A 56,484-nucleotide genomic window follows, 5' to 3' on the forward strand; every position below is an offset into this window, starting at 1 on the left:
GGCAGTACGGATACCGGCAGCATCAGCGATTTACCGACCTTCTGCAGGTTAGCAAATGCATTCTTAAACATAATTGAGAGTGCTCCTGAGTATTTGGTACTTTTTTACGCTTTCACGCATTGGCCCGGGGGGAGAACCGTGCCGTGGACAGGACATCTAAGCGCCCTTTATTTATTACACAGAGTAAAATAATTAACGGGATGATTGTTTGACGGCTATCACGTTTCAATCAGCCTTCCGGTAAAAATTTACATCAACTTACATAAATTGTATCCAGATGTTGCTAAAAAACCTTCACCGCCACTTTTGTGGCGGTGAACTTTACTCGCTTTGGCTATTAATTACGAGCCTTAAAATAATAAGCAGATCAAGCAGGTTGCAAACGGGCGGGGTCGATGTGGAACAGGGTGGCAAAATTGTCGGTGGTCTGCTGAGCCAGCTGCTCAAGCGACACCCCCTTCAGTACCGCCATATACTCGGCAACGTCACGGACCAGCGCCGGCTGGTTCTCTTTGCCGCGGTGGGGGACCGGCGCCAGGTACGGCGAATCGGTTTCAACCAGCAGGCGATCCAGCGGCACGTAGCGCGCCGCATCACGCAGCTGCTCGGCGTTACGAAAAGTGACGATACCGGAAAACGAGATATAGAACCCCATATCGAGCAGCTTGCCCGCTGTCTCCCTGTCCTCAGTGAAACAGTGTAGTACGCCACCGCAATCCGTCACCTTTTCTTCGCGCAAAATAGCCAGAGTATCGGCACGCGCGTCACGGGTATGGACGATCACCGGCTTATTGAGCTCACGGCCGATACGAATGTGGTCGCGGAACGAGCTTTGCTGTTGGGCTTTAGTTTCCGGGGTATAAAAATAATCCAGACCGGTCTCCCCCATCGCCACGACGCCCTCTTCCGCTGCCAGCGCGCGCAGAGTCTCTACCTCCCAGGGCTCGTCCTGGTTTAATGGGTGTACGCCACAGGAGAAGACGACGTTGTCACGCGTCCCCACCAGTTCGCGCATACTGCGGTAGCCAGGCAGCGTCGTGGCGACGGCGAGGCAAAATTTCACATCGCGTGCGGCCGCTTTTGCCAGCACGTCGTCGACGTTTTTGTGTAGAGTTTGATAATCCAGACCATCAAGATGGCAGTGGGAGTCGACTAAAAACATAATGTCTCACTCAGAGGTGGGAGACGGGTAAACCCGTCCCGGGTTGCAGGTAATGTTCCCAGCGCAGCAGGCGCTCGGTAAGCAGCAGTTCGCGGTTGACACCGACAACGTTGAGCAATTGCTCGCGGCAGGTACAGACGTCATGGGCAATCGCCTGCAGCCGGGCGGCGGGCAGGCTGTGCGCCAGCTGCTCCAGCAGCGGCCAGACGTCAGGGTTACTCACCAGGGTAATCCCCTGCTGTCGTTTTTGCGCATCGACCAGCAGCGACGCCAGCCAGTGCAGGCGAACCGCCGCCTGTTCATGATTGAGTATCGGCAGCAGCGCCAGCCAGTCACCGCTCGCCAGGGTAGCCGCCAGCGCCTGACACAACTGCTGCCGCGCCGTCCACAGCGGTTCCTGTAACAGTTCGAGCGCCGCAGCCGGCGCGCTGGCGCACAGGCGTAACGCGGTCAACAATGACTCCTGCGGCAGGCTCACCTCACGCTCCAGCCAGGCCAGAGCATAAGGCTCAGACGGCGGCGCCAGATGATGCAGGCGACAGCGGCTGCGCAGAGTGGTCAGCAGACGCGCCGGCTCCTCGCAGGCGAGGAAGAACCAGGTATTCTCCGGGGGCTCCTCCAGCGTTTTCAGCAACGCGTTGGCGGCGGCATCGGTCAGCAAGGCAGCATCGCTAATCCAGACCACTTTTGCCCCACCAAGGCGCGCATGTTCATAGAGCTTTTCATTGACATCGCGCACCGCGTCAATACCCAGCGCGCTCTTGCCCTTCTCGGGGCTGAGCGCATAGTAATCGGGGTGCGTGCCGGCCTGCATCAGCTGACAGCTATGGCAGTGGCCGCAGCTTTTATGTCCTTCGGGCTGGCGGCACATCAGGAAGCGGCACAGCGCGTAAATCAACGCCTCGCCGCCCATCCCGTTCAGGGACTGTAACAGTAAGGCGTGGTGGCCTCGTCCGGCCTGATAGCTACCGACCAGTTGCTCGAACGAGGGGCGCAGCCACGGATACCATTTCATGCCGCTTGCTCCGCCATCCACTGGGCGATCGTGGCGCGAATGTCGCGCGCCACGGCATCCAGCGGCTGAGTTGCGTCAACCGTGCGGATAGAAGGATCGGCGGCGGCCAGCTCAAGATAGCGCGCGCGGGTACGGTTGAAAAAGTTCATGGACTCCTGCTCAATGCGATCCAGCTCGCCGCGGGCCCGGGCGCGCTGCAGCCCCACTTCCGGCGTGACGTCGAGATACAGCGTCAGATTGGGGCGAAAATCACCGAGTACCGCGTCGCGCAGCGTCGCCAGCATCGTGCGGTCAATTCCCCGGCCGCCGCCCTGATAGGCCTGCGTCGACAGATCGTGACGATCGCCGATCACCCACTGGCCGCGGGCCAGCGCGGGCTTAATCACGGTCTCCACCAACTGGACGCGCGCCGCGTAAAACATCAGCACTTCCGCTTTATCGTTAATCACTTCATCGCCCGTGGACTGGATATCCAGCACCAGGCTACGCAGTTTTTCGGCAAGGATTGTGCCCCCCGGCTCGCGGGTAAACACCATATCGTGAATACCCGCCGACTGCAGCGTCTCCACCACCAGTTGACGTGCGGTGGTCTTCCCGGCGCCCTCCAGCCCCTCGATGACGATATAGTTACTGCGCATTTTTTTCCTTAAGTACTTTCAGATAATCCTGCACCGCACGGTTATGACTGACCAGGTTTGTGGTAAACGTATGGCCCCCTTTCCCGTCGGCGACGAAATAAAGATATGGCGTTTTCGCCGGATGGGCGGCCGCCTTCAGCGAGGCCTCGCCCGGCACCGCGATAGGGCCCGGCGGCAAACCGCTGATGGTATAAGTATTGTATGCGGTCGGCGTCTCGAGATCCTTACGCGTTAACTTACCAGTATATCCTGCGCCCATCCCGTAGATTACGGTCGGATCGGTCTGCAAGCGCATACCGATGCGCAGGCGGTTGATAAATACCGACGCGACGCGGTCGCGCTCTTCCGCTACCGCGGTCTCTTTTTCAATAATCGAGGCCATGGTCAACAGCTGGTTCTGATCGGCATAGGGCAGATTCTCCATCCGTCCTTCCCAGACCTTCGCCACTTCGGCGACCATTTTCTGATGCGCGCGCTTGAGGATGGCGATATCGCTGGTGTTGGCGGTGTACATCCAGGTATCCGGCCAGAACCAGCCCTCTACCCAGTCGGCATGCTCAAGACCTAATGCCTTAGCCACCGTCGCGTAGCTATCGTCTTCAAGCGTGTGCTTCACGTACGGGGCATCGCGCAGCTGGCGCAGGTAGTCGCTGACGCGCATGCCTTCGACAAAGCGCAGCGGAAACTGCGCCTCTTTGCCGCTGGCCAGCAGCTGCAACATCTCGCGCACCGTCATTTGCGGCGTGAAGCGATAGGTCCCGGCCTTGAAGTGAGACAGCTCAGGTTCCACCCGTAGCAGCCACTGGAAAACGCGCGGGCGATTGATCACCTTCTCGCGATAGAGATCCTGGCCCAGCGCCAGCCGGCCGGTGCCGGCTTCGAGGGTAAAGATGGTCTCTTCCTTAATCAGCAGCTTGCTGTCCGCCAGCTGGCGTACCTTCCACATGCCTGCCGCCGCGGCGATGCCCAACAGCACGACCAGCAACAGGATAAAACGTAACATTTTCTTCATACTAACCAGACAGCTCACACAAAGGGGCTAAAAAATGGTAAAGCTCACGCGAGGACCAGGTGGTCTCCTCCCAGCGGCGAACCGGCACCAGCGGCATCAGCGCATTGCAGATCAGCACTTCATCGGCCTCCCGCAACGTCTCGGGACGCGCTGTCACTTCGACAACGCGAAACGTCGATGGTGCCAGCTGCGCGATACAGCGCTGCCGCATAATGCCGTTGACCCCGGCATAATCGAGTCGCGGAGTAAATACATCACGTCCCTGACGCCAGAATAAATTCGCGGCACAGCATTCCGTAAGCCACCCGTCACTGTCAAGGACCAGCGCCTCATCGGCGTCCGTCTGCTCAAGATGAGAGCGGATCAGTACCTGCTCAAGGCGATTAAGGTGCTTCAGGCCGGCAAGCCAGGAGTTGCGCCCCAGGGGCACCGGACTCTGGGTCAGAGTAATGCCCTCCTCCCGCCAGCGCGCATAATGCGCCGGGTATGGAGAGAAGCTGAGAATGCGAGTGGGCGACACGCAGCCTGCCGTACTGTATCCCCTTCCCCCAACGCCGCGGGTGAGAGTCACCTTGAGCACGCCCTGCGCGTGCGGCCGAGCCAGACGCTGCATCTCTTCGCTCAGCGTCAGCCAGTCGTTAAATGGGATATGTAATTTTTCACAGGTTGTCTGTAAACGCTGCAGATGGGCGTCCAGTAGCGCAACCTGCCCTTGCTGGATGCGGGCGGTGGTAAAACAGCCGTCGCCAAACTGGATGGCGCGATCGTTCGCTGCCAACGTGTCCTGTACAACGCCGTTTATCAAGAACATAAAGGACTCCTTTTCACTGGTCGGTCAGTGTGTCAGGACCCAGAGCAGAGAACAAGGGGAGAAAGCTGAATAAAAAAGGCCCGACGAACGGGCCTTTTGTTAAAGCAGTGCCGGGGCAAGCCCTGTCACACTTTTTTGAAGATCAGCGAACCGTTAGTGCCGCCAAAGCCGAAGGAGTTGCACAGGGTGTACTCCATACCGGAAACCTGACGCGCTTCGTGTGGAACGAAGTCGAGGTCGCAGCCTTCATCCGGGTTGTCGAGGTTGATCGTCGGCGGAACCGCCTGATCGCGCAACGCCAGGATAGAGTAAATCGACTCTACCGCCCCTGCCGCACCCAGCAGATGGCCGGTCATGGATTTGGTAGAGCTCACCAGTACGCGGCTCGCCGCATCACCGAAGACAGACTTAACCGCCTGCGCTTCCGCTTTATCGCCGGCCGGCGTCGAGGTGCCGTGGGCGTTGACGTAGCCGATCTGGCCTGGTTCGATGCCCGCATCGCGAATAGCATTCACCATTGCCAGCGCGGCGCCCGCGCCATCTTCCGGCGGTGACGTCATGTGGTAAGCATCGCTGCTCATGCCGAAGCCAACGATCTCGGCGTAGATTTTGGCGCCGCGTTTTTTGGCATGCTCGTACTCTTCCAGCACCACCATACCCGCGCCGTCTCCCAGCACGAAGCCGTCACGATCTTTATCCCACGGACGGCTCGCCGCCTGCGGGTTGTCATTGCGCGTGGAGAGCGCACGCGCCGCGCCGAAGCCGCCCACGCCAAGCGGGGTGCTGGCTTTTTCCGCGCCGCCTGCCACCATCGCATCGGCATCGCCATAGGCGATGATGCGCGCGGCCTGGCCGATGTTGTGCACGCCTGAAGTACACGCGGTCGCGATAGAGATACTTGGCCCACGCAGACCAAACATGATGGTCAGATGTCCGGCCACCATGTTAACAATTGTGGAAGGAACGAAGAATGGGCTGATCTTGCGCGGTCCGCCGTTAACCAGCGAACTGTGGTTTTCTTCGATCAAGCCGAGACCGCCGATACCGGAGCCGATAGCGGCGCCAATACGGGTTGCATTCTCTTCCGTCACTTCAAGGCCAGAATCCTGCATGGCCTGAACGCCAGCGACAATTCCATATTGAATGAAGGCATCCATCTTGCGCTGTTCTTTGCGCGAGATAATGTCATCACAGTTAAAATCCTTTACTAAGCCAGCAAATTTCGTTGCATAGGCGCTAGTATCGAAATGGTCGATCAGGCTGATGCCACTCTGACCGGCAAGGAGAGCTTTCCAGGTAGACTCTACGGTATTGCCGACAGGAGACAACATGCCCAGTCCGGTCACAACTACACGACGCTTAGACACGTTTGTCCTCCAGGGAGGGAAAATAGATTCTTGTGGGACAATAAAAAGATAAAACTCAGGCGGTCGAATGACCGCCTGGAGATGTTCACTTACGCCTGGTGGCCGTTGATGTAATCAATGGCAGCCTGAACGGTGGTGATTTTCTCAGCTTCTTCGTCCGGAATCTCAGTATCAAACTCTTCTTCCAGAGCCATTACCAGCTCAACGGTGTCAAGAGAATCAGCGCCCAGGTCTTCAACGAAGGAAGCATTGTTGGTAACTTCTTCCTGCTTAACGCCCAGCTGCTCGCCGATAATTTTCTTAACGCGTTCTTCGATAGTGCTCATACTCTTAAATTTCCTATCAAAACTCGCTTTCGCGATGGTTTTCGTAGTGTATAAAATGTTGAAAAATTTGCAACTAAATCCCGGCAGGTCTTACCACGATTTTGCGCTATTTTGAGGCCGTTTGCCCTAAGAACGCAAATCTTTTCGCACAAAACCGCACAGAGAACCGTGCGAAGTGCGCGGTTCCTGAACATTTTGCACAAATCTCGGTCAGACCATGTACATTCCGCCGTTGACGTGCAGCGTTTCACCAGTGATGTAACTTGCTTCGTCAGAGGCTAAAAATGCAACCGCGCTGGCGATTTCATTTGGGGTGCCAAGGCGCCCCGCAGGAACTGCCGCCAGCGTACCCGCACGCTGCTCATCGGTCAGCGCACGCGTCATGTCCGTTTCAATAAAGCCCGGAGCAACAACGTTTACAGTAATACCGCGGGACGCAACTTCACGCGCCAGTGATTTACTGAAGCCGATCAGACCCGCTTTCGCCGCGGCGTAGTTGGCCTGACCGGCATTTCCCATGGTACCAACCACAGAACCGATAGTGATAATACGTCCATGACGCTTTTTCATCATAGCGCGCATTACCGCTTTTGACAGACGGAAAACCGATGACAGGTTGGTTTCGATAATATCGTTCCACTCGTCATCTTTCATGCGCATTAACAGATTGTCGCGAGTGATCCCGGCATTATTCACCAGGATATCCACTTCGCCAAACTCTGCGCGCACATTTTCCAGAACAGATTCAATAGATGCCGGGTCGGTCACATTCAACATCAGACCTTTACCATTGGCGCCTAAATAGTCGCTGATCGCCTGCGCGCCGCTTTCGCTGGTCGCAGTACCGATAACTTTCGCGCCACGGGCGACGAGCGTTTCAGCGATAGCACGGCCAATACCGCGGCTTGCACCGGTAACCAGCGCGATTTTTCCTTCAAAACTCATGGTTTTCCTCTTTTATTGCTCAAGCGCCGCAGACATCGCCGCCGGCTCGTTAAGCGCGGAAGCGGTCAGGGTGTCAACAATACGTTTGGTCAGGCCGGTGAGGACTTTACCCGGGCCAACCTCATACAGGTGCGATACGCCCTCGGTAGCCATAAACTCAACGGTTTTGGTCCACTGCACCGGGCTGTACAGCTGGCGCACCAGCGCGTCGCGAATGGCGTCCGGCGCGGTTTCGCACTTCACGTCGACGTTATTCACCACCGGAATCGTCGGCGCGTTGAAGGTGATTTTCTGCAGCTCTACCGCCAGTTTTTCTGCGGCTGGCTTCATCAGCGCGCAGTGGGACGGCACGCTCACCGGCAGCGGCAACGCGCGTTTGGCGCCGGCGGCTTTACAGGCGGCGCCAGCGCGTTCAACGGCCTCTTTATGCCCGGCGATAACCACCTGGCCCGGAGAATTGTAGTTCACCGGAGAGACCACCTGCCCTTCGGCAGATTCTTCACAGGCTTTGGCGATAGCGGCGTCGTCCAGACCGATAATCGCGGACATGGCGCCGGTACCTTCCGGTACGGCTTCCTGCATGAATTTACCACGCAGCTCAACCAGGCGCACGGCATCAGCGAAACCGATAACGCCCGCGCATACCAGCGCGGAGTATTCGCCGAGGCTGTGACCCGCCAGCAGCGCTGGCGCTTTGCCGCCCTGCTGTTGCCAGACGCGGTACAGCGCCACGGAGGCGGCGAGCAGCGCCGGTTGAGTCTGCCAGGTCTTATTCAGTTCTTCTGCCGGGCCCTGTTGCGTCAGCGCCCACAGATCGTAACCCAACGCTGCGGAAGCTTCACCGAAGGTCTCTTCAATGACCGGCCAGGCGGCAGCCATTTCGGCCAGCATGCCTACGGCCTGAGAGCCCTGCCCCGGGAACACAAATGCGAATTGCGTCATGTTTAAATCCTTATACTAAAAACGAACCAGCGCGGAACCCCAGGTGAAACCGCCACCAAAGGCTTCCAGCAAAATCAGCTGACCGCGCTGAATACGGCCATCGCGGACGGCCTCATCCAGCGCGCAAGGGACTGACGCCGCGGAGGTGTTGCCATGGCGGTCGAGGGTCACAACGACGTTATCCATCGACATACCCAGTTTCTTCGCCGTCGCGCTGATAATACGCAGGTTAGCCTGATGCGGCACCAGCCAGTCCAGCGCTGAACGTTCAAGATTATTCGCTGCCAGCGTTTCATCAACGATGTGCGCCAGCTCGGTGACCGCCACTTTGAAGACTTCGTTGCCGGCCATCGTCAGATAGATCGGGTTTTCCGGATCGACGCGATCGGCGTTCGGCAGGGTCAGCAGTTCGCCATAGCTGCCGTCGGCATGCAGATGCGTCGAGATAATGCCCGGCTCTTCGGAGGCGCCCAGCACAACCGCGCCGGCGCCGTCGCCGAAAATAATAATCGTTCCGCGATCCGCCGGATCGCAGGTGCGCGCCAGCACATCGGCGCCAACAACCAGCGCATAATCTACCGCGCCGTTCTTCACATACTGATCGGCGACGCTTAGCGCATAGGTGAAACCGGCGCAGGCGGCGGCGACATCAAACGCCGGGCAACCCTTAACGCCCAGCATTGACTGGATCTGGCATGCAGAACTCGGAAACGCGTGCGTGCCGGAGGTGGTCGCAACGATAATCAGACCAATTTGCTCCGCGGACACGCCCGCCATCGCCAGCGCCTGCTTTGCGGCTTCAAAGCCCATCGTAGCAACTGTTTCATGCGCTGCGGCAATACGACGCTCACGGATACCTGTGCGGGTGACAATCCACTCGTCAGAGGTTTCTACCATTTTTTCCAGGTCGGCGTTTGTACGCACTTGCTCGGGCAGATAGCTGCCGGTACCAATAATCTTCGTATACATGTACGCTCAGTCACTCTTGGGTGATATACCCGCCTCGTTCAACCGCCGCGGCGTCAATCGTGGCCATTCGTCCCGCTTTGCTGTCGGGCGTTCACGTCACTGTCGCTTTCCGGCAGCTCGAAACCAGCTGGGTATAAAGATTCCAGGCGCGCGGCGATCCGCTGAGGGATCTGCCGCTGCACCGCCTGCACTGCCTGCTCTATCGCGACGCTAAAGGCGCGTTGATTGGCAGCACCATGACTCTTGATCACGGAACCGCGCAATCCTAACAGACAGGCGCCATTATACTGGTCGGGGTTGAGGTGACTGAATCGCCTCGCCAGGCTTTTTTGTAACCAACGTTTTAGTAACAGCAGCCACCACGACCGTTTTTTGCCCTCTCCCTGAGATTTCAGCAGTGAAAGGAACATTCTGACAACACCTTCCATGGTTTTTAATGTGACGTTGCCCGTGAATCCATCACAAACCAGCACATCGGTTTTTCCGGTCAACAGTTCATTGGCTTCAAGATAGCCGATGTAGTTGAGGGAAGGCAGCGTTTTGAGCACTGCGGCAGCATCGCGGATGCTGCCAAGGCCTTTCATCTCTTCTTCGCCGATGTTCAACAAAGCGACGCGGGGGTTGGCAATGCCGACCACTTCTTCCGCCAGCACCGCGCCCATTACCGCGAACTGCACCAGCATCGTGCTGTCGCAATCGACGTTGGCGCCGAGATCCAGCACCACGGTTTTGCCCTTCTGCTGGTGCGGTAAAACCGTCACCAGCGCCGGCCGCTCAATACCTTCGATCGGTTTGAGCAGCAGTTTCGCCAGACCCATCAGCGCGCCGGTGTTGCCAGCGCTGACGCAGGCTTGCGCCCGCCCTTCTTTCACAAGCTCCAGCGCCACGCGCATTGAGCTTCCGCGACTGCTGCGGATAGCCTGCGCGGGTCGCGCATCACTGGCAATAACTGACTGCGCAGGAATAATCTGCAGACGCGAACGTTGTTCGAAGTCAGCTTTGGCGAGTAATGGCGTGATGGCGTCGGGATCGCCGACTAAAAGAAGTGTGAGTTGCGAATTAGAGTTCAGTGCCTGCAGTGCTGCAGGCACCGTCACGGATGGGCCGAAATCGCCCCCCATGACATCTAACGCCAGGGTTAGACGTGTCAAGGTATCGTCGCTGCCCGGTTCGGTGATTCCCCAGTTGCCCGGGGAGTCCTCACTAAGCTTCATCACGCTGGCACCCGCGAATATTCACGCTGCAGACGCAACAATCCGGGCATAAATGCCCCCAGCGACCGGGTTAACCGAGTTTCCAGGGACGCACACGCCCGCCATGGCCTGCAACGGGAAATCCTGCGAGTATCGCGTGATTACTTAGCGATAACCTTGCGACCGCGGTAGAAACCGTCGGCAGTGATGTGGTGACGCAGGTGTTTCTCACCAGAAGTTTTGTCTACAGACAGGCTGGTGACTGCGGTCAGCGCGTCATGGGAACGACGCATGCCACGTTTGGAACGGGTTGGTTTATTCTGTTGTACGGCCATGGACCTTACTCCTCAATTACTTACGCTTTAAGCTGGCTAATACGGCAAATGGGTTTGGTTTTTGTGCCTCTTCAGGCAGTTCGCCAAAGACCATGTCCGCGTCGGACACTTCACAGTGTTCAGAATCATGCACCGGAACTACGGGCAGGGAGAGGATAATTTCATCCTCGACCATTGCCTGCAGGTCGATTTCACCGAATTCGTTAACCTCAATCGGCTCATACGCTTCCGGTAGTGCTTCGGCCTGTTCGTCATTTCTGACGGGGCTAAAACAATACGTGGTGTGGACGTGATGGGAGAACGGTTTCCCGCAACGCTGGCATTCGAGAGTTACCGTTACCTTTGCATCGCCAGTAATAACGGCGAGACGCTGGTTATCGATAGCGAACGACATGCTGCATTCCACATCGCTGTCCACGCTGACTACAGAATCGGTTACACGTTCAACCTGATCGCGGGCATAGATGCCTTCGTAATCAAGGCGTTTTTGAGCCGTGCGTACCGGATCAAGAGTCAGGGGTAATTTTACCTTTTGCATAGGGCGCGCATATTAACTTTGTAATGTCATAGAGTCAAAGAAAAAGGCAGCCTCAGGTTGCCTTTTGCCATTTATTCGCACACATTGCGGCGCATAGTTTAAGATGATGCTCTGCGAAGCGCTATATGTGGATGAAAAAATATGTCTGATCTTATCCTCGCGTCAACCTCTCCCTGGCGGCGCATGCTGCTGGAAAAACTGGGTTTACCGTTTGAATGTGCCGCGCCTGACGTCGACGAAACGCCCCGGCCTGATGAATCCGCACGTCAGCTTGTCACCCGACTGGCGCAGGCCAAAGCGCAAAGTCTGGCCACACGCTTCCCTAATCACCTTATTATAGGCTCCGATCAGGTTTGCGTACTGGACGGTGAAATCACCGGCAAACCGCACACCGAGGAAAATGCCCGCAGGCAGTTAAGAAAGGCCAGCGGGTCAATCATTACCTTTTATACCGGACTGGCGCTGTACAACTCTGCCAGCGGCCATCTGCAAACCGAATGCGAACCCTTTGACGTTCACTTTCGCCATCTCAGTGATAAAGAGATAGAAGGCTATGTGCGCAAAGAGAACCCGCTGCAGTGCGCCGGGAGTTTCAAGAGCGAAGGATTGGGCATTACGCTGTTCGAACGGCTGGAAGGCCGCGACCCGAACACCCTGGTCGGTTTACCCTTAATCGCGCTCTGTCAGATGTTGCGCCGTGAAAACTACAACCCGCTGTTAGGCTGAGGCAAAAAAAACGGCGGAACTGATTCCGCCGTTGCGCTTATTTGCTCTTCCGTAGCACCTGTAAACAGTGCTTCAGCTGGTTGTCCAGCGGCGCCTCAACGCGCATCACCTCCCCGCTCCCCGGGTGGGTAAACTTCAGCGCCGCCGCGTGCAGGAACAGGCGGTTTAAGCCGGTAGCGGACAGCTGCTTGTCGAACTCGCGGTCGCCATAGCGGTCGTCAAAAGCGATAGGATGGCCGGCATACTGGGTATGAACGCGGATCTGATGCGTGCGGCCGGTGACCGGGCTGCAGCGCACCAGCGTGGCGAATTCGTAACGCTCTTCCACTTTAAAGCGCGTCTCCGACGGCTTGCCTTCCTGACTCACGCGAACGATGCGCTCCCCGCTCTGCAGAATATTCTTCAACAGCGGGGCCTGGACCACTTTGGTATGCGACTGCCACTGGCCGCGCACCAGCGCCAGATAATCTTTCTGCATGCCTTTATCGCGCAGTTGCTCGTGCAGCGAACGCAGCGCTGAGCGCTTTTTCGCCACCAGCAGCACGCCGGAGGTATCCCGGTCGAGACGATGCACCAGCTCAAGGAAACGCGCCTCCGGGTGCAGGGCGCGCAGCCCTTCAATCACGCCGAAGCTCAGGCCGCTGCCGCCATGTACCGCGGTACCAGAAGGCTTATTGAGCACCAGAATATGATCGTCTTCATAGAGGATCACCTCAGAGAGCGCGGCCACTTTCTGCAGGTGCGGCGATACCGCCTCTTCTTCACGCTCCGCCACGCGCACCGGCGGGATACGGACTTCATCGCCCGCTTCCAGCTTATACTCCGGCTTCACGCGCTTTTTGTTTACCCGCACCTCGCCTTTACGCAGGATGCGATAAATCATGCTCTTCGGTACGCCTTTCAATTGCGTACGCAAAAAGTTGTCGATACGTTGCCCCGCTTCATCAGCAGCAATGGCAACCATTTTTACGGTTGGGGTCTCAGTTTTCATGGTGCGCGATTCTAAATAGCCGGACGCATTAGCGCCACTCATTTTTATATGCTTATATTTATCATTATCCTGTTTTCACGGTTTACCTGACCGCCATTTTGTTTGTTATTAGAACAATCTGTATGGGCAGGTGATAAAACTGTGAGTAACCGGGTGATAAAAGGTGAAAGTCAACTTGCTATAACAAGGTTAGCAATGGAATAATGAGACCGTTTTCCGTATTGCATCTTGTTAGAACAAGACATTAGCGGAATGACCAATTTTGTCTGACCGATCGCCCACGCAGCAATGGCGTAAGACGTTGTGATCTTTCAGACAGTTAGCGGGCTGCGGGTTGCAGTCCTTACCGGTACAGGCTCTATGGATTTCAAGTCGCAGGAAGGCGTCAACTCCGGGACTCCCGGGAGCTCATCTGGATCGCCAGATCGAGGTGAGCAGGTTAAGCCACCATGCCTGCAACGCGAAAGACGACGAGTATAAATGGAATATTCTCTGGTGATACATCCCAGGCTGTTCCCCTGAATAATTGCGCTGTGTTTCCGTTTGAAACACAGGCGACCGACACTCTGCGCCTCTTAAGCGCGCGACAACCGTGAGGTTGGCGACGTGAACCAGACACGAGGCCATCGGTTTTCCCCCGGAAAGGCATTACTCTGCCCGCAGCTTAGTCGTCAATGTAAGAATAATGAGTAAGTTACGATGAAAAGAATGTTAATCAACGCAACTCAGCAGGAAGAGTTGCGCGTCGCCCTTGTTGATGGGCAGCGCCTGTACGACCTGGATATCGAAAGCCCCGGGCACGAACAGAAAAAAGCGAACATCTACAAAGGCAAAATCACCCGCATTGAACCCAGCCTTGAAGCCGCGTTTGTTGATTACGGCGCCGAGCGTCATGGTTTCCTCCCCCTCAAAGAAATCGCCCGCGAATACTTCCCCGCCAACTACAATGCGCATGGTCGTCCTAATATCAAAGACGTACTGCGGGAAGGTCAGGAAGTTATCGTGCAGATTGATAAAGAAGAACGCGGCAACAAAGGCGCTGCGCTCACCACCTTTATCAGCCTGGCGGGCAGCTATCTGGTACTGATGCCGAACAACCCGCGCGCCGGGGGAATTTCCCGCCGTATCGAGGGCGACGACCGTACCGAACTGAAAGAAGCGCTGGCGAGCCTGGAGCTTCCGGACGGCATGGGCCTGATCGTTCGCACCGCTGGCGTCGGCAAATCCGCCGAAGCCCTGCAGTGGGACCTGAGCTTCCGCCTGAAGCACTGGGAAGCGATTCAGAAAGCCGCGGAAAGCCGTCCGGCGCCGTTCCTGATCCACCAGGAAAGCAACGTCATTGTCCGCGCCTTCCGTGACTACCTGCGCCAGGACATCGGCGAAATCCTGATCGATAACCCGAAAGTGCTTGAGCTGGCGCGCCAGCATATCGCCGCGCTGGGTCGTCCGGATTTCAGCAGCAAAATAAAACTGTACACCGGTGAAATCCCGCTGTTCAGCCATTATCAGATCGAATCGCAAATTGAGTCCGCCTTCCAGCGCGAAGTGCGCCTGCCTTCCGGCGGGTCTATCGTTATCGATAGCACCGAAGCGCTGACCGCGATCGATATCAACTCCGCCCGCGCCACCCGCGGCGGCGATATCGAAGAGACAGCCTTCAATACCAACCTCGAAGCGGCTGACGAAATTGCCCGCCAGCTGCGTCTGCGCGACCTCGGCGGCCTGATCGTTATCGACTTCATCGATATGACCCCGGTTCGCCACCAGCGCGCCGTGGAGAATCGTCTGCGCGAAGCCGTCCGTCAGGACCGGGCGCGCATTCAGATCAGCCATATTTCGCGCTTCGGCCTGCTGGAGATGTCCCGTCAGCGCCTGAGCCCGTCGCTGGGCGAGTCCAGCCACCACGTCTGCCCGCGCTGCTCCGGCACCGGCACCGTGCGTGATAACGAATCGCTGTCGCTCTCTATTCTGCGTCTGATCGAAGAAGAAGCGCTGAAAGAGAATACCAAAGAAGTCCACGCCATTGTTCCGGTACCGATCGCCTCCTATCTGCTGAACGAAAAACGTGCCGCAGTGAGCGCTATCGAATCCCGTCAGGGCGATGTGCGCGTTATTATCGTGCCAAACGACGAAATGCAAACGCCGCACTACTCCGTCCTGCGCGTGCGCAAAGGTGAAGAAACCCCAACGCTGAGCTATCTGCTGCCGAAGCTGCATGAAGAAGAGATGGCGCTGCCAGGCGACGATGAGCCGGCGGAGCGGAAACGTCCGGAACAGCCGGCCCTGGCCGCTTTTGTCATGCCAGATGCGCCGCCAGCCCCGATGCTCGAAGAACCTACCGCCGCGCCTGTCGCCGCAGCGGCACCGGTCGCGGCCGCCGCACCGGCGCAGCCTGGCCTGCTCTCACGCTTCTTCAGCGCGCTGAAGAATATCTTCTCTGGCGCCGAAGAGGCCAAACCGGCTGAAGTTCAGATCGAGAAGAAAGCGGAAGAAAAACCGGAGCGTCAGCAGGAGCGTCGTAAACCGCGCGCCAACAACCGCCGCGACCGCAACGACCGCCGTGATAACCGCGACAATCGTGACAACCGCGATAACCGTGACAATCGCGACACCCGTGCGGACAATGCCGAGGGCCGTGAACCGCGCGAATCGCGTGAAGAGAATCGTCGCAACCGTCGCGAGAAGCCGTCGCAGAACGTGGAAGCCCGTGATGTTCGCCAAACCTCAGGCGACGACGCGGAGAAAGCGAAATCCCGTGACGAGCAGCAGCCGCGCCGCGAACGCACCCGCCGCCGCAATGACGACAAACGTCAGGCGCAGCAGGAAGCCAAAGCGCAGACTCGCGAAGAGCCGGTTGTGCAGGAGACGGAGCAGGAAGAGCGTGTACAAACTCTGCCGCGTCGTAAACCGCGCCAGCTGGCACAGAAAGTGCGCGTTGAGTCCGCTGTCGTCGAGCCAGTTGCCGAGATCGTGCCAGAAGCCGTAGTGGCTGAAGTTATCGCTCCGCACAGCGAGCCGGTGAAAGCCGAGCTGCCGGCAGGGGTGGAGAGCGTGGCGGACCAGGACGAAAATGGCGAATCCCGTGAAGCGAACGGTATGCCGCGTCGCTCACGTCGCTCCCCGCGTCACCTGCGCGTCAGCGGTCAGCGTCGTCGTCGCTATCGTGACGAACGCTATCCGACCCAGTCGCCTATGCCGCTGACCGTAGCCTGCGCATCGCCGGAGATGGCTTCCGGTAAAGTCTGGATCCGCTACCCGGTGGTTCGTCCGCAGGATCAGCAGCCGGAAGAGGTTCAGGTTCAGGACGCCAGCGTCGCGAAAACTGTCGAGGCAGTAGCGGCCCCGGTTGCCGTCGTTGAAACCGTTACCGCTGCGCCGGTCACCGTCGAGCCGGCTACCATGGAACCAGTAACCGCTGAGCCGGTAGTCGTCGAGCCGGTAGCGGCCGCCGAGCCGCTGGTCGTTGATGCTGCGGAAGTTGTCGCGCCAGCAGCCGTCGAGCCAGCGCCTCAGGAGCCGGTCACCGAAGCACCGGCTGTCGAAGCGCCTCAGGCTATCGCGCCAGTGACGCTCGACGCCGAGCCGGTGGTGGTAGAACCTGAAGCGGTGGAAACGACGCCTGTCGTTGCAGCGCCAGTGGAAACTATCGCCCCGGTCGCAGAAACCGTGGAGCAAGCGCCAGTGACCGAAGCGGCCCCTGCCGAACCGGTCAAAGCCGAGCCCCCGGTGAGCAAGCCGGTCGTAGTGGCGGGTCATCGCCATGCCACCGCGCCAATGACCCGTGCGCCAGCTCCGGACTATGTCCCGGAAGCACCGCGTCACAGCACCTGGGTGCGCCCGCCGTTCGCCTTTGAAGGTAAAGGCGCCGCCGGTGGTCATAGCGCGACCCATAAAGCCACCGCTGAACCGACTCGCCCACAGCCCGTCGAGTAAGCGTGCTTAATAAAAAAACCGGCCTTTGGCCGGTTTTTTTATGCGCTTTGCGGACGCTGCATCCCGGCGAGATCCGGCATGATCTCCCGCATCAGGTCGAGGAACTTACGCAGGCGTGTCGGGTAATAGCGCGCCCAGGGATAAACCAGATGAACCGGCAGCGAGGCGGGTCGCCACTGCGGGAACAGCTCAATCAGCCGTCCGGCGGCAATATCCTCCACGACCGTCCAGCTGGACACCATCGCCACCCCCAGCCCCGCCAGCGCGGTGTTGCGCGCGACGTAAAGACTGTCAGTGCTCAGACAGGGAGTAATCGCTGTAGAGACAATCTGCCCGCTTGCCTGATGCCTGAGCCGTACCTCATGCTGATAAAAGGTATTAATGGCGATCCATGGCAGGCCCGATAACGCCTCCAGCGAGGTTAACGGCGGATACTTCGCCAGAAGCTCAGGAGAAGCCACTACGCAGCGCGGCACTTCCGCCAGCAGTACGGATACCGTTGCTGGATCCACCTCCGCCCCCACGCGAATAGCGCAGTCGATATTATCGCTGAGGAAGTCGACGGTATTATCGTTTAGCATCCACTCCACCGACAGCTGCGGATGGCGCTGTAGAAATGCCACCAGCGGCGCCAGCAGCTGCTGCTGGCCAAACGCGTGGGGCGCCCGCACTCGCAGAACGCCCACCGGCCGATCGTCGGCAATACGCAGGTCATCCTCCAGCGCCAGCCAGGCGTCCACCACCTGACGGGCGTGACGATAACAGCGTTCGCCATCGTCAGTGAGCTTCATCGCATGGGTGGTGCGCAGGATCAGCTTAACCCCCAGCAGCCCTTCAAGGGACTGCAGGCGGCGGCTGACGGTCGCCTGGGTAGTGTCCATCTGCCCTGCGGCGGCGGAGAGCGATCCGGCCTCTACGATGCGGATATAGGTGCGCATCAGCTCAATGCGGTCTATACGCTCTTGTCTTTTCATTTTCCTTTTGCCTATACGTGCTACGTATAACCGTTTTACCACCAGCCCGGCTACCGCGCCAGTCGCGTTCAGGGAAAAATAGCCCCATCGCATCTATGAGGCATTGAACATGACACCGACTTCACTTTCCACCCGCGACGCAGGCTGGATTATCTTCATTCTCGCACTCGGCGCCGGCTTTAGCGTCGCCTCTATTTACTACGCGCAGCCGCTGCTGCCGTTGATGGGCGCCAATCTCCACCTGACTGTAGAAGGTATGGGTCTGGTCCCTACCCTGACGCAGGCGGGTTATGCGCTCGGCATTCTGTTCCTGCTCCCGCTCGGCGACCGCCACGATCGCCGCCGGCTGATCCTGGTGAAAAGCGCGCTGCTGGCGCTCCTGCTGCTCCTGTGCAGCCTCACCGGCCAGCTCAGCTCACTGCTGGTGGTCAGTCTGCTGATCGGTATGGCGGCGACCATGGCGCAGGATATCGTCCCGGCGGCGGCGATCCTCGCCCCGGCGGGCAAGCAGGGAAAAATGGTGGGCACGGTGATGACCGGGCTGCTGCTGGGGATCCTGCTCTCCCGGACGGTCAGCGGCGTGGTGGGCGCCGTATTCGGCTGGCGGGTGATGTATCAGGCGGCGGCGGTCAGCGTCGCGCTGATTGGCCTGGTAATGTGGCGCGTCCTGCCGCGCTTCGCTGTGCACTCGACGCTGAGCTATCCGCAGCTGATGGCCTCGATGGCGCATCTGTGGCAGCGTTACCCGGCATTACGCCGCGCCGCGCTAGCTCAGGGCGCGCTCTCCATCGCTTTTAGCGCCTTCTGGTCGACGCTGGCGGTGATGCTCTCCGAACACTATCACATGGGCAGCGCAGTAGCGGGCGGTTTCGGTATCGCCGGGGCCGCCGGGGCGCTGGCCGCGCCGCTTGCCGGCGGTCTGGCCGATAAATTTGGCGCCGGTAAGGTGACACAGATGGGTGCGGCGCTGGTCACCCTCTCCTTTGCCCTGATGTTTATGCTGCCGCTGCTGCCAGTGCACGCTCAGTTGGCGCTGATTGCCCTGTCGGCGATTGGCTTTGACCTTGGCCTGCAGTCAAGCCTGGTGGCGCATCAGAACCTGGTATATGGCCTTGAGCCACAGGCCCGCGGCCGCCTCAACGCCCTGCTGTTCACCGTGGTGTTTATCGGGATGTCGCTGGGGTCGGTGCTGGGCAGTAAGCTGTACGTGCTGGCCGGCTGGAACGGAGTGGTCACGCTGGCAGTGATCACTGGCGCGCTAGCCCTGGCGATCCGTCTGCTGGAGAATGCCCGCATCCTCGCTGCCGAACGCAGCGCATCATAAAAAAACCCCGCTTCGCCTGCGGCGAAGCGGGGTTTTTCTACCCACACAACTGCTTACGCCTACGCCGTGCGACGGACAAACTCTTTCACGCGGAAGCCCAGCACCAGCAGCGTGGCGAAATAGGCTACCATCCCGGCGATAACCACCGCCAGCAAACGCATCAGACGGAACGGCATCGTCCCCAGCGACCACTCAGGCATGAGATGCATGACGCCCAGCAGCGCCGCGGCCATAACCAGCACTGCAATAATCAGACGCAGCAGGAAGGCCAACCAGCCTGGCTGCGGGGTGAAAATTTTCTGTTTACGCAGCTGCCAGTAGAGCAGCGCGGCGTTCAGGCAGGCCGCCAGGCCGATGGACAGCGACAGACCCGCATGCTTCAGCGGGCCGATAAACGCCAGGTTCATTACCTGGGTCATAATCAGGGTGATAATAGCAATCTTGACCGGGGTCTTGATGTCCTGACGGGAATAGAAGCCCGGCGCCAGCACTTTCACCACGATAAGGCCCATCAGCCCTACGGAATAAGCCACCAGCGCGCGCTGGGTCATCGCCGCGTCAAAGGCGCTGAATTTGCCGTACTGGAACAGAGCCACGGTTAGCGGTTTGGCGAGGATCCCCAGCGCCACCGCGCTCGGCAGCGCCAGCAGAAAACAGAGACGCAGTCCCCAGTCCATCAGCCGACAATACTCGTCATGGTTACCGCTGGCGAAGCTTTTTGACAGCGATGGCAGCAGGATAGTGCCGAGCGCCACGCCCAGCACGCCGGAGGGAAACTCCATCAGGCGGTCGGCATAATACATCCACGACACCGAGCCCGACACGAGGAATGAGGCGAAAATGGTATTGATGATAAGGGAGATCTGGCTTACCGACACGCCAAGGATCGCCGGCCCCATCTGCTTCACCACCCGCATCGCGCCGGCATCTTTCAGATTAATTCGCGGCAGGACCAGCATGCCAATCTTCTTCAGATGCGGCAGCTGGTAAGCCAGCTGCAGCACGCCGCCGACCGTCACCGCCCAGGCCAGCGCCAGCACCGGCGGATGGAAATACGGCGCGGCAAACAGCGCAAAACCAATCATACTGACGTTGAGGAACGTCGGCGCAAAGGCCGGCACCGAGAAGCGGTTCCAGGTATTGAGGATCGCCCCCACCAGCGAAGCCAGGGAGATCAGCAAAATATAGGGAAAGGTAATACGCAGCAGCTGGGTGGTTAGCGCAAACTTATCGGCGGTATCGGCAAAGCCGGGCGCAGTAATGGTGATTACCCACGGCGCCGCCAGCATCCCGATAACGGTAACGATAGCCAGGGCCAGGGTCAGCAGCCCGGAGACGTATGAGACAAACACGCGGGTGGCATCTTCGCCCTGCTTGCTTTTATATTCGGCAAGGATCGGCACAAACGCCTGTGAGAAGGCGCCTTCGGCAAAAATACGCCGCAGCAGGTTAGGCAGTTTGAAGGCGACAAAAAAGGCATCGGTCGCCATCCCGGCGCCAAAAATACGCGCCACAATCGCATCGCGGGCAAAGCCCAGCACGCGCGAAAACATGGTCATCGAACTGACTGCCGCCAGTGATTTTAAAAGGTTCATTACGCTGTTATTCCAAACCCTGGAGTAAAACGCCCGCAAATGCGGGCGCTGGAAAGTGGCGATAGTCTACCGGGTTCAACATGAATTACTACTGTCAGTTGTTACAATGGATTATTCGCTAATGGCGTCGCGCCACAGTTTCTCAACGATCCGCTGAGCCAGCAGCGCCTGTTCGCCTGCAGTTTCAGGAACTGTCTGATTTTGCACGCATTCGATAAAATGGCGCGCGCAGCCGACAAAGCCGCGCTGCTCAAGGGTGGTTTGCCAGCCGGCAACCGGGCGCTGGACCACGCCATGACCGCACTCCTCCTGCCATTCGCGCATCTCGCTGACGGCATATAGCCCGCCATCCGTGACCGCCTGCACCCACTCGCGCTGGCTGCCTGCGCGACGATGCATGCTGGTGGTGACCTGCAGCCGGGGCGAACTGAACTGATGTTCGGCATAGAGCATTTCGCCCTGCGGGGTGATCTTCAGCGCGCCGCCGCGCAGACGTGCCTGACCGTCGGCCAGCCATAGCGCGGTATCCACCACATGCAGATAGTCATCAAGCAGCGTAAAGCGCAGATCGTTGCCGACGCTATCGCTACGGTGTTTATCCATCCGCAGCGAGGCCGCCTCGCCCAGCCGCCCCTTCAGCTCCCGATAGAGCGGCGCGAAGCGGCGATTGAAACCGACCATCAACGTCAGTCGACGTCGCGCCGCCAGCTCGACCAGCGTCTCCGCCTCACTCAGCTTGTCCGCCAATGGTTTATCCACACAAACATGAACCCCGGCATTCAGTAAGTGATTCACTACTTCATAATGTGAAGCCGTCGAGGTATGGACAAAGACCGCATCGCACTGTGCCGCCAGGGCATCGAGGGAATCAGCGTATGGCATCCGCCAGGTTTCGCAGATCCGTAGCGCCTTCTCTTTACCCGGCGACCAGGCCGCCTGCAGCGTCCAGCTTTCCGCCGCCCCCAGCACCGGCAGCCACGCTTTCTGCGCAATGCTGCCTAAGCCGACCACCCCAATGCGCAATCTTGTCCCCACGTTTTAGTCTCCCAGATGGTGTAACAGCGAATCGAGGCGCGCTTTCAGCTCCGCCACCTCGCCCTCCAGCGCTTCAACCCTGGCGCGCAGATCGCCGTCATCGTCCAGCGGCGCGAGAGCTTCCACTGTGGTGATCAGCGTGTCCATATCGTCGCAAAACAGATGCATATAGCGGCTTTCCCGTTTTCCCGGCTCCCGGGGCAGCCGGGCGACGAAGGGGCCATCTTCGCGCGTCGCCAGCCCTTCCAGCACGCTTTCCACTTCCGCCATATCGCTGAACTCATACATCCGCTGCGCCCGACTGCGTAGTTCGCCCGGCGTCTGAGCACCGCGCAGCAGCAGCGTCGTGACCACCGCAACCTCGCCGGCGCTAAGCTTCAGATCGCCAAATTCGGAGTTGCAAAAGCGCTGTTCATACTTGGTGACGCGATTACCGAATCCGCTGACCGTGCGCAGATAGTGCCGTTTCACCAGCGTATCCAACAGGGCCTGGACCTCGCTTTCGCTCAGCGACATCACTGGCTCGCGGTTGGTTTTCTGATTGCAGGCGGTCACCACGGCATTTACCGACAGCGGATACTGCTCGGGGGTGGTGACCTGCTTTTCCAGCAGGCAGCCAATGACGCGCGCTTCATGCGCAGTTAACTGATATTTCATCCTCTCTCCTTAACGTCCCGCAGACCAGTCCGGCGTCGTTAGCGCCGTCAGTACATGGTCACGCCACTGCCCGTCAATCAGCAGATAATCTTTGGCGTAACCCTCTTTTTCAAACCCCAACCGCGCCAGCAGCGCGCCGCTGCGCTGATTATGCGGCATGTAGTTGGCCATAATGCGATGAATATGCTGCGTGCGCTGCATATAGCGAATCGCCGACGTCAGCGCTTCAAACATCAGCCCCTGCCCCTGCCACTTCTCGCCAATGGAATAGCCAAGATAACAGGCATGGAAAGATCCGCGCACCACGTTGGAGAAATTCGCCACACCGATGATCTCTTTTTCCTCAGGATCGAGCAGCGCGAAATAAAAAGCTGACCCCTGCTTATGAAACTCAGCGATCATCGACAGACGCGCCTGCCATCCGGAGGGATAGCAGTGGCTGTCGTCACGAACCGGCTCCCAGGGTTTTAAGAACGCTTTATTTTCGGCGTAATAATCGGCCAGACGCCAGGCGTCACGATCGTGAACCAGGCGCACCACCAGCCGGTCCGTCGTCAAACGCACCTTCGGCACGTTACTGCGATAGCCAAACATTTCCTTTTTCAGTCCCCCTGACTTCACTCTTGCTTTCATCACTATACCTTTCCTGCACGATAGTGTGAAAACAGCAACATACCATTTTCTGCGCCATCTCCTCTTTTCGATGAATAGGCTCAATCGATCTTGCTTTTTGATAAAAAAATATTGTCGCAAGGGTGCTGGGAAAAGCAGCAGATTGCCCGCAGAATATCCTCGCTTATCTCTATTTTTCCCTGGAGGGGAAATGTCCCGCGTCTCGCAGGCAAGGAGCCTGGGTAAATATTTCCTGTTAGTCGATAACATGCTGGTCGTGCTGGGCTTTTTTGTCGTTTTTCCGCTGATTTCCATCCGCTTTGTCGATCAGATGGGCTGGGCAGCGCTGATGGTCGGCATTGCGCTCGGCCTGCGCCAGCTGGTACAGCAGGGATTAGGCATCTTTGGCGGTGCCATCGCCGACCGCTTCGGCGCGAAACCGATGATCGTCACCGGTATGCTGATGCGTGCAGGCGGTTTCGCGGCGATGGCCGTCGCCCATGAGCCGTGGGTGCTGTGGTTCTCGTGCATACTCTCCGGACTCGGCGGTACACTGTTCGATCCGCCGCGGGCGGCGCTGGTGGTTAAGCTGGTGCGTCCGCATCAGCGCGGCCGCTTTTTCTCCATCCTGATGATGCAGGATAGCGCCGGCGCGGTGATTGGCGCGCTGCTGGGCAGCTGGCTGCTGCAGTATGATTTTCGCCTGGTGTGCAGCGCCGGCGCCGCGCTGTTTATCGCCTGCGCCGCGTTTAACGCCTGGTATCTGCCGGCATGGAAGCTCTCGACGGTGAAAACGCCGATTCGCGAGGGTCTGGGCCGGGTGCTGCGGGACAAACGCTTCGTCACCTATGTCCTGACGCTGACCGGCTATTATATGCTGGCGGTGCAGGTGATGCTGATGCTGCCGATCATGGTGAATGACATCGCCGGCTCGCCGGCCGCCGTGAAATGGATGTACGCCATCGAAGCCACCATTTCGCTCACCCTGCTCTATCCTATTGCCCGTTGGAGCGAAAAACGCTTCCGCCTTGAGCACCGGCTGATGGCCGGTCTGCTGGTGATGACCCTGGCCATGCTCCCCATCGGGATGACCAGCAGTTTACAGCAGCTGTTTACCCTGATTTGCCTGTTTTACATCGGCTCTATCATTGCCGAACCCGCCCGCGAGACGCTGGGCGCTTCGCTGGCGGACGCCCGGGCGCGTGGCAGCTATATGGGTTTCAGCCGTCTGGGGCTCGCCTTCGGCGGCGCGCTGGGTTACGCGGGCGGCGGCTGGCTGTTTGATGCCGGGAAAGCCGTCGGCCAGCCCGAACTGCCGTGGCTGATGCTCGGCGCCATCGGGGTTATCACCTTCCTGGCGCTATGGTGGCAATTCAGCCCGAAACGCTCTGCCTCCGGTATGCTGGAGCCGCGCACCTGATGCGCGCGGCGGCGGTTTCTCCTGCTTTCAGCCTATTCTGCTGGCGCGATGGGTGCTGACAGGTCATGATGCTTTGTGTCAGGATGAAGGAAGGTATGAGCTTGAGGAACCCCATGAAAAAGATATTGATCGCCGCCGCGCTAATTGTCAGCGGCCTGCTGAGCGGCTGTAATCAGCTGACCCAATACACGGTAAGCGAGCAGGAGATTAACCAGGCCCTGCAGAAGCGAAACCATTTCGCCAAAGATATTGGTCTGAAAGGCGTTGCCGACGCCCATATCGAACTGCAGAACCTGACCAGCGCTATCGGGCGCGAGGAGCCGGGCAAAGTCACCCTGAGCGGGATCGCCAACGTCGATCTTAACTCCCTGTTCGGTACGCAGAAAGCGACGATCGATCTGAAGCTCAAAGCGCTGCCAACCTTTGACCGAGAGAAAGGCGCCATCTTCCTGCAGGAAATGGAAGTGGTCGATGCCAAAGTGGCGCCGGAGAAGCTGCAGTCGGTTATTCAGGCCCTGCTCCCCTACCTAAATCAGTCTCTGCGCAGCTACTTCAGCCAGCAGCCGGCTTATGTCCTGCGTGAGGACGCCAGCACCGGCGAAGCGCTGGCGAAGAAATACGCCAAAGGTATAGAGGTGAAGCCAGGCGAGATTGTCATCCCCTTTACCAATTAATCTCCAGGGCGCTACGGCGCCCTGAATTTTTTACGGAAATGAGTGCAAAGGAAAACGTTTACGCTTATCCTTAGTGCCCGGCAAAAAACAGCCCTGATGACTGAACCTATTAGCCGGAGCCTTCCATGACAGCACAATCCCAGGTATTGAAAATCCGCCGCCCAGACGACTGGCATATCCATCTGCGCGATGACGATATGCTGAAAACCGTTGTGCCTTATACCAGTGAGTTTTATGGCCGGGCGATCGTGATGCCGAATCTGGTGCCGCCTGTCACCACCGTCGCGGCGGCTATCGCTTACCGCCAGCGCATTATGGACGCCGTGCCGGCCGGGCATGATTTTACCCCGCTGATGACCTGCTATCTGACAGACTCCCTCGACCCAGCGGAGCTGGAACGCGGCTTTAACGAAGGGGTTTTCACCGCCGCCAAGCTCTACCCGGCCAATGCCACCACTAACTCCAGCCACGGCGTCACCAGCACCGACGCCATTATGCCAGTGCTGGAGCGGATGGAAAAACTGGGGATGCCGTTGCTCGTTCACGGCGAAGTCACTCACGCCGAGATTGATATTTTCGATCGCGAAGCGCGCTTTATTGAGACGGTGATGGAGCCCCTGCGCCAGCGCCTGCCCGGCCTGAAAGTGGTTTTTGAACATATCACCACCAAAGACGCCGCTGAGTACGTGCGTGACGGTAATGAACTGCTGGCTGCTACCATCACCCCGCAGCATCTGATGTTCAACCGCAACCATATGCTGGTGGGCGGCATTCGCCCTCACCTGTACTGTCTGCCGGTACTTAAACGCAATATTCATCAGCAGGCTCTGCGGGAGCTGGTCGCCAGCGGCTTCAGCCGCGCCTTCCTCGGCACCGACTCCGCGCCGCACGCCCGCCACCGTAAGGAAGCCAGCTGTGGCTGCGCCGGCTGCTTTAACGCCCCGACCGCCCTCGGCAGCTACGCCACGGTGTTTGAAGAAATGAACGCTCTGCAGCACTTTGAGGCTTTCTGCTCGCTGAACGGCCCGCGCTTCTACGGTCTGCCGGTCAATGAGAGCTACGTTGAACTGGTGCGTGAAGAGACGACCGTTGTGGACAGCATTGCCCTGCCTAATGACACCCTGGTGCCCTTCCTGGCGGGTGAAACCGTTCGCTGGACCGTGAAGAAATAAAAACGCAGCCCCCTGTTGTCAACGCTAACCGGATACTGTATAAATAACCAGTATCGAACGCAGGGGGCAATTATGCGCATTGAAGTGTCTATCGCCAAAACGACCGCCTTACCTAACGGCGCGCTGGAAGCGCTGAATAACGAACTCTCTCGCCGTATCGCCGAGCAATTCCCGGCCATCGATAGCCAGGTGAGCGTCCGCTACGCCACCGGTAATCAGCTCTCGGTGTTTGGCGCCCTGAAAGAAGACAAAGACCGGATAAGCGAAATCCTGCAGGAAACATGGGAAAGCGCGGACGACTGGTTTGTCCACGATCTCTCCTGAAGCATGGCGGGATCCAGTTACTCTGGTTTGCTCCCTCATTGTGCTTTTTTTGCCGGGTCGCCCCGGCTTTTTTTATCCCCTCTTCTGTTCAGAATAGTCCTGATTATTCTGCTCAATATCGACTAAAGTGGCCATTTTACGCGCTTATCTTGAGTAAAAAAGCGGCAAAAGAAGAAAATCATGCTGCCTTTCATTTAATTTCTCGAGTTTATTCTTGATCCCTGATATAATTAACTTGCTTCAAAAAATATGCATTAAACCTCGAGAATTGTTGTCTTTTAACATATGAATAAGGGGTTATGATGGAAAAAAATAATGAAGTCATTCAGACCCATCCCCTCGTTGGATGGGACATCAGCACCGTTGATAGCTACGATGCGCTGATGTTGCGCCTGCACTACCAGAACCCCACTCAAGAAAACAGTAATGATGCTGAGATCGGCCAGACGCTATGGCTAACGACGGACGTCGCACGTCAGTTTATTTCAATCCTGGAAGCAGGCATTGCGAAGATTGAATCTGGCGAATACCAGGAAAACGAGTATCGCCGACATTAACGCGGCTTGCGAATGACTTAACATTAAACTTAACAGGCACCTGCGGGTGCCTGAATTATTTTCGGGCTTGTATAAGCACAGGGAGTTAATTACCCTGCTAACAAGGCAATTACCCGGAACTCACCATGCAATACGATCTTATCATTATTGGCAGCGGCTCCGTCGGCGCCGCCGCTGGCTATTATGCGCGCCGTGCCGGACTCAATGTTCTGATGACCGATGCCCATCAACCTCCCCACCAGGAAGGCAGCCATCACGGCAGCAGCCGTCTTATCCGTCACGCCTATGGCGAAGGTGAGAAATATGTTCCGCTGGTGCTGCGTGCCCAGCAGCTATGGGATGAACTGGCAGAGATCAGTGGCGAAGCCGTGTTTGAACGCACCGGCGTCATTAACCTCGGCCCCGCCAGCTCCGCTTTTCTCGCCAACGTCGCCGCCAGCGCCCGTGCGTTCCAGCTTGAGGTGGAAGAGCTGGATGCCCAGGCCGTGATGCAGCGCTGGCCGGAGATACGCCTCCCCGATGACTATCGGGCGATTTTCGAACCCGCTTCCGGCGTACTGCGCAGCGAACTGGCCGTCGAAACCTGGATCCGTCTGGCGCGGGAAGCAGGCTGCGCGCAGCTATTCAACTGTCCGGTCTCGGCTATTCATCACCATGCTGACGGGATCACCATCGATACCCTCGACGGTGAATATCATGGTAAAAAGCTGCTGGTCAGCGCCGGCACCTGGGTCACCCGCCTGCTTCCGGACCTCCCTATCCAGCCGGTACGCAAGGTGTTCGCCTGGTACCAGGCCGATGGCCGTTACAGCAGCAAGAATCACTTCCCGGCCTTCACCGGCGAGTTGCCCAATGGCGATCAATATTACGGTTTCCCGGCGGAAGATAATGAACTGAAAATTGGCAAGCATAACGGCGGCCAGCCGATCTCCACCCCGCAGGAACGGGTAGCGTTTGGCGCTGTCGCCAGCGATGGTTCCGAATCCTTCCCGTTTTTGCGTAACGTCCTGCCTGGCATCGGCGGCTGCCTGCACGGCGCCTCCTGTACCTACGACAATACCGTCGATGAGGACTTTATTATCGATACGTTGCCAGGCAGGCCAGACACGCTGCTGATCACCGGGCTGAGCGGCCACGGCTTTAAGTTTGCGCCGGTGCTGGGCGAAATTGCCAGTCAGTTTGCTCAGGGCGAAGCATCGAGCTTCAATCTGGCCCCCTTTTCTCTGGCGCGCTTTAACGCGTAATGGAATGCGGCACTTTTGCCGTTGGGTAAAGAAACGGCCTCTGCTGAGGCCGTTAGTGATTGAGAGCGGTTATGCGTCGCCTGTTTAATATGCTGGTCAACAACGTGCGCGAGCATTTTATGATCTACCTGGCGCTCTGGCTGCTGCTGGCGATCATCGATCTCGTCTGGTTATGGTTTTTCTGACGGCTCCGGGTCGAGGATCCCGAGTTTGGTATTCAGCCGGCCACGGGATTTATTAAAGATTTTGTTGCCGTTTTCACGCCCGGCGCGCAGCTTACGCTGCTCCTCTTCCGGTAGCTTATGCTCTTCCATGCAGGCTTCGCTACAGCAGCCGGCAAACTTCTCGGCGCAGCTCGGGCACTGGATAAACAGCAGATGGCAGCCATCGTTCAGGCAGTTAGTATGGGTGTCGCACGGCGCGCCGCACTGATGACAGTGCGCGATAACGTCATTGGAGATCCGCTCGCCCATCCGCTCATCAAAGACAAAGTTTTTACCAATGAAGCGCACCGGCAGCCCCTGCTCGCGGGCGCGACGGGCGTACTCGATGATGCCACCCTCGATGTGCCAGACCTTATTGAAGCCGTTATGCTTCATCCAGGCGCTGGCTTTTTCACAGCGAATGCCGCCGGTGCAATACATGACAATTTTCTTGTCTTTATGGTCCTGCATCATTTCCACTGCTTTCGGCAGCTGGTCGCGGAAGGTATCCGCCGGGATCTCCAGCGCGTTTTCGAAATGGCCCACCTCATATTCATAGTGGTTGCGCATATCGATAAACACGGCATCCGGATCGTCAAGCATCGCGTTGACTTCCGCCGCCTTGAGATACTCCCCCACATTGGAGGCGTCAAACGAGGGATCGTCGATGCCGTCGGCGACGATACGATCGCGAACTTTCAGGCGCAGCACCCAGAAAGACTTACCATCGTCCTCCACGGCGATATTGAAACGCAGCCCCGCCAGCGCCGGATCGAAGCCATAGAGAAACTCACGCAGAGCCTCAACGTTGCTTTGCGGCACGCTGATTTGCGCGTTGATCCCTTCCCGGGCCAGATAGATGCGGCCAAAGACCTTCAGCTGGGTTAAGGCAACCCACAGCGCATCACGGGTCGCCTGCGGGTCGACAATGGTGAAATATTTATAGAATGAGATCGTCGTGCGCGGCTCGGTCTCAGCCAGCATTTGCGCCTTTAACGTCTCATTTGAAATGCGGTTGTGTAACACTGGCATGGTGTACCTGCTCGACATAGAAATGAGGAAATAAACGGCGGGCATGATATAGCAAAGCTAATTAATTTACATCCCTACATTTTACGCTACATTTCTCTCACCCGGTCGCGCCCCGCTTAACAAAACGAGCTGACTGTCGCCGCCTTTGGCTGGCCGGTAAAAAAATGCGATAATATAAGACGTTGCTCACTGATACGGGTATGAAATGACTCATTTGCCTAAATTTTCTCCGGCGCTGTTGCATCCGCGCTATTGGCTGCTGTGGCTGGGTATCGGCCTGCTGTGGCTGGTTGTCCAACTGCCCTACCCGCTGATCTACCGCCTCGGGAACGCCATCGGCCGTCTGGCCATGCGCTTTATGAAGCGCCGGGCGAAAATCGCCTATCGCAATCTTGAGCTCTGCTTCCCCGAGAAAAGCGAGCAGGAACGCCACCGAATGGTGGTGATGAACTTTGAATCGGTGGGCATGGGGCTGATGGAGACCGGTATGGCCTGGTTCTGGCCGGTTCGCCGTATCGCCCGCTGGACCGACACCATCGGCTTTGAGCATATTCGCGATGTGCAGGCGCAGCAGCGCGGCATTCTGCTGATCGGTATTCATTTCCTCACTCTCGAGATGGGAGCGCGGATGTTCGGTATGAACGAGCCGGGGATTGGCGTCTATCGCCCCAACGACAACCCGGTGATCGACTGGCTGCAGACCTGGGGCCGCTTGCGCTCCAACAAGGATATGATTGACCGTAAGGATCTGAAAGGCATGATCCGGGCACTGAAAAAAGGCGAAGTGGTGTGGTACGCACCGGATCACGATTACGGCCCGACCGCCAGCGTCTTTGCCCCACTGTTTGCGGTCGACCAGGCGGCGACCACCTCCGGCACCTGGATGCTGGCGAAAATGTCCAAAGCCTGCATCGTGCCCTTCGTCCCGCGCCGCAAACCGGACGGTAAAGGTTATGAACTGATTATCCTGCCGCCAGAGTGTTCCCCGCCGCTGGACGACGCGGAAACCACCGCCGCGTGGATGAACAAGATCGTTGAGCAGTGCATCATGATGGCCCCGGAACAGTATATGTGGCTCCATCGTCGCTTCAAAACCCGCCCCGAAGGCATGCCCTCCCGCTACTGATCCCTTTCCCGGCCGCGCTCATCCCGGCCGGGAAGCTTCGCCGCTCAGGCTTTAGGCTCTCCTTTAGCTTTAAAAGCTCTCCTCCATTGCGGCATCTATTTCTCAGGCGCATAATTAGCAGGCTCATATTTTCTCTTAATTTGACCTGCCGCGCAGGCCAGTGGAACCCTATGTCGTCTGCTGAAACCCCCATTAACTGGAAACGAAACCTGACCGTGACCTGGCTTGGCTGCTTTTTAACCGGCGCCGCCTTCAGCCTGGTCATGCCCTTTCTGCCACTCTACGTCGAACAGCTCGGCGTCACCGGGCATAGCGCCCTGAACATGTGGTCCGGGCTGGTCTTTAGTATTACCTTTCTTTTCTCTGCCATCGCCTCGCCGTTCTGGGGGGGGCTTGCTGATCGCAAGGGGAGAAAAATCATGCTGCTGCGTTCCGCCCTCGGGATGGCCATCGTGATGATGCTGATGGGAATGGCGCAGAATATCTGGCAGTTTCTGCTGCTGCGCGCACTGCTCGGCCTGCTGGGCGGCTTTATTCCCAACGCCAACGCCCTGATTGCCACCCAGATCCCGCGCCATAAAAGCGGCTGGGCGCTGGGGACACTGTCTACCGGCGCGGTAAGCGGCGCCCTGCTCGGCCCGCTGGCAGGTGGCTTCCTGGCCGACCACTGGGGATTGCGCACCGTCTTCTTTATGACCGCGGCGGTACTATTTATCTGTTTCTTGTTTACCCTGTTTTTAATCCGCGAAAATTTTGTGCCGATCGCCAGGAAAGAGATGCTCAGTGCCAGAGAGGTGTTCTCCTCGCTGCAGAATCCCAAACTGGTGCTCAGCCTGTTTGTGACCTCGCTGATAATCCAGGTGGCCACCGGTTCCATTGCGCCGATCCTGACGCTTTATGTACGCGATCTCGCGGGCAACGTCAGTAACATCGCCTTTATCAGCGGAATGATCGCCTCGGTGCCGGGCATTGCCGCGCTGATGAGCGCCCCGCGGCTGGGCAAACTGGGAGATCGCATCGGGCCGGAAAAAATCCTCATCGTGGCGCTGATTATCTCGGTGCTACTCCTGATCCCGATGTCGTTCGTTCAGACCCCGCTGCAGTTAGGTATCCTGCGATTCCTGCTCGGCGCCGCGGACGGCGCGCTGCTGCCGGCGGTGCAAACCCTGCTGGTGTACAACTCCACCAGTCAGATCTCCGGGCGAATCTTCAGCTATAACCAGTCGTTCCGCGATATTGGCAACGTTACCGGCCCCCTGATTGGCGCGTCGGTTTCCGCTAACTATGGCTTCCGCGCCGTATTTCTGGTCACCGCAGGGGTGGTATTGTTTAATGCGATCTACTCCACCCTCAGCCTGCGTCGGCCAGCCGCGGATACTTCGCATTCAGTAAATTAACGTCGAGAGGGGCTCTGTCCCTTGACGCCGTGCGTACCGCCTTCTATAGATTGAATCGTGTTCAATTCATATTCTTCGCAGGAGATTCGCTATGCCAAAGGATTCGATGTTCTACGCCACGCTTGAAGAAGCTATTGATGCAGCACGTGAAGAATTTCTCGCCAACAACCCTGACAGCGATGAAGAGAGCGCCAACGTTGAGCAGCTCAACATTCAAAAGTATGTGCTGCAGGATGGCGATATCGCCTGGCAGGCCGAATTTTTTGCTGACGAAGAGGAACAAGGCGAATGCCTCCCGATGCTCAGCGGCGAAGCCGCGCAGAGCGTCTTCGACGGGGATTATGATGAGATAGAGCTGCGTCAGGAGTGGTTGGAGGAAAATACGCTCCACGAATGGGATGAAGGCGAATTTCAGCTCGAGCCCTCGCTGGACACCGAAGAGGGGCAGACGGCAGCCGACGAGTGGGACGAGCGTTAATCAGTTATAGGGGCCGTGGCTGGCGTCCAGAGGCAGCAGAAGCGTATCAAATACCAGCGAGAACGGTAGGTCAAGAATGGTGAGATAGCGCCATGCCGAATCGCGAACATCCCACTGTACGCCCGGGTAATATTGATTGCCATGCCCCTGCCCGGGCACCGTACGGCTGATAATGCTGCCGCAGCCGCTGAGCAGCAGCGCCATGGCAATGATCGGTAGTATTCGCATCCACATCCTCGTATTTCAGATAAAAAAATACCGGCATCGCTGCCGGTATTTTCCTTAACGTACGGCTTATTTCGTTTTCAGCGCCAGCGGGTTAAGCGCCAACTGCTGATAGGCGTTCACCCATGAAGAGTATTTCTCCGGCGCGGCCCATACGCGATAGTGCAGACGCGACATGGTTACCGGGTCGCTCAACAGCACCAGTCGACGATCGCGGTTCAGCTTATCCGGCGTTTCATTCAGCGCCTGCTCGACATGGCGCTCGCGGGCGATCTCCAGGATATGCCCCTGACGGTGGCGCGCAGTGGCCATTGCGGTGGCGAGGGCGTTAAACGACGGGTTAAACACCGCGTGCATAAAGCCATCGTCCAGCGAACGCTGACGGTTCATCGTCAGGTACGCATCGGTATCCTTGAGCACCTGCGGCGGCGAATACTCTTCCGGGATCAGGAACAGCTTCCAGCGCTTGGTGCGCAGGCCCACTGTCGCCCGGCTGGAAATCGCCGATACGAACGGCGAGAGGATCAGCGAGACAACAATCGGCGCTAGCCAGAACAGGAAGCGTAGATCCAGCCATGCCATCCCGACCGCCCACACCAGCCCCAGCAGCAGCTGCGAGCCGTGGCGCATAAAGGCTTCCCCCCACGGCGTGGAGTCATCATCACGCTGCGGCGAATTCCATACAACCTCCCAGCCGAGGAAGGCGCTGACCACGAAGACCGTGTGGAACAGCATACGGACCGGCGCCAGCAGGACCGAGAACAGGACCTCCAGTAGCAGTGAAAGCGTGACGCGGATAAATCCGCCGTACTCTTTCGGCCCTTTACACCACACCAGAATAATACTCAGCAGCTTCGGCAGGAACAGCAGCACCATGGTCGAGGCGAACAGCGCGATGGCCAGCTCAGGCCGCCACTGCGGCCACACCGGGAACAGCTGACGCGGCTGCAGGAAGTACTGCGGTTCGGTCAGGGCATGCACCACCTGCAACGCCGTCGACAGGGCAAGGAACATAAACCACAGCGGCGCCGACAGGTAGGACATCACGCCGGTAAGGAACACCGCCCGGTGAACCGGGTGCATCCCTCTGACAAGGAACAGGCGGAAGTTCATCAGGTTGCCCTGACACCAGCGACGGTCGCGTTTCAGCTCGTCCAGCAGGTTCGGCGGCAGCTCCTCATAGGAGCCCGGCAGATCGTAGGCAATCCACACCCCCCAGCCGGCACGGCGCATCAGCGCGGCTTCGACGAAGTCGTGAGACAGGATCGACCCGGCAAAGTTGCCCTCGCCCGGCAGCGGCGCCAGCGCGCAGTGCTCAATGAACGGCTTCACGCGGATAATGGCGTTGTGGCCCCAGTAGTGGGACTCCCCCAACTGCCAGAAGTGCAGACCCGCCGTAAACAGCGGACCGTACACCCGGGTGGCAAACTGCTGGCAACGCGCATACAGCGTGTCCATGCCCGAGGCGCGCGGGGAAGACTGAATGATCCCGGCATTCGGGTTCGCTTCCATCAGGCGCACCAGGCTGCTCAGACACTCACCGGTCATCACCGAGTCAGCGTCCAGCACCACCATATAGCTATACTGGCTGCCCCAGCGGCGGCAGAAGTCATCGATGTTGCCGCTCTTACGCTTCACTCGACGACGACGGCGGCGGTAGAAGATCTGCCCTTCGCCCTGCACTTCGGCAATCAGCTCCATCCACGCCTTTTGCTCAGCCACACAGATATCGGGGTTATAGCTATCGCTGAGGATATAGACGTCGAAATGAGCGGCGTTACCGGTCGCTTTCACCGACTCCCAGGTCGCCCGCAGGCCGGCGAAAACGCGGTCAACGTCTTCGTTACAGATCGGCATTATCAGCGCCGTACGGTGCGCCGGGTTCAACGGTTCGTCACCGACCGTCGAGGCGGAAATACTGTACTTATCGCGGCCGATCAATAGCTGCAGGAAGCCCATTAACGCGGTCCAGAAGCCGGCGGAAACCCAGCAGAACAGCACCGCGAAGAGGATCAGAATGCCGCTCTGCAACACGTACGGCAGCAGCTGCATGAACGAGATCCACAGGTTCTGCCCCACCATGTCGGCCGGGTTGATCAGCGCCCAGCCCTGATAAGGCAGAATGGTTTTCATATACCAGGTGGCTACCACGGTCTGCGACAGCGTCAGCAGCAGCAGGATATAGCGACGAATGGTGCCGACGGTACGCCATTTTTGCTCACTCTCGCGCTCTTCTTGCGTCAGACGGGAGAGATAGCGCGGCGTGACATCGCGTCCGCGCAGACGGTCCCAGAAGCGGCCGACCGGGTTGGTACGCCACGGGTCCGGGATCATTGAGGAGCGCTTGGCTTTAGGCATCGCATGCAGCTGAGTACGGCCTTCATCGTCCTTCACCAGCTGATCGCCAGACAGCGAATCCGGCCAGCTATGCGCCAGCCGTGCCTTGACCGACCCCAGCGGGGAGTCGTCTTCGCGGGCGAAGGTCTGATGGTCGTCATCCAGGGCCTGATGAACGGCCTGCAGGCTGGTGTCCGGCAGCGCCGATTTCTCGGCGTCCGACAGCGGCAATGCGTCAATGTACTTTGTTATCTTATTCATTGGCAGGCAGCTGATAGCTCCAGGTTTCGCTCAACGTGTCATCACCGTTAACCAGCGCGGCGCGCATTTCCGTCGTTTTCTTCGGATCTTTCACCTTCAAACGCAGGATCATTCGCCAGCCTTTGGTCACCGGATTGTAACGCACGGTATTTTCAACGATTTCAGCGTTATCGCCGGTACTCGCCTGGGCGGCGACCGGGGTATCCGCCGGCAGTTTTTTCATATCGGCGCCGGTGAAGTCGACAATGAAAGCAATGGTGCCGTCCGGCTGGCGGATCAGGTTCGACTGCTTCACGTCGCCGGTAGAGCGGCGGGTCTGCATAACGTAAGCGTTATCCGGCGCATGCAGCTTGTCTTCATCGCGACTGAAGGTGATGGTGTACTTGAAGTTCATCTCCTTGCCCGGCTCCGGCAGCTGATCCGGCGTCCAGTAAGTCACGATGTTATCGTTGGTTTCATCGTTGGTCGGGATTTCAACCAGTTCGATTTTCCCTTTGCCCCACTCCCCTTTCGGGGTGATCCAGGCGCTCGGACGCAGGTCATAACGATCGTCGAGATCCTCGAAGCGCGAGAACTGACGGCCGCGCTGCAGCAGGCCGAACCCTTGCGGGTTTTCCATCGCATAGCTGCTAACGGCAAGGTGTTTCGGGTTGTTCAGCGGACGCCAGATCCACTCGCCGTTACCGGCCAGGATCGACAGACCATTGGAGTCGTGTAGCGCCGGACGATAGTTAAGCGCCGGAGAAGGCTGGTTGGAACCGAACAGGAACATGCTGGTCAGCGGCGCCACGCCCAGTTTGCCCACTTTGTCACGCAGGTAAACTTTGGACTGGACATCTACCACGGTGTCGCGTCCCGGCATGATGACAAAGCGATAAGCGCCGGTTGCCCGCGGGGAGTCCAGCAGCGCATAGATAGTCAGACGTTTGTCGGTGGCTTTAGGACGCTCGATCCAGAACTCGCGAAAACGCGGGAACTCTTCGCCGGACGGCAGCGCGGTATCGATAGCCAGGCCGCGCGCGGACAGGCCGTAAACCTGACCCTGACCCAGCACGCGGAAGTAGCTGGCACCGAGCATGCTGACGATCTCATCGTTCTTATCTTTGCTATTGATCGGATACAGTACTTTGAAGCCGGCGAAACCGAGGTCTTTCACCGTGTCTTTATCGTGCTGAACGTTACCAAAGTTAAAATAGTCCGGGCTATATTTAATTTTGCGCACGCTGGTGGCCGTCACTTCATTGATGGTGACCGGCGTGTCGAAGTACATACCCTGATGGTAAAATTCAAGCTTGAATGGGGTTTTCTGGTTATTCCAGTAAGCTTTATCGTGATTAAACTGAATTTGCTGGTAATCCGCGTATTTCATGTCGCGGAAAGCGGAGGGCAGGTTACTCTTCGGCGCTTCATAGCCTTTCCCGGCTAACGTTTTGGCCTCTTTTGCAACGTCATCAATGCTAAATGCCCATGCAGATGAAGTACACAGGGACAACATTACGGCTGCGCTTAACCAACGCATTTTCATCATCTGTGGTTTATGTTTCATATAAGTAAGCACTTCCCCCTTTGTGTGCTTAAATCGATCCGATCTATTTTAATGGAAACTCAGGCAATCCGACAACATAATCCCTGCTTTGTTCAGCGTAGCGGCGCAGGGAATAAACAGTTCGCTATCCCGTTTGCACTTTGCGTGCTTATCCTGGAGACAGGTACCCCGAGTTCATGTAGGGTTGCTGATAATGTAAGCGTTATCATCTTGAGTGATAAGACGAATTATCTGAGATTGTCGTGAATCGTATGAATAATACTCCGGTACAGCGTGAATATTTCTTCGACAGCATCCGCGCCTGGCTGATGCTGCTGGGGATCCCTTTCCACATTTCGCTGATTTATTCCAGCCACAGCTGGCATGTCAACAGCGCTGAGCCCTCGTGGTGGTTGACGCTGTTTAATGACTTCATCCATGCCTTCCGGATGCAGGTCTTTTTCGTCATCTCCGGCTATTTCTCCTACATGCTGTTCCTGCGCTACCCGTTGAAAAAGTGGTGGAAAGTGCGCGTCGAACGGGTCGGTATTCCGCTGCTGACCGCTATCCCACTGCTGACGCTGCCGCAGTTTATTATGCTGCAGTACGTCAACGGCAAGGCGGAAAACTGGCACACCCTTTCCGGGTACGACAAATTTAACACCCTGGCGTGGGAGCTTATTTCCCACCTGTGGTTTTTACTGGTGCTGGTGGTGCTGACCTCGCTGGGCGTGGTGCTGTTTAAATGGCTGACGCGCCGCCCGGCAGGAGGCGCCTCAGCCTTTAGTGACACTGTCACTATGAGCCAGCTAACGATGATTTTCCTTGCGCTGGGGGTGCTTTACGCGCTGATCCGCCGATCGCTGTTCCTGATTTACCCGCCGCTGCTTAGCAATGGTCTGTTTAACTTTGTGGTGATGCAGACGCTGTTCTATCTTCCCTTCTTTGTGCTGGGGGCGCAGACCTTTATTAATCCGCGTCTGAAGGCGATGTTTACCACCCCGTCACCATGGTGCTGCGCAGCGGCGCTGCTGGGATTTATCGCCTACCGGCTGAACCAGCAGTACGGCTCCGGCGACGGCTGGATGTATGAAACGGAATCGGTGATCACCATGGTGCTTGGGCTGTGGATGGTCAATGTGGTCTTTTCGCTCGGCCATCGCCTGCTGAACTTCCAGTCGGCGCGCGTAACCTATTTCGTCAATGCTTCGCTGTTTATTTACCTGGTGCACCATCCGCTGACGCTGCTGTACGGGGCGTGGATCACCCCGATCATTAAGTCCAATACCTTAGGCTTTATTGTCGGGTTGGTTTTTGTGGTGGGTATTGCCCTGATCCTGTATGAAATTCACCTGCGCATTCCGCTGCTGCGTTTCCTGTTCTCCGGTAAACCGATGAACAAACCGGCCAAAACCCCAGCCTCGGCCAGCTAACCATTAGCCTGTGCGGCACGCCAGGCGTGCCGTATTATGCCTGCTCGTCAAAAAGCCGGTCGAAAATCATATTGTACAGGGCTTCTAAATCTGCCTTATCGACCGGGGTGGAGGCGCTCAGCTCACAGCGGTAGGCTGCCCCCTCTGTCAGAACGGCGATGAGCTCTGATGCGGCATTGCGTCGCGCATCGCTGAGCCCGGGATGGTAGCGCTGCGACAGGCGACCGCCCTCCTCTTTCAACCGCCGATCGGCCTGCATCAGGATCTCACGCAAGCGTGGGTTACGCGAGGCCTCGGCATTGATCTCCATCAGCAGATAATTATCGCTTTTGGTGGCTGCCGACGTCGGGATCCTGCCGGCCAAAACCGCCGCTTTACGCGCCAGATTGTGGTTCTCATCGATCATCTCCCCGACTCTGGCGTTGACGATTTCGCTAACAATCGCTTCGATGATCGCTTCCTTGCTGGCAAAAATGCGATATAGCTGACCGACGCTCAGGCCCGCTTCCCGGGCGATATCGGCGACGGAAGCGCCGTGCAGCCCCTTTTCAGCGAAACATTTTTGCGCGGCGACAACGATCTCCGCGCGGCGCGCCTGCTGTTTCTGCTGGACTTTTCCTTCTGACACCCTGCTCCCTCCTGCTACCCATCATTCCCGTCAAGACTGGCGGTTATCATAGCCTATTCTGTTGAATCAGGGGTATGACGCCAGCAGGCGGCGATAGATAGCCGCCGTTTCCTCGTCAAAACAGACGAACAGGACGCGCTCAAGAGGATTATAGCGAGTGAGAAACGCGGTGACGGTGCGCACGGCGATCGCCGCCGCTTCCTCTCTCGGATAGCCATACACGCCGGTGCTTATCGCCGGAAACGCAATGGAGCGATAGTTGTTTGCCGAGGCCAACTGCAGACTGTTTTTGTAAGCATCGGCCAGGGTTTGCGCCTCCATGCGGTCACCGCCGTGCCAGACCGGGCCCACGGTGTGGATCACCGCGCTGGCCGGCAGATTGCCGGCAATAGTAATTACCGCATGCCCGGGCGGGCATTCGCCCTGCTGCTGCAGCACCTGCTTGCAAGCCGCCAGCAGCGCGGGACCGGCCGCCCGGTGGATGGCCCCGTCTACTCCGCCACCACCCAGCAGCGAGGGATTTGCCGCATTAACAATCACATCGACATCAAGTGTCGTAATATCGCCGAGAATTACCTCAGGTTTAACAGCCATTTCTCCTCCTGTCGGCATAGCGTGTGGATACGGCTTTCTGCCGATACTAGGGCATTCTCGCCTGCGGGAGCAAGATTATCGCTTTGTCCGGTGACGAGAAGATAAAAAAACAGGACCCGTAAGGTCCTGTTTTTTAGTCGTCCCGCCGATCAGGCGTTGTCGTTGGCGAACGATTTATGCTTATCCGCACGGGCAGCCAGCCACAGGCCACTATTTTTCATGGCATAGCCAAAGACCAGACCCAGCGCCAGGGAAGGGATCACCAGACGCCAGTCGCCGTCTGCCGCGAAGGTCGCGCAGGCGCCGATAAAGGTGCCCGGGACAAACGACAGTAGCGTCCGTCGCGCCTGAATGCACATCAGGAAGGCGACCACACCGGTCATCATATAGCTGAGGATCTGCACCTGTGGCGCCAGCGCGCTACCGTGGATAATCACTAACGCCCAGGCCACGCCGCTCATCACCGTGCAGGACGAGATGGCCAGCCCTTTCAAGCCGCCCTGCGGGCAGGCGAAATAGGCCGTACAGCCGAGGAATCCGGCCCAGCTCAGCAGGCCGAGAGCGACCGCCACCCACCCCCAAATCCCGGAGAGGATGCCTGTCGTTAATGCGATTGCGAAGAGTATGTTCATGGCGCGTATCCTAGCAGATACGCGCCGGAAGAATGCGATCTAAAACACAGTATATGAATGAACTTTCTTTCAGTTTCATTCAAACAGTGATTTACATCACATATTATTGCTCATCTTCTTCCTGAAGCTCGTCCCACATCGCGGCGATGGCGTCGCGGGTCAACGGCGCCATGGTGCGCCAGAACGGCGTGTGCGCATGGGCTTCGACTTTCCCCAGCATCGTCCCGCACCACGGCAGGATATAGTCGGCGAACAGGAGCTCCAGCGTCTCGCTCTGGTCTTCTGCGGCATGATCCTCCAGCCAGGAGGCGGCCAGCAGCAGCGAGCCGAGATGATCCGCCGGACCTTCCCCTGTCGGGATGCCGTGTTCGCTCAGAAAAGCCCGAACTTCCGCTTCCGAGGAACCCTCCACCCACGCGCTACGGTACGGCGGGACGCTGCAGGCTTCACCGACGAACAGCGCATTATAGTCCGTCGCCAGGGACTGCATTTCACAGCTTTTCTGCAGACGCGCCAGCAGCTCGTCCTGCTCAAGCGGCCAGCTGGCGGCCAGTTTGCCCTCGCGGATCAGGGTAAACAACGGCACCAGCAGCGGGTCCTGCGGTTGACGGTAATACAGCGAACCCAGCACGCGGCAGAGGATTGAAAACTCGTTCATTCAGTTATTCCAGTTATACAAATTAAAGGTCAGCAAATTCCGGGATCGCCGGCATGCCCCGCGACTCGAGGAAGTTAAGCAGGCGACGCGGAGAAACGTTGAGGATCCTCTCCTCCGGGAAATCGACCGCATCAAGGATCTTGCGGCATTCGGTAAACTCCCCGAGGGTAAAGGCGGTGTGAGAGTCCGAGCCCAGCGCCACCCATCCCCCGGCATCACGCACTGCGGCGGCGATGGCCCGGCAGTTGTCTTCACTGCCCACGCGCGATGATACGAATGAGGAGTTATTAATCTCCAGCGCCACCTGGTAGCGAGCCGCCGCTTCGGCAATCGCCGGGATATCCACCGGGAATTTCGGATTACCCGGATGGCTAATCATATGCACTTTACCGCTGGCCATCGCGGCTATCATCGCCTGTGTATGGGTGTCACGATCCTGCGGCGGAAACACCGGCTCATGAAATCCGGCGATGATCAGATCGAGGGAAGTCAACATCGGTCCGGAACAGTCGATCTCGCCTTCAATATTTTTAATATTCGACTCAATACCGCGCAGGATCCCCACCCCGTCTACCAGGCGGGGCCAGATGCGCATATTAACGAAGTGCCAGTAGTGCGGAGCATCCGCCATGTCCGGGCCGTGGTCGGTGATGGCGAAGAGTTTGATCCCTTTACGCTTTGCTTCCGCAATATAATCGTGCAGGGTGCTGTAGGCATGGGTGCTGGCGACGGTATGCATGTGCAGGTCAACGGGATACATCACATTCTCCTCTTCTGTTTGCCGCAAGAATAGCAGGAAACCGGGCTATTGATTAGCAAAAACCCCGCCGTGGCGGGGTTCTCTCGTCTTAATAACCGCGCTGGCGGTCGACCTGACCGCTTACCGGCTCCCCTCGCTCAAGCCGGCTAATGGTCTCCGCAATGTAGGTGATAGCTTCCATTGGACGGGTCACTGCCGCCACATGGGGGGTCATGGCCACCCGCGGATGCGCCCATAGCGGGCTCTCCTGCGGCAGCGGTTCGCGACTGAAGACATCGAGCATCGCCCCTTTGAGCTTACCGCTGTTCAGCGCCGCCAGCAGATCCTCTTCAACGACATGCACGCCGCGAGCAAGGTTGAGGACATAGCTCTCATCAGGCAACTGCGCCAGCAGCGTCTGGTTAATAATGCCGGCGGTTTCGGCGGTATTCGGCAGCAGGTTGATCAGCACGCGAGTGCCCTGCAGGAATTCGCCCAGCTCGGCCTGGCCGGCGAAGCTCTGCACCTGCGGCCAGGATTTGCGGCTACGGCTCCAGACGCGAAGCGGGAACCCCCAGGGTTGCAGACTTTCCGCAACCTTCGCCCCCAGCACGCCGGCGCCCATAATCCCGACGGTGAATTCGTCGGCGCGGTACTCGGGCAGCGGCTGCCAGCGGGACGCCAGCTTCAGCGCCTGATAGTCATCAAAGCGGCGGAACCAGTGCAGCACCTGGCTAACGGCATACTCCTGCATCTGCCGTCCCATACCGGTATCTTCGAGACGAAACAGCGGAATCGACAGCGGCAGCATATCCGGATGGTCGCGCAGCTTGCTGAGAATAGAGTCCACCCCTGCCCCGAGGGCGAACACGGCCTTCAGCGCCCGGCCCTGCAGCATCTCTACCGGCGGATGCCAGACCAGGGCATAGTCCGCCGGCCGGTTATCGCCCGCTTTCCACTCGCGCACCCGCGCGCCGGGTAACTGCTTTTCCAGCTCACAGATCCAGTATTGGGTATCAAAGGTCGGATGGTAAAAAATAATCTCCATAGGGGCTCCTGATAGCAGACGCCTTTGGCCGATTGACGCTGGCGTCTTATTTTACTCATTGTTTTCTATTGGTTTGCCAGCATAACAAATTTCCCCCGAGCGAAAAGGGAAAAGCTACTGGCGACAAAAAAAACGGATTTCGCACGTTTAAGGAGCAAGTTGCTCGAAGTTTGTCTAAACGCGCTTTTTTTGCAAAAAGTTGATTGACGGGCGATACGTATTTCCCTACATTAGCGCCCGTTCCCGACAACAACGGGAAAGACAATATGGTGAGGTGTCCGAGTGGCTGAAGGAGCACGCCTGGAAAGTGTGTATACGGCAACGTATCGGGGGTTCGAATCCCCCCCTCACCGCCATATTCGAGATGAGAGCCTGTACGAAAGTACGGGCTCTTTTCTTTTATATTCTCCACAGGGGGGGATGAGAACCCCCGACCGGGGTTCGACAACTGGCGCAGCCAGTTGGACAGACCGCGCACGCAGTAAGCGGGCTGCCCCGCAGGGGCGAGCGAAGCGAGTCAATCCCCCCCTCACCGCCATATTCGAGATGAGAGCCTGTACGCAAGTACGGGCTTTTTTATTTTATATTCTCCGCTGGGGGGGATGAGAACCCCCGACCGGGGTTCGACAACTGACCACAGACATTACGCAGTATTGTCAAAGCCAGACTCTTCTTCGCACGATTAACAGCGCAGCGAAGATGTTCGCCAACACTATCCCCTCTTCCGCTTTGAGCCACCCGGCATAACGAAAATCATATCGCTCCGGATGGTGTACGTTATGCATTAACGAAAAGTGCTTTGTTACTTGCGTATCGACCGTAATTCAATATAAAACTGAATGAACGTTCATTCATTTTAGCACATGACAACACAGAAGGTACCAATGACTAGCAAAACACTGCGACTTATATTTCCTCAATGGCAAGGCGGTAACAATCCTCCCTACTATCTTGGCTCGCAGCTCCTCTCGTTTCTCTCTCCTGAAGCAAAAGGGCCCGTTGAGATCGTTCCTGTTGAGTTACCAACAACAGAGCCATTGCCAAGGATTAATGACATCACGGCTAAGCCATCCCTCATCAGGCAACTCAATAATGCTGCCGCACTGATTGAAAAACATGATCCCAATAGCATTGTCATTTTAGGCGGAGACTGCCTGGTTTCGCTGGCGCCTTTCGCCCACCTGCTCGATAAGTTCGGAGACAAACTCGGTGTGCTCTGGATTGACTCGCATCCTGACGTGCAGACGGCTGAACAATATCCAAACGCGCATGCCCATGTGCTTGGTGCGCTAATGGGTACGGGTGATAACGATTTAGTTGCCCATGTAAAAACCAAACTTAATCCGTCAAAAATAATGATTGCCGGTATCCACGCGCCACTTCCTTATGAAGCTGAATACCTCACTCGCCATAACATTACGACGCTAGCACCTGAACAGGTTAAAAGCGGTGCAGATGAAGTCCTGGAGTGGATAGCGAAAGAAAAGATTGCGTATCTGGCGATCCATATCGATCTGGACGTACTCGACCCATCTCTGTTCCGCTCCATTCTTTTTGCAAAACCGGGGCGCGGAAAACACGATTTTGGCGACGTTGCTGAAGGCAAACTGACGATTGAGGATGTACTCAATCTGATAGCGGCAGCGACGACAAAAGCAGTCCCCGTTGGCCTGACAATCGCTGAACATTTGCCCTGGGACATGCTGAATCTCAAGAACATGCTCAGTGAATTACCCCTTCTAAAGTAAGACGAAATCCAGGAGCCAGACGACAGAGTTTAGCTCTGGCTCCTTGCATAAAAGCGCGTTAAAGTCTGGACACCGAATTTACCAAGATGCCGATATGTTAAAAAAAACCGAAACCTACCATAAGTTGATTACGGCTGCTGCTGCCTGCTTTGCGGAAAAAGGCTTTAGTGCGACAAGCGTACGTGAAATCTCTACCCGGGCAGGAATTAGTCAAGGAGCAATGTATACGTATTTCAAAAGTAAGGATGAGCTTGTTAAGGCTATTGTACTGGAAGAACAGAACTCCGCGCTGACTGCCCATAATGCAACCTATGCAGGCTCTTATTTTGATCGCCTTTGTGCACAAGTCACGTCCTGTATTAGCGAGATCGGTTACCCTATCACGCATCAACTTTGGGTTGAAATCATGGCTGAGTCTGCGCGTAATCCAGAACTGCGAAAAACGTATATCTCCAGTGATGACATCATGCGGAAAAGCTTCGCGCGGCTCATCCAGGAGGGTATCGCTGCCGGAGAGTTTCGCCGTGATATTAACCTTGAAGAAATCACGATCATTATTTTTGCCCTTATTGACGGTTTAATCGCTCGTCAGGCAATAAACACGACCTTCTCATTCAAGGATGATCTGCCAATGTTTTTTGACGTTATGGCAAAATTGCTTAAATAATACCAGACGGTCATAGTAAAACGATGTATCGAAAAAACCAGAGGTTGCTTATAACAGCCAACGCTCTCAAGCGGCAAACGACTCACACAGTGAGCAATCTTTCACGAGCCTACGCGATTGCGAAGAGTGCGTGAAAAAGTACGGACGCTTTTCACATATGAGTTCCGACAAAAAACCTCTGCCTACCCATCAATCTTCCTCCATCCGCTGATACTCTTCGCTGAGGTAGTCCACCAGCGCCCTGACGGAGGGCAGCAGCCCGCGCCGTGAGGCAAATACCGCATGGATCACTTCCCGCCGCGGCTGCCACTCGTCCAGAACCACCTCTAATTCACCTGACGCCAGCTGATCGCGCACCATTAATAAAGGAAGCTGCACCACGCCTACGCCGGCCATCGCCGCCTCGCGCAGCGCCAGCATATCGGTGGTCACCATTCGCGGCGTGAAATACACTTCCGCTCTCGCTCCCCCGGGCCCGGTGAGCTGCCATTTATGCTGATGCTTGTTCGCACCCAGGCTGAGGCCCGGCCAGGCGCTCAGCTCGGACGGCGCCTGCGGACGTCCGAGCCGGGAAATGAGATCCGGGCTGGCCACCAGCCGGTGCCCGCGGTCCGCCAGCACGCGCATCACCAGGTCGCTATCCTCGATGGGCCGGGGACGGACGCGGATCGCCACATCAACGCCCTCCCCGACCACATCCACCCGGCGGTTGGTCGCCTCAAGATGCAGCGTTACCCCAGGATAGCGTGCCATAAATCGCGCCAGCATCGGTCCGATATGGACATGCAGCAAGGTGACCGGACAGGTGATCCTGACGCTACCGCGCGGCTCGGCGCGCAGCGTCTCGACCGCCTGCTGCGCCGCCTCGGCCTCAATCAGCATCGCTTTGCAATGCTGATAAAAGGTCTGCCCGACCTCGGTGACCGCGAACTGACGGGTGGTTCGCTGAATCAAACGCACGCCCAACCGCTCCTCGAGTTGCGCAATGCGGCGGCTGAGTTTGGATTTCGGCTGGTCAAGCGCTCGCCCCGCCGCCGCGAAACCGCCATGGTCTACCACCTGGACAAACCAGGCGAAGTCATTGAGATCCTGCATCCTTCCTCCATTGTTCCATTTTTAGAACAGTATAGGTCATTTTTGCTCACTACCGCATACGTCGTCCCGGATATAAGCTTATTTACATCAGATACCGATACACAGGAGAAAGCCATGAAACAGATCACAGGAGTCTACACCGCGCCTGCGCAGCATTGGGTAGGCGACGGCTTCCCGGTTCGCTCGATGTTTTCCTATCAGACGCACGGCCAGCAGCTGAGCCCCTTCTTACTGCTCGACTATGCCGGGCCGTACACCTTCCCGGCGGGCAGCGAAAAACGCGGCGTCGGTGAGCATCCGCATCGCGGATTTGAAACCGTCACCATCGTCTACGCCGGTGAAGTAGAGCATCGTGACTCCACCGGACGCGGCGGGGTGATTGGTCCAGGCGACGTGCAGTGGATGACGGCGGGCGCCGGGATCCTGCACGAAGAGTTCCACTCGGAGGCCTTCACCCGCAGCGGCGGCGAGCTGAAGATGATCCAGCTGTGGGTCAACCTGCCCGCGAAAGACAAAATGGCGACCCCCGGCTACCAGAGCATTACCGCTGGGACGATCCCCACCGTGGCGCTGGCGAACGGCGCCGGACAGGTTCGGGTTATTGCCGGCCAGTATGACGACGTCAGCGGCCCGGCCCATACCTTCTCACCGCTTAACGTGTGGGATCTGCAGCTGAATCAGGGGCACGACCTCACGCTGCGCCAACCGGAGGGCTGGAGTACCGCTCTGGTGGTGCTGGAAGGGGAAGTGATCATTAACGGTTCCGAATCTGCTCGCGAAGGCCAGCTGGCCGTCCTGAGCCAGGCAGGTGACGCAGTGCATCTGGAGGCGACCGCTCCGGCAAAAGTTCTGCTGATGGCCGGAGAACCGCTACATGAGCCGATTGTGGGCTATGGCCCGTTTGTCATGAATAACAAAACGCAGATCGCAGAAGCTGTACGCGATTTTAACAGCGGCCGCTTTGGCCAAATCTAACTGATTGAGGTGAATACTATGTCTACTCCCGCTAACTTTAACGGTGCTCGTCCGGTGATTGATGTTAACGATACCGCAATGCTGTTGATTGACCATCAGAGCGGTCTGTTCCAGACCGTCGGCGATATGCCGATGCCAGAGCTGCGCGCTCGCGCCGCCGCGCTGGCCAAGATGGCGTCGCTTGCCGGGATCCCGGTGATCACGACCGCCTCCGTGCCGCAGGGGCCGAACGGCCCGCTGATCCCGGAGATTCATGAAAACGCGCCGCATGCGAAATACATCGCCCGTAAAGGTGAGATTAACGCCTGGGATAACCCGGAATTCGTCGCCGCGGTGAAAGCGACCGGTCGTAAAACGCTGATTATCGCCGGGACCATCACCAGCGTCTGCATGGCCTTCCCGGCTATCGCCGCTGTCGCCGACGGTTATAAAGTGTTTGCCGTGATTGACGCTTCCGGCACCTACAGCAAAATGGCGCAGGAGATCACCCTGGCTCGCGTGGTACAGGCCGGCGTAGTGCCAATGGATACCGCCGCCGTCGCCTCTGAGCTGCAGCGCACCTGGAATCGCCCGGACGCCGCAGAATGGGCGGAGGTGTACACCAAAGTCTTCCCGGCCTACCAGCTGCTGATCGAAAGCTACAGCAAAGCGCAGGACGTCGTGAAGAATAACGAACAGCTGGATTCCCAGCGCTAAAACGCCCGCCCCGCTGAGCCGCAGCGGGGCATTGTTCATTGCGTGAGCGAACGGCAAAGAAAGAAGAAAATATGCTTGACCGTTTTAACGCAACTCCCTATAGTAGCGCCCCGTTGCCCACCCAAGGTGAGCAGCAAGACAATATGGTGAGGTGTCCGAGTGGCTGAAGGAGCACGCCTGGAAAGTGTGTATACGGCAACGTATCGGGGGTTCGAATCCCCCCCTCACCGCCATATTTTAAGAAGAGCTCGTACGCAAGTACGGGCTTTTTTTTCGCATGTGGCACCCGCCGGGGGGGATGAGAACCCCCGACCAGGGTTCGACGAGTGGCAACGCCACCCGGACAGAACGAAAAAGACAAACCTAATGATACTTTCTCACTTCGTGTTACAGGGGCTTGTTAAGCAAAAATAAAACCAGATTAGCCATATCCTCTGCATAGGTATCATAGTCATCTTGCGCGAGTGATGCATTGTTAATATGATATTTTCCTGAAACATAAAAAGAAGGCGTACCATGCACTTTCATTTTTTCGACCAGATTATCCTGTCTGGCAATTAAAGCTTTTACCATAAAGTTACTTTGCATTTCGGCATATTTCTCTGACGTAATGCCAAGTTGATTAAACACCTTAACAATATCAGCTGCCGTTTTAATATCACGCTTAACCTGTAAACCTTCAAACAATAACTTTTCCACCTTGCCATCTACCCCAGCATATTGTGCTACGGCCCATGCTTCTGTTAATGCTGGTCCTAAAGGCCCCATCTGGCTGACATGGTATTTTTCCAGTTTCATATCGTCGGGCAGGCGCTTTCTGATAGCTGTATCAACATTGATGCGCTCTGCAAACGCATAACAAGGTCCGCAGTAGAAGGAAAAAAACTCAACCAGTGGCGGCGGTTGCTTAACAGTAGAATGAATAACAGTGAAGTTTTTCCCTGCCTGATAATCTTTACTATAAGCAGCGGATGACAACCCCACCATCAAAATAGTAATTAATAACTTGATAACTTTCCCATGTACGACCATTGTGCTTCCCTTACAAGTATCCATACAATTAAATGAGTAAAACGGCGTAAGACGAAAGAAATTATTAGAAAGGCGCTTATGTATAGCAAAGCAGATATTCTTGTATTACAGAGAAGAAATTCTATCACATACAGCGATGGATCCCTCAAAACAGAAATTTTATCCGCACTTCAGACTGTCGCAAGGATCAAAACAACAAAGCCCGGGCTAGCCCGGGCCTTACTCACAGTATGACGATTAATAATAGGCTTTCAGCGTCCGCTGGCAGAGGGCCGAGCGCACGCAGTCATCGGTGGTGAAACGCACAATGCCGATCATCTCGTCTTCCTCAAAACGCGCCAGCGCATCGCTCAGGCCAGATCTCACGCCAGAGGGCAAGTCGCACTGGGTGATATCGCCATTGACGATGACCGTCACGTTCTCCCCGAGGCGGGTTAAAAACATCTTCATCTGCGCTGCGGTCACGTTCTGGGCCTCGTCCAGAATCACCACCGCATTTTCAAAGGTACGTCCGCGCATATAGGCGAACGGCGCGATTTCCACCTTGCCGATTTCCGGACGCAGGCAGTACTGCATAAAGGAAGCCCCCAGCCTTTTCACCAGCACATCGTAAACCGGTCGGAAATAGGGAGCGAACTTCTCGGCGATATCTCCCGGTAAGAAGCCGAGATCTTCGTCGGCCTGCAGAACGGGACGGGTAACAATAATTCTGTCCACATCCTTATGGATCAGGGCTTCAGCTGCCTTCGCCGCACTGATCCAGGTCTTGCCGCATCCAGCTTCGCCGGTAGCGAAAATCAGCTGCTTATTGTCGATGGCATTCAAATAATGCGCCTGAGCCTCATTGCGCGCCTCAATTGGGGAAGTATCACGGCTGTCCCGCGCCATGCCAATTGCTTCTACGCCACTCATTTGCACAAGCGATGTGACCGATTCTTCTTCACGCTGCTTATGGCTGCGTGAATCCCGTCTCAGCACACGTTTTGCTTCACGACGAGCTTTGATCACTGCTTTTTGTCTTCCCATGGATAGCACCTTGCGTTGTTGGTTTACATCACACGCGTCAACATCGACGCGACTATGCGCACGAACGATTGAGGTTTGGCTTCCTTGTAAGCCATTGCTTGCCGGTAGAACTGACAACGAGTCGCGGCTACGCGCACCGCGTACCCTGCCAAGGTTGTAATAATGCGAAGCGGAGAGAGAAAGAGTAAGAAAATCGCTGCCGGAAGCGGGGCTTCCGTGCTGAAGAGTACGGTCTGAGGTTGTACGTTGTCCGGTACGGGACCTTACCATTCGCGATCTCCATAGTGAAACGTCACACTGCCGGGAACTACCGCGTATGTAATAAGTACATCAAAAAAGATTCTTAATGCAACTTATTTTTCACAATGACGCAACAAATAGTTCTTAAGCAAGTGTAGGAGACTATCGGTCATTTGTATTACAGAAATATAACACATGGCAGGAAATATAAGAAAAATGAGAAAAACAGCAGAAAACGCCCTGCCCTTACGGGCAGGGTCGGTATCAGGCCTGCAGCAGCGACTCTCCCAGATAGTGTTTTTCATCCACTACGCCGGGTAAAACAAAGAAGTAGCCCCCGCCGATCGGTTTGACATACTCCTCCAGCGCCTCGCCGTTAAGCCGTTTCTGCACCGTCAGAAAACCCTTTTCCAGATCGTGCTGATAGCAAACGAATAACAGCCCCATATCCAGTTGTCCGGCGTTAGTAACCCCCAGCGAATAGCTGTATCCGCGGCGCATCATCAGGCTGGACTGGGTTTCCGGCGTGCGGGGATTGGCCAGACGAATATGGCTATCCAGCGCAATGACTTCGCCGTTAGGATCTTTACTGTAATCCGGGGTATCGTGTTCGTTTTTCATCCCCAGCGGCGCACCGGTGTGCTTGTCGCGACCAAAGATCGTCTGCTGCTCCTTGAGCGGCGTCCGATCCCAGAACTCCACGTGAAACTGGATAATTCGCGCCGCCTGATAGCTGCCGCCCACGGTCCAGGCCGGCTCGTCCTGATCGGCTGTCACCCACACTACCTTATCCATCAGCGCGCTGTCGTGGCTCGCCGGGTTAGCGGTGCCGTCCTTAAACCCCAACAGGTTGATGGGGGTCTCTTTGCCTTTGCTGCGCGCCGCGCTGTCGGAGATAAACCCTTCCCGCTTCCAGCGCACGCTCAGCAGATCCGGCGTATGTTTGATGACATCACGCAGGGCGTGGATCACCGTATCCTGAGTATTGGCGCAGATCTGCAGCAGCAGGTCGCCATGGCACAGCGCGGCATCCAGCGAATCGTTGGGGAAGCGGGTCATCGGCTGCAGCTTTTTCGGTGCTTTATCCGCCAGGCCAAAGCGCTCATCAAATAGCGAATGGCCGACCGAGACGGTGATGGTCAGGTTATCTGGCGCAATCCACGGCCCCAGGATGCCGGAATCCATCGGCGGCAGCCGCGGATTCGGCGTGTCCGGCGCCGGGCCGCCCTGGGTTAAAAAGGCGATACGCTGGGTCAGCAGTCGAAACAGCCGCTCGAGGTCGGCTTTATCAGCCGCCAGCACATCGAAGGCCACCAGCATCATCGAAGCCTGCTGCGGCGTCAGAATGCCCGCCTGATGCCGGCCATAGAATGGCTGCTTTTCCTGGCGCGCGTCGGGTGTGAGCGTCCCCGGGGAACTTTCCGCTTTTGCCGCATGCGCTACCGGGCAGCCGCCGGTGATGGCCAGCGCGCCGCCAAGCGCGCCGATCCCTTTCAGTAAGCGACGACGTGACGGCTCGTTCACGTCGTGGGGTTTCTGCTGTGCCATCGACTTAGTCCAGCCCCAGGATCCCGCGCAGCTGAGCCAGATCTTCCGCCAGGGTGGTGATCGGCCCTTTCAGCGCATTACGGTCGGCGGTGGTCAGCTTATCGTAGGTCTCGAAACCGTCTTTGGTGCGATATTTGCTGAGGATGCTGTCCACTTTCTTAAAGTTGGCGTCCACTTTCGCCAGCAGCGCGCTGTTCTCTTTTTGCAGCTGCGGGCGCAGCAGGTCGACAATTTTCTGCGCGCCGTCAATGTTGGCCTGGAAGTCCCACAGATCGGTATGGCTGTAGCGATCTTCTTCACCGCTGATCTTGCTGGCCGCGACTTCCTCAATTAATCCTGCCGCGCCGCCCACGACTTTTGACGGCGGGAACGCCAGCTCGCTGATACGCTTTTGCAGCTCCAGCACATCGCTGTTCAGCTGATCGGCATATTTTTCCATCCCCTTGACGCTGTTATCGCCAAACAGCGCTTTTTCCAGACGGTGGAAACCGGTAAATTTCGGATCTTCCGCTTTTTTCTCGAAGTCGTCTTCGCGGGCGTCGATGCTGCCGTCAAGGTCAGAGAACAGCTCGGCAATGGGCTCGATGCGCTCGTAATGCTGACGCGTCGGGGCGTACAGCGCTTTCGCTTTTTCGATATCGCCGGCTTTCACCGCGTCGGTAAAGGCTTTGGTGCCGCTAACCAGCTGCGCGGTTTCCGCCGTCACATAGGCTTTATAGGCGGTGATCGCGTCGCCGAGGCTCAGCACCGCATCCGCTTTCGCCGCGTCTTTGGTGGCGGCGCCGGTGACGATCAGTTTGCCTTTCGGGTTGGTGAGCAGGCCACAGGTCATGTCATATTCGCCCGGCTGCAGGTTCGCGGTGAGCTTCTGAGTAAAGCCCGGCGCGATGTTTTCGCGCTCTTCCACCACCATCACCCCTTTCAGAATCTCCCACTCCAGCGCTTTCTGGCTGTGGTTCTGAATAATAAACTGGGTTTTACCCGCGTTAACGGTCACCTGCATCGGCTCGCACTGCTTGTCGTTGACGGTGACTTTGACCTGCGGGATATCCGCAGCCTGAGCACCGAATGCAGAGCTGAGCAGCGCGGCCACGGTCACCCGCAGCGCATTACGGCGAAAATGAATCATCATGATCATCCCTTTCGGTAAGTAGAGTGTCGCTTATAAGCTCGCAGCGCCCGGTCAGGCAGCCCGCGAGGCAGTGGTATTATTCCGCGGCGGCAGGGCAAACAGCACCAGCGCCGGGATCAGATAAAGCAGATAGACAGCCACTTCGCTGACGCTCGGCGTCTCCTGATAGCCGAAGATCCCTTCCAGCAGCGTGCCGAACAGCGTATGCGTCGACAGCACGTTGCTCAGATCGAAGGCGGTATCCTGGAACAGGTTCCACAGGCCCGCCTCGTGGAAGGCGCGGATCGCCCCCGCGGCCAGGCCAGCGGCCACCAGCAGAATAAACAGGCTGGTCCATTTGAAGAACACGCCAAGGTTAAGGCGGATACCGCCCCAGTAGATCAGGAAGCCCAGCACGATAGCGGTGGCCAGACCCAGCAGCGCCCCCAGCGGCGGCCAGATGCCGACATCCTGCTGGAAGGCCGCCAGCAGAAAGAAGACCGACTCCAGCCCCTCACGGGCGACCGCGAAAAAGACCATCATCACCAGCGCCCAGCCGTGGTGATTACCGCGCTGCAGCGCCTTGTCCACGGCCTGCTCCAGCTGCTGCTTGACGTTGCGTGAGACATTGCGCATCCAGAAGACCATCCACGTCAGGATCACCACCGCAATGACCGCGACGATCCCTTCGAACAGCTCCTGTTCACGCTGAGGAAATTCGCCGGTGGTTTCGTTGATAAAGATGCCTAAGCCAAGACATAGCGCCGCCGCGAGGATCACGCCAATCCACATCACGCCAATCCAGTTGCCGCGCTGGGTGCGTTTCAGATAGCTGGCGATCAGGCTGACAATCAGCGCCGCCTCCAGGCCTTCGCGTAACATAATGAGAAATGGGACAAACATGCCAATACCCTTAAATGTAAAGCACCGTCAACGAATGCAAAAACAGGTAATATTTATGATAGTGATTATCATTACAATGCTCAGAAACACAAGCGAAATGTGCAGAGAATGATGATCAGTTGTAAATAAATCGCTGACAAATAATGACTTATGAAAATATTCGCCTGTTATGAAGGGAAAGAATAAGCAAAGGATTTTTTACGCCAGATATTTACCCGCCGTAACGGCTATGGCTAAATGGCGGCCTTATTGACTTGCGAAAAGAACAACATGACTGCATTTTTTCATTTCCTGCTGGCGCTGGCGGTGATCCTCGCCCTGGCCTGGCTTGTCAGCTACGACAGACAAAAAATTCGTATTCGTTATATTCTCCAGTTGATTATTATCGAAATAGCGCTCGCTTTCTTTTTCCTGCACGCCGAAAGCGGCCTGTGGCTGGTAAAAAATATTTCCGGCTTTTTTGCTTCGCTGTTAGGCTTTGCCGCCGAAGGGACCAATTTCGTCTTTGGCGGCATGAGCGAAAAAGGCTTAGCCTTTATTTTCCTGGGCGTCCTGTGTCCGATTGTGTTTATTTCCGCGCTGATTGGTATTCTCCAGCACTGGCGGATCCTGCCGATTTTTATTCGCGTGATTGGCACCCTGCTGTCGAAAGTAAACGGCATGGGTAAGCTGGAATCTTTCAACGCCGTCAGCTCGCTGATCCTCGGTCAATCGGAGAACTTCATTGCCTACAAGGGCGTACTGGGCGACCTCTCCTCACGGCGACTGTTCACTATGGCGGCGACGGCCATGTCGACCGTATCGCTGTCAATTGTCGGCGCCTATATGACCATGCTGGACGCCAAATATGTCGTCGCAGCGCTGATCCTCAATATGTTCAGCACCTTTATCGTGCTGTCGGTAATTAACCCGACGCGGCCGGGCAGCGAGCAGGAAATAAAACTCGAGAAGCTGCATGAATCGCAGAGTTTCTTTGAAATGCTCGGGGAATATATTCTGGCCGGCTTTAAAGTGGCGATGATTATTCTGGCGATGCTGATCGGTTTTATCGCCCTGATCAGCGCCATTAACGCGCTATTCGCCACCCTGTTTGGTCTCAGCTTCCAGCAGATCCTCGGCTACGTCTTTTATCCGCTGGCGTGGCTTATCGGCATCCCGCTGAGCGATGCGCTAAACGCCGGCAGCATCATGGCCACCAAACTGGTCGCTAACGAATTTGTGGCGATGATTGAGCTGCAAAAGATTGCCGCCAGCATGACCCCTCGCGGGCTCGGCATTCTCTCGGTATTCCTGGTGTCGTTTGCCAACTTTGCCTCGATCGGCATTATCGCCGGGGCGATCAAAGGCCTGAATGAACCGCAGGGCAATATCGTCTCCCGCTTCGGCCTGCGGCTGGTGTATAGCGCCACGCTGGTAAGCCTGCTTTCCGCCAGCTTCGCCGGGCTGGTGCTGTAAAACAAACGGCGGGGCTGCCCCCGCCGTTTACTCAGAACTGCACGCAGACCGGCTGGTCGACACGCATCACCGACTCCTGCGCGAAGCGTGATTTATAGCCCTGGCGCAGAGCCTCAATACCGGCCTCGCTCTGCGCGTCATGCCCATGGATCACCATTAGCGCCTTGCTCTGCTCCCGCACCACCTGACCATTCTGGCCAAGCCACTGGCCGTGGGCATCAAACACCGTCAGCCCGTCGCGAAAGCGCGGCGTGACGTCACGGTCGACAAACTGTTGCCACTCTTCAGCGGTGATGTCTTTCCCCGCCGGGCGGCTCAGACCGAAGTAAAGCGTGGTTTGCACCATGGACTTATCCGCCGGGCAGACGCCGGGCTTCGGCGCGCTGGTCGATGAACTTCCACCCGCCACGCAGCCGCTGAGTAACCCTGCCAGCACCAGCGCCATTGCACCCTGTCTGAACGTCATCTTTGCTATCCTCATTGTTATTAGTCAGGAAATATCAGCGGATTTTCAGATAATTAGCAAGGGTTATAATATTCCGGTACGGCACCAGGCAATAAAAAGCCCGCCAGCGGCGGGCTCGTGAGCATCAGATGATCTTACTCAGCCGTGACGCGTACCGGCGGCGGCGTATGGTAGTGGGCATCCGCTTCGGCAAAGCGCTGCTGCATGCTGGCCGACGGCGCTTTATCCAGCAGGCTAAAGACCACAATCCCGATGCTGCCGAAGACGAAGCCCGGAATAATTTCATACAGGCCCAGCCAGCCAAACTGCTTCCAGACGATCACGGTCAGGGCGCCAATCACCATCCCGGCCAGCGCGCCGTTACGGGTCATGCGCGACCACATTACCGAGAACAGGACCACCGGGCCAAAGGCGGCGCCGAAGCCAGCCCAGGCGTAGCTCACCAGACCCAGCACGCGGTTTTCCGGATTGGCCGCCAGGGCAATGGCCACCAGGGCAACCACCAGCACCATCATACGGCCCACCCACACCAGCTCTTTCTGACCGGCGTTTTTACGCAGGAAGGCTTTATACAGGTCTTCGGTAATTGCGCTCGAGCAGACCAGCAGCTGACAGCTCAGGGTGGACATCACCGCCGCCAGAATCGCCGACAGCAGGATCCCGGCAATCCACGGGTTAAACAGGATTTGCGCCAGTTCGATAAACACGCGCTCGG

At 57.2% G+C, this 56,484-nt stretch carries 57 protein-coding genes, 2 tRNA genes and 1 other RNA gene (2 of these 60 cut by a window edge); 22 read left to right on the forward strand and 38 right to left on the reverse strand.

All coding sequences use genetic code 11. The features are described 5' to 3' along the window. The 14 genes from ptsG to yceD all read right to left on the reverse strand — a co-directional run. A protein-coding gene (ptsG, locus tag OHJ17_RS15920; protein ID WP_002900680.1) for a PTS glucose transporter subunit IIBC crosses the window boundary here: on the reverse strand, positions 1-71 show its start. Its footprint begins 1,363 nt before the window's first position; the window shows 71 of its 1,434 coding nt (coding positions 1-71); it begins with the start codon at positions 69-71; its stop codon lies beyond the left edge, outside the window. Positions 72-367: 296 nt separating this feature from the next. Beyond that, the gene (locus OHJ17_RS15925) at positions 368-1,162 is read right to left on the reverse strand and encodes a metal-dependent hydrolase (protein ID WP_004140680.1); all 795 of its coding nucleotides are present in this window, start codon (positions 1,160-1,162) and stop codon (positions 368-370) included. 10 nt (positions 1,163-1,172) lie between these two features. Continuing rightward, complete coding sequence (holB, locus tag OHJ17_RS15930; protein WP_002900676.1) at positions 1,173-2,177, reverse strand: DNA polymerase III subunit delta'; 1,005 nt, start codon at positions 2,175-2,177, stop codon at positions 1,173-1,175. Further along, positions 2,174-2,815, reverse strand: coding sequence for a dTMP kinase (gene tmk, locus OHJ17_RS15935; protein ID WP_002900674.1), 642 nt, complete (start codon positions 2,813-2,815; stop codon positions 2,174-2,176). The genes holB and tmk overlap by 4 nt, the downstream gene beginning before the upstream one ends. Beyond that, the gene (gene yceG / locus OHJ17_RS15940) at positions 2,805-3,827 is read right to left on the reverse strand and encodes a cell division protein YceG (RefSeq protein WP_002900671.1); all 1,023 of its coding nucleotides are present in this window, start codon (positions 3,825-3,827) and stop codon (positions 2,805-2,807) included. The genes tmk and yceG overlap by 11 nt, the downstream gene beginning before the upstream one ends. A gap of 1 nt (position 3,828) precedes the next feature. Further along, positions 3,829-4,638: an aminodeoxychorismate lyase gene (pabC, locus tag OHJ17_RS15945; protein WP_021467041.1), complete on the reverse strand. Its 810-nt coding sequence runs from the start codon at positions 4,636-4,638 to the stop codon at positions 3,829-3,831. A 125-nt stretch (positions 4,639-4,763) separates the two neighbouring features. Next, entirely contained in the window at positions 4,764-6,005 is a 1,242-nt protein-coding gene (gene fabF / locus OHJ17_RS15950) for a beta-ketoacyl-ACP synthase II (RefSeq protein WP_002900666.1), read from the reverse strand. A gap of 89 nt (positions 6,006-6,094) precedes the next feature. Beyond that, positions 6,095-6,331, reverse strand: coding sequence for an acyl carrier protein (acpP, locus tag OHJ17_RS15955; RefSeq protein WP_000103754.1), 237 nt, complete (start codon positions 6,329-6,331; stop codon positions 6,095-6,097). A 210-nt stretch (positions 6,332-6,541) separates the two neighbouring features. Then, positions 6,542-7,276 (reverse strand): 3-oxoacyl-ACP reductase FabG, encoded by a 735-nt coding sequence (gene fabG, locus OHJ17_RS15960; protein ID WP_002899294.1) that lies wholly within the window; start codon positions 7,274-7,276, stop codon positions 6,542-6,544. 12 nt (positions 7,277-7,288) lie between these two features. Further along, a complete protein-coding gene (fabD, locus tag OHJ17_RS15965) occupies positions 7,289-8,218 on the reverse strand; it encodes an ACP S-malonyltransferase (RefSeq protein WP_009308402.1) in 930 nt (309 codons plus the stop codon). 15 nt (positions 8,219-8,233) lie between these two features. Then, positions 8,234-9,187, reverse strand: coding sequence for a beta-ketoacyl-ACP synthase III (locus tag OHJ17_RS15970; protein WP_002899288.1), 954 nt, complete (start codon positions 9,185-9,187; stop codon positions 8,234-8,236). A 53-nt stretch (positions 9,188-9,240) separates the two neighbouring features. Continuing rightward, positions 9,241-10,338 carry a phosphate acyltransferase PlsX gene (gene plsX / locus OHJ17_RS15975; protein ID WP_004224085.1) on the reverse strand — a complete coding sequence of 366 codons (1,098 nt, stop codon included), beginning with the start codon at positions 10,336-10,338 and terminating at the stop codon, positions 9,241-9,243. A 203-nt stretch (positions 10,339-10,541) separates the two neighbouring features. Further along, the gene (rpmF, locus tag OHJ17_RS15980; protein WP_000290724.1) at positions 10,542-10,715 is read right to left on the reverse strand and encodes a 50S ribosomal protein L32; all 174 of its coding nucleotides are present in this window, start codon (positions 10,713-10,715) and stop codon (positions 10,542-10,544) included. A 16-nt stretch (positions 10,716-10,731) separates the two neighbouring features. Then, complete coding sequence (yceD, locus tag OHJ17_RS15985; protein WP_002899276.1) at positions 10,732-11,253, reverse strand: 23S rRNA accumulation protein YceD; 522 nt, start codon at positions 11,251-11,253, stop codon at positions 10,732-10,734. 141 nt (positions 11,254-11,394) lie between these two features. Between yceD and OHJ17_RS15990 the strand changes: the two genes are divergently transcribed. Further along, complete coding sequence (locus OHJ17_RS15990; protein ID WP_002899273.1) at positions 11,395-11,979, forward strand: Maf family protein; 585 nt, start codon at positions 11,395-11,397, stop codon at positions 11,977-11,979. A 37-nt stretch (positions 11,980-12,016) separates the two neighbouring features. Here OHJ17_RS15990 and rluC read toward each other — a convergent pair whose 3' ends face one another. Beyond that, positions 12,017-12,970: a 23S rRNA pseudouridine(955/2504/2580) synthase RluC gene (gene rluC, locus OHJ17_RS15995; RefSeq protein WP_267302402.1), complete on the reverse strand. Its 954-nt coding sequence runs from the start codon at positions 12,968-12,970 to the stop codon at positions 12,017-12,019. 699 nt (positions 12,971-13,669) lie between these two features. On the opposite strand from rluC, the gene rne reads away from it, so the two are divergent. After that, positions 13,670-16,903 (forward strand): ribonuclease E, encoded by a 3,234-nt coding sequence (gene rne, locus OHJ17_RS16000; RefSeq protein ID WP_032432884.1) that lies wholly within the window; start codon positions 13,670-13,672, stop codon positions 16,901-16,903. Between the two features lie 38 nt (positions 16,904-16,941). Here the strand turns inward: rne and OHJ17_RS16005 are convergent, their stop codons facing one another. After that, positions 16,942-17,970 carry a LysR family transcriptional regulator gene (locus OHJ17_RS16005; RefSeq protein WP_004218670.1) on the reverse strand — a complete coding sequence of 343 codons (1,029 nt, stop codon included), beginning with the start codon at positions 17,968-17,970 and terminating at the stop codon, positions 16,942-16,944. Positions 17,971-17,986: 16 nt separating this feature from the next. Between OHJ17_RS16005 and OHJ17_RS16010 the strand changes: the two genes are divergently transcribed. Beyond that, positions 17,987-19,201 carry an MFS transporter gene (locus OHJ17_RS16010; protein WP_004176581.1) on the forward strand — a complete coding sequence of 405 codons (1,215 nt, stop codon included), beginning with the start codon at positions 17,987-17,989 and terminating at the stop codon, positions 19,199-19,201. Between the two features lie 59 nt (positions 19,202-19,260). On the opposite strand, the gene murJ is transcribed toward OHJ17_RS16010, so the two are convergent. The 4 genes from murJ to rimJ all read right to left on the reverse strand — a co-directional run bounded on the left by murJ (position 19,261) and on the right by rimJ (position 23,082). Next, positions 19,261-20,796 carry a murein biosynthesis integral membrane protein MurJ gene (gene murJ / locus OHJ17_RS16015; RefSeq protein ID WP_032432882.1) on the reverse strand — a complete coding sequence of 512 codons (1,536 nt, stop codon included), beginning with the start codon at positions 20,794-20,796 and terminating at the stop codon, positions 19,261-19,263. 111 nt (positions 20,797-20,907) lie between these two features. Then, positions 20,908-21,819, reverse strand: a complete 912-nt coding sequence (locus OHJ17_RS16020; RefSeq protein WP_004140718.1) for a Gfo/Idh/MocA family protein — start codon at positions 21,817-21,819, stop codon at positions 20,908-20,910. A gap of 15 nt (positions 21,820-21,834) precedes the next feature. Beyond that, positions 21,835-22,488 carry a YceH family protein gene (locus OHJ17_RS16025; RefSeq protein ID WP_004176583.1) on the reverse strand — a complete coding sequence of 218 codons (654 nt, stop codon included), beginning with the start codon at positions 22,486-22,488 and terminating at the stop codon, positions 21,835-21,837. Positions 22,489-22,497: 9 nt separating this feature from the next. After that, the gene (gene rimJ, locus OHJ17_RS16030; RefSeq protein WP_002899099.1) at positions 22,498-23,082 is read right to left on the reverse strand and encodes a ribosomal protein S5-alanine N-acetyltransferase; all 585 of its coding nucleotides are present in this window, start codon (positions 23,080-23,082) and stop codon (positions 22,498-22,500) included. A gap of 229 nt (positions 23,083-23,311) precedes the next feature. Here rimJ and mdtH point away from each other — a divergent pair, with 229 nt between their 5' ends. The 7 genes from mdtH (at position 23,312) to OHJ17_RS16065 (ending at position 28,676) form a co-directional block, all read left to right on the forward strand. Further along, on the forward strand, positions 23,312-24,520 hold the full coding sequence (gene mdtH / locus OHJ17_RS16035) for a multidrug efflux MFS transporter MdtH (RefSeq protein ID WP_002899096.1): 1,209 nt from the start codon (positions 23,312-23,314) through the stop codon (positions 24,518-24,520). A gap of 113 nt (positions 24,521-24,633) precedes the next feature. Next, complete coding sequence (locus tag OHJ17_RS16040) at positions 24,634-25,194, forward strand: lipoprotein (protein WP_004150824.1); 561 nt, start codon at positions 24,634-24,636, stop codon at positions 25,192-25,194. Between the two features lie 125 nt (positions 25,195-25,319). Beyond that, positions 25,320-26,366 (forward strand): dihydroorotase, encoded by a 1,047-nt coding sequence (gene pyrC / locus OHJ17_RS16045; protein ID WP_004176586.1) that lies wholly within the window; start codon positions 25,320-25,322, stop codon positions 26,364-26,366. Between the two features lie 72 nt (positions 26,367-26,438). Beyond that, positions 26,439-26,690 (forward strand): DNA damage-inducible protein I, encoded by a 252-nt coding sequence (gene dinI, locus OHJ17_RS16050; protein ID WP_002898994.1) that lies wholly within the window; start codon positions 26,439-26,441, stop codon positions 26,688-26,690. A gap of 302 nt (positions 26,691-26,992) precedes the next feature. Then, complete coding sequence (gene bssS / locus OHJ17_RS16055; RefSeq protein ID WP_002898992.1) at positions 26,993-27,247, forward strand: biofilm formation regulator BssS; 255 nt, start codon at positions 26,993-26,995, stop codon at positions 27,245-27,247. A gap of 125 nt (positions 27,248-27,372) precedes the next feature. Continuing rightward, positions 27,373-28,491: an N-methyl-L-tryptophan oxidase gene (gene solA, locus OHJ17_RS16060; RefSeq protein ID WP_002898990.1), complete on the forward strand. Its 1,119-nt coding sequence runs from the start codon at positions 27,373-27,375 to the stop codon at positions 28,489-28,491. 71 nt (positions 28,492-28,562) lie between these two features. Further along, positions 28,563-28,676, forward strand: coding sequence for a DUF2770 family protein (locus OHJ17_RS16065; protein ID WP_002898988.1), 114 nt, complete (start codon positions 28,563-28,565; stop codon positions 28,674-28,676). Here the strand turns inward: OHJ17_RS16065 and OHJ17_RS16070 are convergent. Beyond that, positions 28,662-29,726 (reverse strand): oxygen-dependent tRNA uridine(34) hydroxylase TrhO, encoded by a 1,065-nt coding sequence (locus tag OHJ17_RS16070; protein WP_002898987.1) that lies wholly within the window; start codon positions 29,724-29,726, stop codon positions 28,662-28,664. The genes OHJ17_RS16065 and OHJ17_RS16070 overlap by 15 nt on opposite strands. Before the next feature lie 205 nt (positions 29,727-29,931). Here OHJ17_RS16070 and OHJ17_RS16075 point away from each other — a divergent pair, with 205 nt between their 5' ends. The 3 genes from OHJ17_RS16075 to OHJ17_RS16085 all read left to right on the forward strand — a co-directional run bounded on the left by OHJ17_RS16075 (position 29,932) and on the right by OHJ17_RS16085 (position 32,727). After that, entirely contained in the window at positions 29,932-30,852 is a 921-nt protein-coding gene (locus OHJ17_RS16075; protein WP_004140735.1) for a Kdo(2)-lipid IV(A) acyltransferase, read from the forward strand. 170 nt (positions 30,853-31,022) lie between these two features. Then, positions 31,023-32,249, forward strand: coding sequence for a multidrug efflux MFS transporter MdtG (gene mdtG / locus OHJ17_RS16080; RefSeq protein ID WP_002898984.1), 1,227 nt, complete (start codon positions 31,023-31,025; stop codon positions 32,247-32,249). 91 nt (positions 32,250-32,340) lie between these two features. After that, positions 32,341-32,727, forward strand: a complete 387-nt coding sequence (locus tag OHJ17_RS16085) for a MysB family protein (protein ID WP_002898981.1) — start codon at positions 32,341-32,343, stop codon at positions 32,725-32,727. Here the strand turns inward: OHJ17_RS16085 and OHJ17_RS16090 are convergent, their stop codons facing one another. The 3 genes from OHJ17_RS16090 to mdoG form a co-directional block, all read right to left on the reverse strand. Further along, the gene (locus OHJ17_RS16090; protein ID WP_002898978.1) at positions 32,728-32,955 is read right to left on the reverse strand and encodes a YceK/YidQ family lipoprotein; all 228 of its coding nucleotides are present in this window, start codon (positions 32,953-32,955) and stop codon (positions 32,728-32,730) included. A gap of 66 nt (positions 32,956-33,021) precedes the next feature. Further along, complete coding sequence (gene mdoH, locus OHJ17_RS16095; RefSeq protein ID WP_002898967.1) at positions 33,022-35,550, reverse strand: glucans biosynthesis glucosyltransferase MdoH; 2,529 nt, start codon at positions 35,548-35,550, stop codon at positions 33,022-33,024. Continuing rightward, a complete protein-coding gene (gene mdoG, locus OHJ17_RS16100; RefSeq protein ID WP_004140751.1) occupies positions 35,543-37,096 on the reverse strand; it encodes a glucans biosynthesis protein MdoG in 1,554 nt (517 codons plus the stop codon). Before mdoG ends, mdoH begins: the two co-directional genes overlap by 8 nt. 251 nt (positions 37,097-37,347) lie before the next feature. Between mdoG and mdoC the strand changes: the two genes are divergently transcribed. Then, the gene (gene mdoC, locus OHJ17_RS16105; RefSeq protein ID WP_032411969.1) at positions 37,348-38,508 is read left to right on the forward strand and encodes a glucans biosynthesis protein MdoC; all 1,161 of its coding nucleotides are present in this window, start codon (positions 37,348-37,350) and stop codon (positions 38,506-38,508) included. A gap of 34 nt (positions 38,509-38,542) precedes the next feature. Here the strand turns inward: mdoC and OHJ17_RS16110 are convergent, their stop codons facing one another. The 6 genes from OHJ17_RS16110 to ghrA form a co-directional block, all read right to left on the reverse strand. After that, positions 38,543-39,136, reverse strand: a complete 594-nt coding sequence (locus tag OHJ17_RS16110; RefSeq protein WP_004179313.1) for a TetR/AcrR family transcriptional regulator — start codon at positions 39,134-39,136, stop codon at positions 38,543-38,545. Between the two features lie 66 nt (positions 39,137-39,202). Further along, the gene (gene ymdB / locus OHJ17_RS16115) at positions 39,203-39,730 is read right to left on the reverse strand and encodes an O-acetyl-ADP-ribose deacetylase (protein ID WP_002898953.1); all 528 of its coding nucleotides are present in this window, start codon (positions 39,728-39,730) and stop codon (positions 39,203-39,205) included. Positions 39,731-39,879: 149 nt separating this feature from the next. Then, a complete protein-coding gene (locus OHJ17_RS16120; protein WP_002898950.1) occupies positions 39,880-40,362 on the reverse strand; it encodes a DUF1097 domain-containing protein in 483 nt (160 codons plus the stop codon). A gap of 103 nt (positions 40,363-40,465) precedes the next feature. After that, a complete protein-coding gene (locus OHJ17_RS16125) occupies positions 40,466-41,020 on the reverse strand; it encodes a TorD/DmsD family molecular chaperone (protein ID WP_004140758.1) in 555 nt (184 codons plus the stop codon). A gap of 22 nt (positions 41,021-41,042) precedes the next feature. Next, positions 41,043-41,780 (reverse strand): phosphatase, encoded by a 738-nt coding sequence (locus tag OHJ17_RS16130; RefSeq protein ID WP_004140764.1) that lies wholly within the window; start codon positions 41,778-41,780, stop codon positions 41,043-41,045. Between the two features lie 88 nt (positions 41,781-41,868). Then, the gene (ghrA, locus tag OHJ17_RS16135) at positions 41,869-42,807 is read right to left on the reverse strand and encodes a glyoxylate/hydroxypyruvate reductase GhrA (RefSeq protein WP_002898938.1); all 939 of its coding nucleotides are present in this window, start codon (positions 42,805-42,807) and stop codon (positions 41,869-41,871) included. Positions 42,808-43,075: 268 nt separating this feature from the next. Here ghrA and OHJ17_RS16140 point away from each other — a divergent pair. From OHJ17_RS16140 to OHJ17_RS16155, 4 genes are all read left to right on the forward strand, one after another. Beyond that, positions 43,076-43,163, forward strand: a tRNA-Ser gene (locus tag OHJ17_RS16140). Between the two features lie 43 nt (positions 43,164-43,206). Then, positions 43,207-43,345, forward strand: a non-coding RNA gene (locus tag OHJ17_RS16145) — RtT sRNA. Positions 43,346-43,691: 346 nt separating this feature from the next. Next, entirely contained in the window at positions 43,692-44,555 is an 864-nt protein-coding gene (locus OHJ17_RS16150; protein ID WP_004176596.1) for an arginase family protein, read from the forward strand. A 94-nt stretch (positions 44,556-44,649) separates the two neighbouring features. Next, on the forward strand, positions 44,650-45,222 hold the full coding sequence (locus OHJ17_RS16155) for a TetR/AcrR family transcriptional regulator (RefSeq protein ID WP_004224069.1): 573 nt from the start codon (positions 44,650-44,652) through the stop codon (positions 45,220-45,222). A 189-nt stretch (positions 45,223-45,411) separates the two neighbouring features. Here the strand turns inward: OHJ17_RS16155 and OHJ17_RS16160 are convergent, their stop codons facing one another. Further along, the gene (locus tag OHJ17_RS16160) at positions 45,412-46,317 is read right to left on the reverse strand and encodes a LysR family transcriptional regulator (protein ID WP_004179309.1); all 906 of its coding nucleotides are present in this window, start codon (positions 46,315-46,317) and stop codon (positions 45,412-45,414) included. Positions 46,318-46,431: 114 nt separating this feature from the next. On the opposite strand from OHJ17_RS16160, the gene OHJ17_RS16165 reads away from it, so the two are divergent. The 3 genes from OHJ17_RS16165 (at position 46,432) to OHJ17_RS16175 (ending at position 48,221) form a co-directional block, all read left to right on the forward strand. Beyond that, entirely contained in the window at positions 46,432-47,292 is an 861-nt protein-coding gene (locus OHJ17_RS16165) for a pirin family protein (protein WP_023279130.1), read from the forward strand. Positions 47,293-47,310: 18 nt separating this feature from the next. After that, the gene (locus OHJ17_RS16170; protein ID WP_002898927.1) at positions 47,311-47,988 is read left to right on the forward strand and encodes an isochorismatase family protein; all 678 of its coding nucleotides are present in this window, start codon (positions 47,311-47,313) and stop codon (positions 47,986-47,988) included. A gap of 145 nt (positions 47,989-48,133) precedes the next feature. Then, positions 48,134-48,221 (forward strand) — tRNA-Ser (locus OHJ17_RS16175). A gap of 154 nt (positions 48,222-48,375) precedes the next feature. Here the strand turns inward: OHJ17_RS16175 and OHJ17_RS16180 are convergent. The 5 genes from OHJ17_RS16180 to efeU all read right to left on the reverse strand — a co-directional run bounded on the left by OHJ17_RS16180 (position 48,376) and on the right by efeU (position 53,848). After that, positions 48,376-49,020 (reverse strand): DsbA family protein, encoded by a 645-nt coding sequence (locus tag OHJ17_RS16180; protein WP_004183625.1) that lies wholly within the window; start codon positions 49,018-49,020, stop codon positions 48,376-48,378. Between the two features lie 237 nt (positions 49,021-49,257). Beyond that, on the reverse strand, positions 49,258-50,046 hold the full coding sequence (gene phoH, locus OHJ17_RS16185; protein ID WP_002898923.1) for a phosphate starvation-inducible protein PhoH: 789 nt from the start codon (positions 50,044-50,046) through the stop codon (positions 49,258-49,260). Between the two features lie 504 nt (positions 50,047-50,550). Continuing rightward, positions 50,551-51,834 (reverse strand): iron uptake transporter deferrochelatase/peroxidase subunit, encoded by a 1,284-nt coding sequence (efeB, locus tag OHJ17_RS16190; RefSeq protein WP_004147893.1) that lies wholly within the window; start codon positions 51,832-51,834, stop codon positions 50,551-50,553. A 4-nt stretch (positions 51,835-51,838) separates the two neighbouring features. After that, positions 51,839-52,966, reverse strand: coding sequence for an iron uptake system protein EfeO (gene efeO / locus OHJ17_RS16195; RefSeq protein ID WP_004157740.1), 1,128 nt, complete (start codon positions 52,964-52,966; stop codon positions 51,839-51,841). 51 nt (positions 52,967-53,017) lie between these two features. Further along, positions 53,018-53,848 (reverse strand): iron uptake transporter permease EfeU, encoded by an 831-nt coding sequence (efeU, locus tag OHJ17_RS16200; RefSeq protein WP_002898913.1) that lies wholly within the window; start codon positions 53,846-53,848, stop codon positions 53,018-53,020. Between the two features lie 270 nt (positions 53,849-54,118). On the opposite strand from efeU, the gene OHJ17_RS16205 reads away from it, so the two are divergent. Next, entirely contained in the window at positions 54,119-55,303 is a 1,185-nt protein-coding gene (locus OHJ17_RS16205) for a NupC/NupG family nucleoside CNT transporter (RefSeq protein WP_002898911.1), read from the forward strand. 31 nt (positions 55,304-55,334) lie between these two features. On the opposite strand, the gene OHJ17_RS16210 is transcribed toward OHJ17_RS16205, so the two are convergent. Together OHJ17_RS16210 and putP are read right to left on the reverse strand one after the other, a co-directional pair. Then, the gene (locus OHJ17_RS16210) at positions 55,335-55,769 is read right to left on the reverse strand and encodes a DUF3574 domain-containing protein (RefSeq protein WP_004150827.1); all 435 of its coding nucleotides are present in this window, start codon (positions 55,767-55,769) and stop codon (positions 55,335-55,337) included. Positions 55,770-55,903: 134 nt separating this feature from the next. Continuing rightward, positions 55,904-56,484, reverse strand: partial view of a sodium/proline symporter PutP gene (gene putP, locus OHJ17_RS16215; protein WP_023312931.1) — the end only. Its footprint extends 928 nt past the window's final position; the window shows 581 of its 1,509 coding nt (coding positions 929-1,509); its start codon lies beyond the right edge, outside the window — the gene reads right to left on this strand; the stop codon is at positions 55,904-55,906.

Source organism: Klebsiella sp. KP20-425-1, assembly GCF_025813515.1.
GTDB lineage: Bacteria > Pseudomonadota > Gammaproteobacteria > Enterobacterales > Enterobacteriaceae > Klebsiella > Klebsiella pneumoniae.

Coding starts and splice junctions, on each gene's coding strand:
- OHJ17_RS15925 (WP_004140680.1), bottom strand. CDS start 1,162: ATGTTTTTAGTCGACTCCCACTGCCATCTTGATGGTCTGGATTATCAA.
- holB (WP_002900676.1), bottom strand. CDS start 2,177: ATGAAATGGTATCCGTGGCTGCGCCCCTCGTTCGAGCAACTGGTCGGT.
- tmk (WP_002900674.1), bottom strand. CDS start 2,815: ATGCGCAGTAACTATATCGTCATCGAGGGGCTGGAGGGCGCCGGGAAG.
- yceG (WP_002900671.1), bottom strand. CDS start 3,827: ATGAAGAAAATGTTACGTTTTATCCTGTTGCTGGTCGTGCTGTTGGGC.
- pabC (WP_021467041.1), bottom strand. CDS start 4,638: ATGTTCTTGATAAACGGCGTTGTACAGGACACGTTGGCAGCGAACGAT.
- acpP (WP_000103754.1), bottom strand. CDS start 6,331: ATGAGCACTATCGAAGAACGCGTTAAGAAAATTATCGGCGAGCAGCTG.
- fabG (WP_002899294.1), bottom strand. CDS start 7,276: ATGAGTTTTGAAGGAAAAATCGCGCTGGTTACCGGTGCAAGCCGCGGT.
- fabD (WP_009308402.1), bottom strand. CDS start 8,218: ATGACGCAATTCGCATTTGTGTTCCCGGGGCAGGGCTCTCAGGCCGTA.
- OHJ17_RS15970 (WP_002899288.1), bottom strand. CDS start 9,187: ATGTATACGAAGATTATTGGTACCGGCAGCTATCTGCCCGAGCAAGTG.
- rpmF (WP_000290724.1), bottom strand. CDS start 10,715: ATGGCCGTACAACAGAATAAACCAACCCGTTCCAAACGTGGCATGCGT.
- yceD (WP_002899276.1), bottom strand. CDS start 11,253: ATGCAAAAGGTAAAATTACCCCTGACTCTTGATCCGGTACGCACGGCT.
- OHJ17_RS15990 (WP_002899273.1), top strand. CDS start 11,395: ATGTCTGATCTTATCCTCGCGTCAACCTCTCCCTGGCGGCGCATGCTG.
- rluC (WP_267302402.1), bottom strand. CDS start 12,970: ATGAAAACTGAGACCCCAACCGTAAAAATGGTTGCCATTGCTGCTGAT.
- rne (WP_032432884.1), top strand. CDS start 13,670: ATGAAAAGAATGTTAATCAACGCAACTCAGCAGGAAGAGTTGCGCGTC.
- OHJ17_RS16005 (WP_004218670.1), bottom strand. CDS start 17,970: ATGCGATGGGGCTATTTTTCCCTGAACGCGACTGGCGCGGTAGCCGGG.
- OHJ17_RS16010 (WP_004176581.1), top strand. CDS start 17,987: ATGACACCGACTTCACTTTCCACCCGCGACGCAGGCTGGATTATCTTC.
- murJ (WP_032432882.1), bottom strand. CDS start 20,796: ATGAACCTTTTAAAATCACTGGCGGCAGTCAGTTCGATGACCATGTTT.
- OHJ17_RS16025 (WP_004176583.1), bottom strand. CDS start 22,488: ATGAAATATCAGTTAACTGCGCATGAAGCGCGCGTCATTGGCTGCCTG.
- rimJ (WP_002899099.1), bottom strand. CDS start 23,082: ATGTTTGGCTATCGCAGTAACGTGCCGAAGGTGCGTTTGACGACGGAC.
- mdtH (WP_002899096.1), top strand. CDS start 23,312: ATGTCCCGCGTCTCGCAGGCAAGGAGCCTGGGTAAATATTTCCTGTTA.
- OHJ17_RS16040 (WP_004150824.1), top strand. CDS start 24,634: ATGAAAAAGATATTGATCGCCGCCGCGCTAATTGTCAGCGGCCTGCTG.
- pyrC (WP_004176586.1), top strand. CDS start 25,320: ATGACAGCACAATCCCAGGTATTGAAAATCCGCCGCCCAGACGACTGG.
- dinI (WP_002898994.1), top strand. CDS start 26,439: ATGCGCATTGAAGTGTCTATCGCCAAAACGACCGCCTTACCTAACGGC.
- bssS (WP_002898992.1), top strand. CDS start 26,993: ATGGAAAAAAATAATGAAGTCATTCAGACCCATCCCCTCGTTGGATGG.
- solA (WP_002898990.1), top strand. CDS start 27,373: ATGCAATACGATCTTATCATTATTGGCAGCGGCTCCGTCGGCGCCGCC.
- OHJ17_RS16065 (WP_002898988.1), top strand. CDS start 28,563: ATGCGTCGCCTGTTTAATATGCTGGTCAACAACGTGCGCGAGCATTTT.
- OHJ17_RS16070 (WP_002898987.1), bottom strand. CDS start 29,726: ATGCCAGTGTTACACAACCGCATTTCAAATGAGACGTTAAAGGCGCAA.
- OHJ17_RS16075 (WP_004140735.1), top strand. CDS start 29,932: ATGACTCATTTGCCTAAATTTTCTCCGGCGCTGTTGCATCCGCGCTAT.
- mdtG (WP_002898984.1), top strand. CDS start 31,023: ATGTCGTCTGCTGAAACCCCCATTAACTGGAAACGAAACCTGACCGTG.
- OHJ17_RS16085 (WP_002898981.1), top strand. CDS start 32,341: ATGCCAAAGGATTCGATGTTCTACGCCACGCTTGAAGAAGCTATTGAT.
- OHJ17_RS16090 (WP_002898978.1), bottom strand. CDS start 32,955: ATGCGAATACTACCGATCATTGCCATGGCGCTGCTGCTCAGCGGCTGC.
- mdoH (WP_002898967.1), bottom strand. CDS start 35,550: ATGAATAAGATAACAAAGTACATTGACGCATTGCCGCTGTCGGACGCC.
- mdoG (WP_004140751.1), bottom strand. CDS start 37,096: ATGAAACATAAACCACAGATGATGAAAATGCGTTGGTTAAGCGCAGCC.
- mdoC (WP_032411969.1), top strand. CDS start 37,348: ATGAATAATACTCCGGTACAGCGTGAATATTTCTTCGACAGCATCCGC.
- ymdB (WP_002898953.1), bottom strand. CDS start 39,730: ATGGCTGTTAAACCTGAGGTAATTCTCGGCGATATTACGACACTTGAT.
- OHJ17_RS16120 (WP_002898950.1), bottom strand. CDS start 40,362: ATGAACATACTCTTCGCAATCGCATTAACGACAGGCATCCTCTCCGGG.
- OHJ17_RS16125 (WP_004140758.1), bottom strand. CDS start 41,020: ATGAACGAGTTTTCAATCCTCTGCCGCGTGCTGGGTTCGCTGTATTAC.
- OHJ17_RS16130 (WP_004140764.1), bottom strand. CDS start 41,780: ATGTATCCCGTTGACCTGCACATGCATACCGTCGCCAGCACCCATGCC.
- ghrA (WP_002898938.1), bottom strand. CDS start 42,807: ATGGAGATTATTTTTTACCATCCGACCTTTGATACCCAATACTGGATC.
- OHJ17_RS16150 (WP_004176596.1), top strand. CDS start 43,692: ATGACTAGCAAAACACTGCGACTTATATTTCCTCAATGGCAAGGCGGT.
- OHJ17_RS16155 (WP_004224069.1), top strand. CDS start 44,650: ATGTTAAAAAAAACCGAAACCTACCATAAGTTGATTACGGCTGCTGCT.
- OHJ17_RS16160 (WP_004179309.1), bottom strand. CDS start 46,317: ATGCAGGATCTCAATGACTTCGCCTGGTTTGTCCAGGTGGTAGACCAT.
- OHJ17_RS16165 (WP_023279130.1), top strand. CDS start 46,432: ATGAAACAGATCACAGGAGTCTACACCGCGCCTGCGCAGCATTGGGTA.
- OHJ17_RS16170 (WP_002898927.1), top strand. CDS start 47,311: ATGTCTACTCCCGCTAACTTTAACGGTGCTCGTCCGGTGATTGATGTT.
- OHJ17_RS16180 (WP_004183625.1), bottom strand. CDS start 49,020: ATGGTCGTACATGGGAAAGTTATCAAGTTATTAATTACTATTTTGATG.
- phoH (WP_002898923.1), bottom strand. CDS start 50,046: ATGGGAAGACAAAAAGCAGTGATCAAAGCTCGTCGTGAAGCAAAACGT.
- efeB (WP_004147893.1), bottom strand. CDS start 51,834: ATGGCACAGCAGAAACCCCACGACGTGAACGAGCCGTCACGTCGTCGC.
- efeO (WP_004157740.1), bottom strand. CDS start 52,966: ATGATGATTCATTTTCGCCGTAATGCGCTGCGGGTGACCGTGGCCGCG.
- efeU (WP_002898913.1), bottom strand. CDS start 53,848: ATGTTTGTCCCATTTCTCATTATGTTACGCGAAGGCCTGGAGGCGGCG.
- OHJ17_RS16205 (WP_002898911.1), top strand. CDS start 54,119: ATGACTGCATTTTTTCATTTCCTGCTGGCGCTGGCGGTGATCCTCGCC.
- OHJ17_RS16210 (WP_004150827.1), bottom strand. CDS start 55,769: ATGACGTTCAGACAGGGTGCAATGGCGCTGGTGCTGGCAGGGTTACTC.